A 42,476-nucleotide genomic window follows, 5' to 3' on the forward strand; every position below is an offset into this window, starting at 1 on the left:
GTCAAGGCACGCCTTCCGCGCCTTCTCACCTGGCTGGACGAGACGAAGCCGGACGTGGTCTGCCTCCAGGAGACCAAGTGCCGCGCGGATCTCTTACTCCTGGACCAGGACGCCGGCGAGCAGCGCGTGCGCGTCCCTCCGCTCCTCGCGCGTCGCGTCCGCCCACAGCGAGGACCGGACGAGCCGGTTGCGGACCGCGACCCCGTCGCCCTCGAACCGCAGCAGCCCCGAGTCGCGGGCCGCGTCGAGGTCGCCGCCGCCGATGCCGTCCGCCCGGACGGCCCGCTCCATCGTCGCGGCGCCGAGCCACTCCTCCGCCACGGTCATCAGCACCAGGCGCCGCGCCCCGGAGGGCAGGGCGCGGTAGCGGCCCCGGTGCAGGGCGCGCAGGGAGCTGGACGGGGGCAGCGCCCGCGGCGGCGGCGCGGCGCCCGACAGCTGCCCGGACGTCAGCGCGCCGGCCAGCTCGCGGATCGCGAGGGGGCGGCCGCAGGCCAGGTCGACGATCTCCTCGGTCAGGTCGCCGCCCGCCGAGCCGTCCAGGCAGATGTCGGGCGCCGTGCCGCCGAGCGCGTCGCGCAGCACGCGCCGGCTCGCGTCCTCGGCCAGCGGCGCGAGCCGCAGCCGCCGGATCCCGGCGAGCGCGCCTCCGTCCGGCTCGCCGTCGCGGACGGAGAACAGCACCGCCACGGGCTCGTCCTCGACGCGCCGCGCCGCGAACGCCAGCACCTCCAGCGAGCCGGCGTCGAGCCGGTGGACGTCGTCGGCCCAGCACAGCAGGGGCCCCTTCCGCGCGGCCCGGCCCAGCAGCTCGCACACCGCCGTGAAAAGCACGAACGGCTCGGCGCGGGGCGCGCCGGACAGGATCGCGGCGAGGGCGTCCCGGTGCGCCGGCGGCAGCTGCGCGACCTGCTCGGAGAGGGGGCGCAGCAGCCGGTGCAGCCCCGCGTACGGGACGCCGGTCTCGCCGGGCACCCCGGTCGTGCCGAGCGTGCGCCAGCCCGTGCCGGCGCCGCGCACGGCGGCCTCCAGGAGGGCCGTCCGGCCGATGCCGGCGTCCCCGGCGACGACCAGGGCGCCGCCGTGCCCGTCCCGGGCCCGGTCGAGCATCGCCTCGATCGTCCGGAGGTCGCGTTCACGTCCGTGCAGCCGTTCGTGTGTCATGCCGGTCCCTCCTCGGCGGGAACCACCCTCGCCCGCGAGCCGTGGGGAGGCTCTATTGGACGGGGTCTCAAAAAGGGAAGGTGACCCTAGGGCAACACGGGGGCCCCGCACCGGTCCAGAGCGGGTTCCGGTTTCGGGGACGCGGCGCAATGCGGAGCGGCGGCGGTTGTGACCGCGCACAGTGTCGGCGTCCCACGATGGCCCGTGCGCCTCCGTGGTGGCACGATGAGGCCCCCGCGTTGTGCGGGACGCGCCCGTCGCTGGAGGTGGCCCGCGATGAACGTCGGCCAGGTGGACGCCGATCGCACGATCATGCGCAAGGCGGTGCTGCGGCTCGCGGACCGGCTTCCCGACCTCGCCGACCGGCTCACCGCCGAGATCCTCTCCGGTGACCGCGGCGACCGCGACGACGCCTTCCGCCACGACGTGTGGGAGATGTGCCACACCGGGCTCGGACACGGCTTCAAGACGATCCTGGACCCCGGCCGCGGCCGCGCCGACCTGGAGTGGGCGCGGCGGCTCGGGCAGCGGCGCGCGCACCAGGGGCAGCCGCTCGACCAGCTGCTGCGCTCCTACCGGCTCGCCGGGCGGGTGTTCTGGGAGGCCGTCGTCGAGGTCGTCGGACGGCACGACCCGGAGAACGTCGCGGCGCTGATCCGGCAGGCGACCCGCACCTGGGACACGATCGACCAGCAGTCCGGCGCTGCGGCCGCCGCCTACCACCGCACGGAGCTGGACCTCGCGCGGCGCAGCGAGGAGCGCGTCCAGGCGATCGTGGACGCCCTCCTGGACGGGCAGGGCGCCGACGGCGGGCTGCTCGCGACCGCCACGTCCGTCCTCGGGCTGCCCGCGACCGGCCGCTACGCCGTGGTGATGCTCGGCGCGGAGGGCGGCTTCGGGGACGGCGTGAACCGGCGGCCGGGCGACACCGGCGGGATGCGGTTCATCTGGCGGCTGCGCACCGACGCGCAGGTGGCGCTGGTCGCGCTCGGCGCCGCGGAGCTCGACGACCTCGTCGACGCCGTCCGCCCCTACGCCCGGTCGCACGCCGGCGTGAGCCCGGTCGTCGGCAGCCTCGCCGAGCTGGGCGGCGCCCGCTGGTTCGCCGAGCTGGCGCTGCGGACGTGCCGCGGCCCCGGCAACCAGATCGCCCGCCTGGACCGCCGGCTCCCCGACGCCCTCGTGCTGTCCCAGCCCCGTCTCGCCGGACGCCTCGGGGAGGTCGCGCTCGGCGGGCTCGGGGACGTCGACCCCGGGTTCCGCGACGCCCTGCTGACGACGCTGGAGACCTGGCTGGAGTGCGACGGCTCGGCGGCCCGCGCGGCCGACCGGCTGTTCTGCCACCGCAACACCGTCCTGAACCGGCTCCGCAGGATCGAGCGGCTCACCGGGCGGACCCTCGCCCGGCCCGGCGACCTGGTCGAGCTCGTCCTCGCGCTGAGCGCGCTGCGGCTGCACGGCCCCGGGGACGGCGCGCCCGGCCCGAACGCCGAGGGGCCGCCCGCGCGGGGAGGCGGGCGGCCCGGCCGGTAGGGGGCCGGTCGGCGACCGGGGTCAGGAGTTCGGGCAGGTGTCCCGGTACTCGGAGATGGTGAGGTCGCGCGAGGGCGCCGGGCACAGGAACTGGTCGTAGCGGGTGTCGTTGTCGATGTACCGCTTGAGCCAGGAGATGCTGTACTTCGCGATCGTCGTGTTCGAGGTGTTGGGCGCGAAGTGGCTGGCGCCCGCCAGCTCCAGGTACGCCTTCTCCGACGCCGCCGGGATGCTCTCGTAGAACGGCTGGGAGTGCGTGGCGACCGGCGCGACCGTGTCCGCCTGCGCGCCGATGATCATGGTGGGGACGCGCACGTCCGAGAAGTTCTTCTGCAGGTCCCACGGCGTCAGCGGGATCGCGGCCTGGAGCTGCGGCCGGTCCTCGGCGGCCTCCAGCGTCCCGCCGCCGCCCATCGAGTGGCCCATCACGCCGAGCCGGGTCGTGTCGATCCGGGTCCGGACGGTGCTGCGCTGCGTGAGGTAGTCGAGCGCGGCCTCCAGCTGCCGGGCGCGGCTGTCGGGCTGGTCGAGGCGGGTGAGGGTGTCGATCGTGAAGATGACGAACCCCTGCGAGGCGAGCCGCGGCCCGAGCCAGGCCATGCTGGTCTGGTCGGCGGTGTAGCCGGGCGCCACCGCCACCGCGCCGAAGGTCCCCTCGGCGGTGCTGGTCGGGTAGTAGATCGTCCCGCCGCCGAAGCCGGTGACGCTCAGGGAGGACACGCTCGTCTGGGACGTCGCGAAGGGGCCGCGGAGGGCCTCGATGCTCTGCTGCGTCGGGGCCGGGCCGCGCTCGTAGGGGTTGTCGGCGGCCCGCGCGGTCTGGGGGACGGCGAGGGCGGCCGCGGTCAGCGCCGCGGCGAGCGCCGTCTTCGCCGCGCGTGCGGTGAGGGTGGGCACGTCGGTTCGCTCCTGTTCCGGGGGGCGGAGCCGATGGCCGGCTCCGGAAACGGGGCGGGGCCGGTCACCCGGCTCCGGGACGCACATTCTCGGCACGCGCCGCGTCCGCCGACATCGGCGAAATCACCGGTCATTCCGGGACGCCCGCCCTGACCAGCCGGAAGAAGCCGAACGGCCGCAGCGCGGCGGGATGCACATGCGCCATCGGCGCGCCGCCGGCGGCTCCGGGGTTCGGAGGCGTGCGCGCGGGCTCGTACCCTGGCACCCGCCGCCGTGCCCCGGACTCGCGGGCGCGGGCGGCGGGGACGGCGGCCCTCGACGCGGGAAGCGGCGGGCCGGGAAGCGGGGGACGGGTGGCAGGGGCGGTACCGGCGGGGCCGCGGTCGGCACGGGTGATCGTCGGGGCGGTGCTCGCCTCGTTCGCCGCGGTGTACGCGCTGGCGGCGCCCTCGCGGACGGAGGGCGCCGCGCGGGCGGCCGCGGCGACCGCCCTCGTACTGGTGGTCCTGCTGGCCCAGTTCGTCCAGGTCGTGCCGCGCTGGCGGCGATGGCGCGGCGGCTGGAGCCTGACCGCGCAGGCGGTCGCCGCCTACGCGGGCGTCGTCGCGTTCGGGACGTCGGCGGGGATACTCGGCTTCGTCGTCGGGTCGCTGCTGCTCACGGGCGCCTGGCCGGCCGCCGCCTGCGTCCTGGCGACCGCGGCGGTGGCGGACGCCCTGCGCGGCGGCGCGAGCGCCGACGTCACGATCAGCTGCCTGCTGACCGGGCTCGTCGTCTACGGGCTGGTGCGGCTGGCCGACCGGGCCGACGACGTCGCGGCGGCCCGGTTGCCCCTCACCGTGGCGGCCGTGGAACGGGAGCGGCTGCGGATCGCGGCGGAACTGGACGGCGGGCTCGGCGACGGCCTGCGGGCGATCTCGGCCGGCAGCCGGCGCGCCCTCGACCGCCCGGAGGCCGTCGCGGACGTGCTGGCGGTGGCCAGGGAGTCGCTGAACAGGGCGCGCACGGCCGCGGCGGGACTGCGGAGCATGTCGCTGGCCCCCGAGATGGCGGCGGCGCGGGCGCTGCTGGAGGCGGCGGACGTCCGGGCCGAGGTGCGCGAGGGGCACCGGGAGCCGCTCGGCCCGGCCGGGGCGCTGCTGGCGACGGTGCTGCGCGAGGCGGTCACGGACGTGGTGCGCGCCGGTTCCGCGCGGACCTGCCTGATCGCGACGTCGGAGCGGGGCGGTCTGGTCGGGCTGCGGGTGGTCAACGACGGCGTCCGCACGGCCGAGCGCGGCGCGGAGGGGCTGGAGCAGGCGGCGGAACGGGTGCGCGCGGCGGGCGGGACCTTCTCGGCCGGGCTGGACGGGGACGGCCGGTTCGCGGTGGAGGCCACCGTCGCGGCGGGGGACCGCACCGTGAGCCTGCCCGACCGGGCGGCCTACCGGCTCTCGCTCGCGCTGCTGGCCGCGGTCCTGGCGGGGTTCTCCGTCAAGGGGCTGCTGCTGGTCCCGTGGGGGCCGCGGTGGCCGGCCGCCGCCGCGGGGCTGGCGCTGATCTCGGCGGCGGAGCTGCTGTGGGCCGGGCGCGGGCGGCCCCGGTGGTGGCCGCCGGTTCTGGCCGTCCTCTGCTTCGCCCCCCTTGCCGTCTTCGGGAAGGCGTGGCTGGGCGTCGCCGGGTTCCTCGCCGGGACGTTCCTGGTGGGGCTTCCCGCATGGGCCGCCGTCCCGCTCGTGGCGGCGTCCATGGCGGTGACGGGCGCCGCCGCGCGGGCCCTCGGGCTCGGCGCGGCGGCCGTCGCCAACTACGTGGTCAGCACGCTGGTGACGGGCCTGGTGGTGTACGGGCTCGTCCGGCTGGCGCGGCTGGTGCGGGACCTGCGGGCGGCCGGGGAGGAGCTGGCGCGGGCGGCGACCGTCCAGGAACGGCTGCGGGCCGCCCGTGACCTGCACGACCTGCTCGGGCACAGCCTGGCGGCGATCCTGCTCAGGTGCGAGCTGGCCCGCCGGCTCGCCGAGGCGGACCCGGCCCGCGCCCGCGCGGAGCTCGCCGAGGTCGTCGCCATGGCCGAGCAGGCCCGCGCGGACCTGCGCACCGCGACCGGCGGGGACGCCGAGCTCGCGCTGGACGGTGAGGCGGCGTCGGCGCGGTCGGTGCTCGCGGCCGCCGGGGTCGAGGTCGAGACCGTCCTCGGGCACCCGGTCCTGGACGGGCGCGTGTCGGCGGTTCTCGGCACGGTCCTGCGCGAGGCGGTGACGAACGTGCTCCGGCACAGCGCCGCCACCCGCTGCACCATCGCGACCGGGCGGGACGGCGCCGCCGTCTGGCTGGTCGTGGAGAACGACGGGCTCGACCCGGCGGCCCCCCGGACGGCGCCCGGCGCAGGCATCGGGAACCTGACCACGCGGCTCGCCTCGGCGGGCGGAACGCTCAGCGCGCGGGCCGACGGAGAGGGATGCTTCCGGCTGGAGGCGAGGATCGGCTAGAGCCAGCCCGCTTCGCGCGCGATGCGCGCGGCGTCGGTGCGGTTGCGGGCGTTGAGCTTGGTGACGGCGGCCGTCAGGTAGTTGCGCACCGTCCCGGCGGACAGGTGGAGGCGCCCGGCGATCTCGGGGGCCTCCGCGCCCTCGGCCGCGAGCCGCAGCACGTCGGTCTCGCGCGGGGTGAGCGGGTTGTCGGCGAGGTCCCAGGCGGTGAGCGCGAGGTTCGGGTCGAGGACCCGCTCCCCGGCGGCGACCTTCCGGATGCCGGCGGCCAGCTCCTCCGGCGGCGCCGTCTTCAGCAGGAAGCCGCGGACTCCCGCCGTCAGGGCGCGGCGCAGGTGACCGGGCTTGCCGTGCCCGGTGAGCATCAGTGTCGCGATGTCCGGAACGGCCTCGCGCAGCGCCGCCGCGGCCGCGAGGCCGTCCAGGCCCGGCATGTCGATGTCCAGCACGGCGACGTCGGGACGGGTCGAGCGGGCCGCGGGCAGCACCTCGTCCCCGCGCTCGACCTCGGCCACCACGGTCAGGTCGGGTTCCAGCCCGAGCAGTGTGGCGAGGGCGCCGCGCACCACGTGATGGTCGTCGGCGAGAAGCACCTTGATCACGGCATATGTCTACCAGCCGCCGCCGACCGCCCCGGACGGCGTCACACCCGGACCCATGACGAGGTCACGGGTGGCCGGTGACCTCCTCTCTGGTGGCCGGAACCGCAGGTCACAAGACTTGTGGGCATGAACGAGGCGGTGCGCATGGACGCGGTGAGCAAGGACGCGGTGAGCACGAACGCGGTGAGCACGAACGCGGTGAGCATGGACGCGGTGAGCAAGGTCTACGGACGGGGCAGGGGAGCGGTGGCGGCGCTGCGGGAGGTGACGGCGTCCCTCCCGCGGGGCCGGCTCACGGCGGTGATGGGGCCGTCCGGCTCGGGCAAGAGCACGTTCCTGCACTGCGCCGCGGGTCTCGACACGCCCACGTCCGGCACGGTCCGGCTGGGGGACACCGAGCTGTCCTCCATGAACGAGACGAAGCTGACCGAGCTGCGCAGGCGGCGCGTCGGCTTCGTGTTCCAGGCGTTCAACCTGGTGTCGTCCCTGACGGTGGAGCAGAACATCACCCTTCCGCTGCGCCTGTCGCGCACGCGTCCGGACAAGGCGTGGCTCACGGAGGTGGTCGCCCGCGTGGGGCTGGCGGACCGGACCGGGCACCGGCCCGGGCAGCTGTCCGGCGGTCAGCAGCAGCGGGTCGCGATCGCGCGCGCCCTGGTGACGCGCCCGGACGTCGTGTTCGGGGACGAGCCCACGGGCGCGCTCGACACGATGACGGCCCGGGACGTGCTGACGCTACTGCGCGAGACCGTGGACGGCATGGGCCAGACGGTCGTGATGGTCACGCACGACCCGGTCGCCGCCTCCTACGCCGACACGGTGCTGTTCCTGGCGGACGGACGGATCGTCGACTCGATGGACGCCCCGTCGAGCGACAAGGTCGCCGCCCGCATGACCCGGCTGGGAGCGTGGAAGTGATGTTCGGAATCGTGCTCAGCACCCTGCGCCATCGCAAGGCGGGCTTCGCGGGGGCGTTCGCCGCGCTGCTGTGCGCGGCGGCCCTGATCTGCGCGTGCGGCGTCCTGCTCGACACGGGCCTGCGCGGCTCCGTCGCGCCGGAACGGTACGCGGGGGTGCCGGTCGTCGTCACCGGCGACCAGTCCGTCCACAAGGTGATCGTCAAGAAGAAGGGCAAGCGCAAGCACAAGGCCAAGCCCCTCGCCGAACGCGTGTGGCTGCCCGCCTCCGTCGCCGCCAGGGTCCGGGCGGCGGACGGCGTCCGGGACGTCGTCACCGAGGTGACGTTCCCCGCCGAGATCGGCGCCCCCGAGGAGGACCGCCCGTCCTGGGGCCACGGGTGGGAGTCCGCCGCGCTCACCCCGTTCACCCTCCGCGAGGGCCGCGCCCCCGCCGCGGACGACGAGATCGTGGTCGACGCCGCCACGGCGCGCGCCCGCCGCCTGCACCCGGGCGCGGCGGTGCGGGTCGAGTCCGCCGTCCCCGGCACCTACCGCGTCGTGGGCGTGACCCGGCAGGCGCTCGCCCACCAGAGCGCCGTCTTCTTCTCGACGGCTCAGGCGGCCCGCCTGTCCGGCCGCGGCGGCATGGTCACCGCCGTCGGCGCCCACGGCTCGGCCGGGGCCGTCGAGGCGGCCCTGCGCGGCACCGGGGCGACCGTCCACACCGGCGGCGACCGGGGCCGGGCGGAGTTCCTCGGCGCGGAGAAGGCCCGCGTCAAGCTCATCTCCCTGGGCGGCGCCCTCGGCGGGACGGCCCTGCTCGTCGCCGTCCTCGTGGTGTCCGGAACGTTCGCGCTGTCGGTGCGGCAGCGGGAGCGCGAGATCGCGCTGCTGCGCGCGGTCGCCGCGACGCCGCGGCAGGTCCGCCGGATGATCGGGGGCGAGGCGCTGCTGGTCGGGCTCGTCGCGGGACCGCTCGGCGCGGCGGCCGGCCTGCCGCTGGCGTTCCTGCTGCGGGACGAGTTCCGCGGGCTCGGCGCCCTCCCGCCCAACCTGGACCTCGTCGTCGGCCCGTTCCCGCCGCTCGCCGCCGCGCTCGCCACCGTCCTCGCGGCCGTGGCCGCCGCCCGGATCACCGCCCGCGGCGCGGCCCGGGTCCGGCCCGTCGAGGCCCTCGGCGACGCGGCGACGGGCCGCGCCCGGCTCGGCGCCGTCCGGATCGCGGCCGGACTGGCCGTCGCGGCCGGGGCCGCCGCCCTGACGGCGCTGCTGGCGCGCCTCGACACGGAGGTGGCGTCCAGCCCGGTGACGATGCTGACCGCGATCGTCTGGACCGCGGCCGTCGCGCTCCTCGGCCCCGCCCTCGTCCGGGCCGCGACCGCCGGGCTCGCCGTCCCGCTCCGGCTCCTGCCGGGCGGCGGGCACCTGGCGGCCGCCAACCTCGCCGCGGCCGCCCGGCGCCTGGCGTCCGTCGTCACCCCGCTGACGCTGATGATCGGGCTGACCTCGACGATCCTGTTCACGCAGACGACGATCGGCCACGCCGCGACGCGGCAGGCGCGCGAGGGCACGGTCGCCGCGCACGCCGCCGGCCCCGCGGTCCCGCACGGCACCGCCGAGCGGATCCGCCGCACGCCCGGCGTGACCGCCGTGACCGAGGTCCTGCACGGCACCGTCCGGGTCGGCCTGGAGAACTACGGCGTCCAGGGCGTCACGCCGGAGGGCCTCGACCGCACCATGGACCTGGACGTCCGGGCCGGGTCGCTCGACCGCCTGGACGCCTCAGGCATCGCGGTCAGCGCCACCGCCGCCCGGCGCCTCGGCGTCCGGCCCGGGGACCGGCTGCCGCTCACCCTCGGGGACGGCACGCCGTTCCGGCCCACCGTGATCGCCGTCTACGGGCGCGGCCTCGGCTTCGGCGACCTCACCGTCGACCGCGACCTGCTGGCCGCCCACGTCGACGACCCCCGCGGCACGCTGCTGATCGCGGGCGGCCCGCCGCGCGGTCTCCCGGTCGCGGCCCCGGGCGCGCTCGCCGAGGCCCGGACGGCCGGCAACGCGGAGGTCGCCTACGTCGCCATGGGCCTGATCATCGCGTTCACCGCGATCGCCGTGGTGAACACCCTCGCGATGGCCACCGCCGGCCGGTCCCGCGAGTTCGCCGTGCTGCGCCTCGTCGGGACGACCCGGCGCCAGGTCATGGCGATGCTCGGGTGGGAGACGCTGGCCGTCGCCGTGATCGCCGCCGTCCTCGGCACCGCGATCGCCCTCGCCGCGCTCACCGCGTTCGGTGCGGGCATGACGGACGGCCCCCCGCACGTCCCGCCCCTCGGCCACCTCGGGGTCCTCGCCTGGGGGCTGCTGCTCGCCGCGGCCGCGACCTTCCCGGCCGCCCGCCTCGCCATGGCCTCCCGCCCCGCCGACGCCGTCGGCGCCCGGGAGTGACGCCGGTCAGGCGCGGCAGCGGGTGGTACCGCCGTTGACGTGGAGGATCTGGCCGACGAGCGTCGGGAGGCGCTCGTCGGCCAGGAACGCGACCGCCGACGCGATCTCCTCGGCGGTCGCGATCCGGCCGAGGGGCGCCCGGGCGGCGTAGTGGGCGCGGATCTCGTCGAGGCGCACCCCCGCGGCCGCCGCGTCCGCCTCCAGGCGCGGAGTGTCGATCGAACTCGGGGCGACGGCGTTCACCGCGATGCCGAGCGGGGCCAGTTCGCGGCCGAGCGACTTGGCGAGCGCGACGACGCCCGCCTTGGACGCCGAGTAGGCGCTGGCGTGCGGCCACCCGATCACGCCCCACTCGGAGGCGACGAACACCATCCGGCCGCCGCCACGCTCGACCATGCCGGGCATCACGGCCTGCGCGCACGCGAACGTCCCGCCGAGGTCCGCGTCGACCGTCCGCCACCAGCCGTCGCCGTTGTCCAGCCCGGTGAACGGGGCCATCGACATCTGGGCGGCGCAGGTGACCAGCAGCCCGATCTGCCCGCCCGTGCGGCGCTCCACCTCCGCCACCATCGCGGCCACCGCCGCCGGGTCGGAGACGTCCGCCGGCGCGGCGAGGCCGTTCAGCTCGGTGGCGAGCCCGGTCACGTCCCGCCCGGGCCGGTCGTTCAGGGCGACCAGCCGCCCGTCCGCCGCGAGCCGGCGCGCCACGGCAGTGCCGAGCCCGCCGCACGCCCCGGTGATCAGCGCGATCGCCATCAGATCACCGTCCCGCCGTTCGGGCTCAGGACCTCGCCGGCGCAGAACGTGCCGTCCTCGACGAGGTAGGCGGCGGCGAGCGCGACCTCCTCCGGGGAGGTCAGCCGCCCGGCCGGCAGGCTCTGCAGGAAGGACGGCCTCCGCCAGGGCGAGTCGGACGGGAGCATGGCCGTGTCCGTCGGGCCGGGCGCCACCGCGTTCACCCGCACCCCGGACGGCGCCAGCTCCGCCGCCAGGGACCGGACGAACCCGATCACCGCGCCGTTGGCCGCCGCGTAGTGCGCCTCGGCGCTCCCGCCGCCGATCGCGAGGTCGGAGGCGACCGCCACCACGGCGCCCTCGCCGCGCTCGGTCATCCCCGGCGCGACGGCCGAGCACACGTTGACCACGCCGCCGAGGTGCACGCGCAGCATCCGCCGCCAGTCGGGCCAGGCGATGTCCGACATCGGGACGATCGCGTAGTGCCCCGCCGCGCACAGCGCCGCCTCGACCGGCCCGAGCTCGCGCTCGATCCGCCGGACCGCCGCGCACACCTGCGCGCGCTCCGCCACGTCCACCCCCACCGAGTGGTCGGCGTCCGGGGCCGGGCGCAGGTCCAGCCCGGCCGTCCTCCAGCCGCGCCCCGCCAGCTCGCGCACCAGCGCGGCGCCGATGCCGCCGGCGGCCCCGGTGACGAGCGCGACCCGCCCCCGCATCCGATCACCTCGCAACAGTCGCAGAACACCAGGCAAACCCGGCATAACCGCTGGTGACAAGCGTCATGGGGATTTCTTGGCCGAACCCACCACGGCGCGCCCGACCTTTCGTGCACTTGCCCAAAACACGGTCACGGGCGCGGGAGGGCGCCGGGACGGGGTGAGAGGGTGAGGCTGTGACCAGCGATTCCGCGCTGCCGCACCTGACCGTCCGGCAGCTCCTCGAGGTGCCGCGCTTCCGGCTGCGCCTGGTCGCCGGGCAGGACGGCCTCGACCGCCCGGTCCGCTGGGCGCACTCCACCGAGCTCCCCGACCCCGGCCCCTACCTGCGCGGGCAGGAGCTGGTCCTGACGGTCGGCGCGTCGCTGCGGGACGGGGGCGCGTGCGCCGCGTTCGCCGAGTCGGTCAAGGCCGGCCGCGCGAGCGCGATCGGCTACGGGATCGGCGACGTGACCGACGCCGTCCCCGAGGAGCTGCGCGACGCCTGCGACCGCGTCGGCGTCCCGCTGCTGGAGGTGCCGCGGGAGGTCCCGTTCCTCGGGTTCACCGAGTGGTTCGCCGAGCGGCTCGCGTCCGTAGGCGACGAGCGGCACGAGCGGGAGGAGACCGGGCGGCTGCTGCGCATGGTGCGCGACGGGCTCGCGTCCGCCGAGGCGCTGCGGTCCCGGATCGACGAGGCCGGGCTCGACCCCGCGTCCCTGCTGGTGATCGCGATGGACGGCGCGGTCGAGGAGGAGCTGCCCGGCGTCCTCGGCCTGGACGACCACACGGCCCTGCTCGTCACCAACGACGCCCACGCCTGGGCCGAGCCCGCCGGCGTCGGCAGCCCCGGCCCGCTGGAGCACCTGCCGGTCTCGCTCGCCGAGAGCCTCACCGCGCTGGACACCGCGCGCCGCACCGGCGGGGTCGTGCACGCCGCCGACCTCGCCACCTTCCAGGCCCTCCTCGGCCGCCTCGACCAGGAGCAGCTGGCCCCGTTCGCCGAGCAGATCGCCCGGCCGCTGAGGGAGTACGACGCCGCGCACGGCACCCGCCTCACCGAGACGCTGCGCACCTTCCTGGACATGGGCGGCGCGGTCGGCGCGACGTCGCGGGCCCTGTACCTGCATCCCAACACCCTGCGCCACCGGCTGTCCCGGATCGAGTCGCTGACCGGTCGCGACCCGATGCGGTTCGAGGACCGGGTGGCGCTCGCGATCGCCGTCTGGGCGGGCCGCTGAGGGCCGCCCCCGGCCGGACGGTCTCACGCCGGACGATCTCACGCCGGATGGAGCGAATGCGCGAAACGCCGCATTGGAGAAACGCGTGATCAGGTGCGGTGCGCGCGGACGGCGTTCAAGTATCGCCTGATATGGGTGACTATGGGCGTTTGGACCCTTTGGACATGGGCGCCGCTCGGTCAGGCAAAGTCTTGGAAAAAACAGAAGGTGAATTTCCGCGGCGGTCCAGTCGTTCATCATGGCGGCGCGGACACCGATCCGTATCCCGCCCGTAAGTGATCGATCGGTCTTCCGGCCGGGGGCGTTCAGCGATCGCTTTCGTCACACCTGGCGCACGCGCCACCCGATTTTCGGGGTTTCAGCCACTCTGTGTATTCATTATCGTCCCGAACCGGTGCGCGGACAGGTCCGAATTTCACTTTTCCGGCCGCCTCTGGGGCGCGGGGTCTAGGTTTGCCGCGAGAGGTGCCCGTACCTGCTGGAAGGAGCGTCAGACATGACGGATACCACCCGGGGCCCGGGAAAGGGATCGGACACCAAGATCAACACAGAGGTGCCGCAGTCGGCGCGGATCTGGAACTACTGGCTCGGCGGGACCGACAACTACGAGGTCGACCGGCTCGCCGGCGACCACTACGTCTCGCTGTACCCGGGCATCGTGGAGATCGCCCGCGCGGGCCGCTACTTCATGGACCGGGCGATCCGGTTCCTCGCCCGCGAGCGGGGGATCCGCCAGTTCATGGACTGCGGGACCGGCCTGCCCACCGTCGACAACACCCACGAGATGGCCCGCCGCGCCGCCCCCGACGCCAAGGTCGTCTACGTCGACAACGACCCGCTCGTCCTCGCGCACGCCCGCGCCCTGATGAACGAGGGCCGCACCGCCTACATCGACTGCGACCTGCACGACCCGAAGACGATCATGGATCGGGCCTCGGAGCTGCTGGACCTGTCCGAGCCCGTCGGCCTGATGATCATCGGTGTGCTGGGGCACATCGTCGACCCCGACGAGGCCTACGGCGTCGTCCGCGGGCTGATGGACCCGCTGCCGTCCGGCAGCTACCTCATCCTGCACGACTCCACCGACGAGAACGAGAGGTTCAACGCGGCGCAGCGCGCCTACGACGAGACCGGCGCGATCCCGTTCCGGCTGCGGAGCCCCGAGTTCATCCGCGGCTACTTCGACGGCCTGGAGCTGGAGGAGCCGGGGCTGGTGACGAGCGGGGCGTGGCGTCCCGAAGTCGGGCCGATCGAGGGCGAGAGCCTGCCGACCAGGTGCGGGGTGGCCCGCAAACCCTGACGCGCCGTGCCGGGAACCGCCTCCGCGGCCCGGGCCGCGCGGCCGGGACGGTAAGTAACATACGGTCTTATCTCCGACGCGTAGCGTGAACTATAGTCGGAGCGGTCGTCCGTGCCGTCTTCTGATGAGGAGTCCCCCTTGGCCTCCGTCACGATCACCGGCAGCAGGAAACCGTCGTCGGGGCGAAGCGCTCCGGCCGGCGCGGTCCGCGCGCAGGGCGACCCGCTCGTCCCGCGCATGCTCCTCGGCAAGCGGCTCCGCGAGCTGCGGGAGGCGGCCCGGCTGTCCCGGCCCGGGGCCGGCCTGGCGATCGGCGCGTCCGAGTCGAAGATCGCCAGGCTGGAGCTGGGCCGCACCCGCGCCAAGGCCGGCGACGTCGCCGGCCTGCTCGACCGCTACGGCGCCGACCCCGGCGAGCGCGCGACCCTGCTCGCCCTGGCCGAGCAGACCGGCGCGCGGCCCTGGTGGCACGGCGACGGCGACATCGTGCCGCGCTGGGTCCGCGACTACCTGAGCGCCGAGCAGGCGGCCAAGCTCGTCCGCACGTTCGAGGCCCAGTTCGTCCCCGGCCTGCTCCAGACCGAGGACTACGCCCGCGGCCTGGTCCGCAGCCTGCGCCTTGAGTCCGAGGACGAGGTCGAGCGGCGCGTCGAGCTCCGGACGCGGCGCCAGCGCGTTCTGCGCCGCCGGCCGCGCCCCCTCAACCTCTGGGTCGTGCTCGACGAGGGGGCGCTGTGGCGTCCCGTCTGCGCACCCGAGACGATGCGCATGCAGATCAAGCACATCATCGAGCAGTGCAGGCGGCCGAACGTCACGATCCAGATCGCGCCCCTCGGCATCTCCGGCCAGGTGGCCGGCGACGGGTCGCTCACCCTCGTCCGGTTCCCGCAGCAGGGCCTCCAGGACATGGTCTATCTGGAGCGTCCCGACAATGCCGTCTACCCGACGCGGCGCGCCGAGATCGAGCACCACTGGCACATTTTCAACACGCTGGTCACCGAGGCCGCACCGCCCGAGCAGACGCCCCGGATACTCGCGCGAATCCTCACCACCTACTGAACCGGCCACCGCCCGTTCCGCCCGGATCGCCGCCTCTGCCCCGCCGGACCGTGATCGTTCGCAGGTGAATGCACGATGACCGCCGGTGATCGCCGGACCCTCCGATTCCGTGTTCCCGCCTGACCGCTTCCGGCCTATTTTCATAAAGGACGGAAATTCGGGAGGCTCAGCGCGGCCGACCGGGGACGTACGCGTCATGGGCCCCGTCGATGGCCATGTTTACCGGCCGGCCACCCGGTTAACGGGCATCGATGTACGCCCCCGCGCCGCCACCGCCCCAGGGGGAACGCCATGTCCGTCAGCGAGCGTTTGTGGAACGCCACCGAGGAACGCCGGGCGAGGACCGAACTGCAGTCCGGGGAGAACTTCCCCGTCGCCTCCCGGCTGCTGCCCGCGCGCCACCGCGCGCACCTGCTCAACGTGTACGGGTACGCCCGCCTGGTCGACGACATCGGCGACGAGGCGCCGCCGGGCGAGCGGGCGGGCCTCCTCGACCTCGTCGAGCGCGACCTCGACCGCGTCTACGCGGGGGAGCGGCCGGAACTGCCCGTGCTCCGCGACCTGGCCGCGACGATCGTCGCCCGCCGCATCCCCGCCGAGCCGTTCCGCCGCCTGATCCAGGCGAACCGCCAGGACCAGGAGGTCACCCGGTACGCGACGTTCGACGACCTCCTCGGCTACTGCGCGCTGTCCGCCGATCCGGTCGGGCACATCGTCCTGCACGTCTTCGGCGCCGCCACGCCGGACCGGCTGCGCCTGTCGGACAGGGTGTGCTCCGCGCTACAGATCATCGAGCACTGCCAGGACGTCGGCGAGGACCACCGCAACGGGCGCGTCTACCTGCCCGCGGACGACCTGCGGCGGTTCGGGTGCACCGAGGACGACCTCACCGCCCCGGCGACCCCGACCCGGCTGCGCGGCGTCGTGGCGCTCCAGGCCGAGCGGGCGCGGCGCATGCTCGACGAGGGCGCCGAGCTCACCGGCGGGCTCCGGGGGTTCGCGCGCATGGCCGTCGCCGGATACGTCGCGGGCGGCCTCGCCGCCCTCGACGCGCTGGAGCGCGCCGCCTACGACGTCCTGCCGGGCCCGCCGCGGCCGAGGAAGGTGCGGCTGCTCGCCGAGTGGTCGCGGACCATGGGAAGGAGAAGGGCAGCATAGATGGACGCATCCACCGCCTACCGGCACTGCGAGAGCGTCGTGCGCTCCGAGGCGCGCAACTTCTCGTACGGGATCCGGCTGCTTCCCCCGCCCAAACGGCGGGCCCTCAGCGCCGTGTACGCGTTCGCCCGGCGGATCGACGACATCGGCGACGACCACGGCGCGCCCGCGGCGGACCGGCTCGCGAAGCTCGCCGCCGAGCGGGCGCGGCTCGCCGACCCCGCCGCCCACCCCTCCGACCCGGTGCTGGTCGCGCTGGCCGACGCCGCCCGCCGCCACGCGATCCCCCTCGACGCGTTCGGCGAGCTGATCGACGGCTGCGAGGCCGACGTGCGCGGCGAGACCTACGACACCTTCGACGACCTCCTCTGGTACTGCCGCTGCGTCGCCGGCACCGTCGGCCGCCTGTCGCTCGGCGTGTTCGGGACGGCCGACCCCGCCGCGGCCGTGCCGCGCGCCGACGCGCTCGGCGTCGCGCTGCAGCTGACGAACATCCTCCGCGACGTCCGGGAGGACGGGGCGAACGGCCGCGTCTACCTCCCCGCCAAGGACCTCGCCCGGTTCGGGTGCACCCTGGAGCGCGACGAGGCGGGCCGGACCGCCGACGACCCCGACCGGCTGGCGGGCCTCATCCGCTTCGAGGCGGACCGGGCGGGACAGTGGTACGCCGACGGCCTGAAGCTGCTGCCCATGCTCGACCGGCGCAGCGCCGCGTGCGCGGGCGCGATGGCGGGCATCTACCGGCACCTGCTGCGGCGCATCACGGCCGATCCGCTGACCGCGCTGGAGACGCGGACGTCCCTGCCCGCCTGGGAGAAGGCGACCGTGTCCGCCATGGCGATGGCCGGGATCCACCGGTGAGCGCCCGCGACGGCGGCCCGCCGGAGGTCGCGATCGTCGGCGGCGGGCTCGCCGGGGTCACCACCGCGCTGGCGCTCCAGGAGACGGGGGTCCGCGCGACGATCTACGAGGCGCGTCCCCGGCTCGGCGGCGCCACCCACTCGTTCTCGCGGGACGGGCTGACGGTCGACAACGGGCAGCACATCTTCCTGAAGTGCTGCTCGGCGTACCGGGGGCTGCTCGCACGGCTGGACGCGCTGGACCGCGTCCGCGTCCAGGACCGCTTCGACGTCCGCGTCCTGACCCCGGACGGCCGCGCCGGACGGATCCGCCGTGTGAAGGCCCCGGGGCCCCTGCACCTGCTGCCCGCGCTCGCCGGGTACCGGCTGCTCCCGCCGTCCGACCGGCTGCGGGCGGTCGGCGCGTCGCTGGCGCTCGACCGCCTCGACCCGGCCGACCCGTCGCACGAGCGGATCAGCATGGGCACCTGGCTCGCCGAGCACGGGCAGGGCCCCTGGGCGCGCGAGGCGCTCTGGGAGCTGTTCGTCACGGCCGCGCTCAACGCCCGCCTGGACGGCGCCGCGCTCGGCCCCGCCGCGTTCGTGTGCCGGACCGCGCTCCTCGGCCGCCCGGACGCCGCCGACATCGGCGTGCCCGCGGTCCCGCTCGGCGACCTGCACGGCGCGCTCCCGGCGGCCAGGATCGAGCGGGACGGCGGCCGGATCCGGCTGAACGCGAAGGTGACGGCGATCGACGCAGGCCCGAAGCTCGTCGTGAACGGCGCCCCCGTCGGCGCCGACGCCGTCGTGGTCGCCGTGCCCCACCGGGCGGCGGCCGCGCTCGTCCCCGAGGAGGCGGCCCCCGGCCGGGCGCGCTGGGGCGGCCTCGGCTCCAGCCCGATCGTCAACGTCCACGTCGTCTACGACCGTCCCGTCCTGCGGGTCGACGGCACCGACCTGCCGTTCGCGGCGGCGGTCGGCTCGCCCGTCCAGTGGGTGTTCGACCGCACCGGGGTCAGCGGCCTCACCGGCGGCGGCCAGTACCTGGCGGTCTCGGTCTCGGCGGCCGACCGCTGGATCGACGCGCCCACCGCCGCGCTGCGCGCGGTCTACCTCGCCGAGATGGAGCGGCTGTTCCCGGCCGCGCGGCGCGCCCGCGTCACCGACTTCTTCGTGACGCGGGAGCGGCACGCGACGTTCCGCCAGAGCCCCGGCAGCGACGCGCTGCGTCCCGCGTCCGCGACCCGGCTGCCGTGGCTGTTCCTCGCCGGCGCGTGGACGGACACGGGCTGGCCGGACACGATGGAGGGAGCCGTGCGCAGCGGCCTGACCGCGGCCCGGCTCGTCCGCCGCCACCTGCGCCGGACGGCTCCGGACGGGGTGAGCGGCCGATGACCGTCCCGACCTCGATCACCGGCGGGCGCGCCCTGGTCGACCAGGCCATGCGCGCGTCCGCGGAGCGGCTCGACCCGTGGACCCGCCGCGTCGTCGCCTACCACCTCGGATGGACCGACGAGAACGGGGAGCCCGCCGCCGCGGGCGGCAAGGCGCTGCGCCCCGCGCTGGCGCTGCTGTCCGCGCGGGCCGCCGGCGCGGCCGAGGAGACGGCGCTGCCCGGTGCCGTCGCCGTCGAGTTCGTGCACGCGTTCTCGCTGCTGCACGACGACATCATGGACGGCGACCGGACCCGCCGGCACCGTCCCGCCGCCTGGACGGTGTTCGGCCCGTCCGCCGCCATCCTCGGCGGCGACGCGCTGATGGCGCTGTCGGAGAACCTGCTCCTGGACCAGCAGACGCGCGGCGCCCACTGGGCGGCGCGCGCGCTGACCGCCGCCACGCAGCGGCTCATCGCGGGCCAGGCGCTCGACATCGGGTTCGAGCAGCGCGACGACGTCGCCCTCGACGAGTGCCTGGCGATGGCGGCCGACAAGACGGGCGCCCTGCTCGCCTGCGCGTGCTCGATCGGGGCGATGCTGGCCGAGGGTCCCGCCCGGCTCGTCACCCACCTGACCGGCTTCGGCGCCGAGATGGGCCTCGCGTTCCAGCTCGTCGACGACCTGCTCGGCATCTGGGGCAGCCCGGCCACGACCGGCAAGCCCGTCCTGGCCGACCTGCGGGCGCGCAAGAAGTCGCTTCCGGTGGTGTACGCGCTGAACGCCGGGGGCCCCGAGTCGCGGCGGCTCGCCGCGCTGTACGCCGACCCAGGGCCCCCGTCCGAGGACGCCCTGCGGGAGACGGCCCGGCTCGTCGAGGCGGCGGGCGGGCGCGACTGGGCCGCCGCCGAGGCCGACCGCCGCGTCGCCGCCGCCGGGCGCCACCTCGACGACTCGGGCATGGACGGCGCCGTGGCCGCCGAGTTCCGCGACATCGCGCTGTTCGTCACCGCCCGCGACCACTGACCCCGCCGCGCCGGCGAGAAGGGAAGCGCTGCATGACCACCACCGACGTGTCCGGACTCACCGGCGCGGCCGCCGCCGCCGTCGACGCCGCCCGCGACCACCTGATCGGCCTGCAGTCGCCCGAGGGCTGGTGGAAGGCCGAGCTGGAGACCAACGTGACCATGGACGCCGAGGACCTGCTGCTCCGCCAGTTCCTCGGCATCCGCTCCGACGCCGACACCAAGGACGCGGCGCGCTGGATCCGCTCCCGGCAGCGCGACGACGGCACGTGGGCGAACTTCCACGGCGGCCCGGCCGACCTGTCCACGACGATCGAGGCGTACGTCGCCCTGAGGTTCGCCGGGGACCCGGTGGACGCCGCGCACATGCGCAGGGCCGCCGCGTACGTGCGGGAGGCGGGCGGCGTGGAGGGCAGCCGCGTCTTCACCCGCATCTGGCTGGCGCTGTTCGGCCAGTGGTCCTGGGACGACCTGCCGGTCATGCCGCCCGAGCTGATGCTCCTGCCGAGCCGCGTCCCCCTGAACGTCTACGACTGGGCGTGCTGGGCGCGGCAGACGATCGTCCCGCTGACGATCCTCGGGTCGCTGCGTCCGGTCCGGGCTCTGCCGTTCGACCTGCCCGAGCTGCGCTGCGGCGTGGTGCCGGTCAGGGGCGCCCGCGGCTGGGGGGCGGCGTTCAACGCCCTCGACCGCGTCCTGCACGTGTACGAGAGGCGGCCGGTGCGCCCGCTGCGCCGGGCGGCGCTGCGCCGGGCCGCCGACTGGATCGTCGCCAGGCAGGAGGCCGACGGCTGCTGGGGCGGGATCCAGCCGCCGTGGGTGTACTCGCTGATGGCGCTGCACGAGCTCGGCTACGGCCTCGACCATCCGGTCATCAGGCGCGGACTGGACGGGCTCGAACGCTTCACGATCCGCGACGGGAAGGGACGCCGCCTTGAGGCGTGCCAGTCGCCCGTCTGGGACACGGTCCTCGCCGTGAACGCGCTCGCCGACGCGGGCGTGGCCGCCGACCACCCGTCCCTGCTGAGGGCGGCCGAATGGATCGTCGGCGAGGAGGTCCGCGGGCCGGGGGACTGGGCGGTGAAGCGGCCGGACGTCCCGCCGGGCGGCTGGGCGTTCGAGTTCGACAACGACGTCTACCCCGACACCGACGACACCGCCGAGGCGATCCTGGCGCTGCGCAAGGCCGCCTTACCGGCGGCGGAGGAGCCGATCAGGCGGGCCGTCCGCTGGCTGGAGGGGATGGCCTCGCGCGACGGCGGCTTCGGCGCCTTCGACGCCGACAACACCCGCGAGCTGTGCACGAAGCTGCCCTTCTGCGACTTCGGCGCCGTCATCGACCCGCCGTCCGCCGACGTCACCGCCCATGTCGTCGAGGCGCTGGCCAAGGAGGGCCTCGCGGAGTCGGCCGTGGTCAGGCGCGCCGTCGTGTGGCTGCTCAGGGCGCAGGAGGCGGACGGCTCGTGGTTCGGGCGCTGGGGGGCGAACCACGTCTACGGCACGGGCAGCGTGGTGCCCGCGCTCGTCGCGGCCGGGGTGCGTCCCGGCAAGCCCGCGATCCGGCGCGCCGTGGTCTGGCTGGAGGACCACCAGAACCCCGACGGCGGCTGGGGCGAGGACCTGCGCTCCTACGACGACCCCGCGTGGATCGGGCGGGGCGAGTCCACCCCGTCGCAGACGGCCTGGGCGCTGCTGGCGCTGCTCGCCGCCGGCGAGCGCACCCCGGTCGTGGAGGCCGGCGTGCGGTGGCTCGTCGACCACCAGCGCCCGGACGGCAACTGGGACGAGGACCAGTTCACCGGCACCGGCTTCCCCGGCGACTTCTACATCAACTACCACCTGTACCGCCTGGTCTTCCCCTTGAGCGCGCTCGGCCGCTACCTGGAGGGCGCGGCATGAGGCGGGCGCGCGGACCGGGGGAGACCGCCGAGTTCACCCTGCACGAGGAGGTCCGGACACCATGAGCATGCCGCTCCGCCAGAGCCTTCGCATCGGGGGCTACATCCTCCGCAACAAGCTGCGCGGCCGGGAGAAGTTCCCGCTCATCGTCGAGCTGGAGCCCCTGTTCGCCTGCAACCTCGCCTGCGCCGGCTGCGGGAAGATCCAGCATCCGCACGACGTGCTGAGGAAACGCATGCCGGTCGAGCAGGCGCTCGCCGCCATCGAGGAGTGCGGCGCGCCGATGGTCTCCATCGCGGGCGGCGAGCCGCTGATGCACCCGCAGATCGACGAACTGGTGAACGAGCTCGTCCGCCGCAGGAAGTTCGTCTTCCTGTGCACGAACGCGCTGCTCATCCCCAAAAAGATCGACAAGTTCGCGCCGTCGCCGTACTTCGCGTGGGCGGTGCACATCGACGGGCTGCGGGAACGCCACGACGCGTCCGTCTGCAAGGAGGGCGTCTTCGACGACGCCGTCGCGGCCGTCAAGGAGTGCAAGCGGCGGGGCTTCCGCGTCACCACCAACACGACGATCTTCAACACGGACACGCCGCAGACCGTCATCGACGTCATGAACTACCTCAACGACGACCTCCGGGTCGACGAGATGATGATCTCGCCGGGCTACGCCTACGACAAGGCGCCCGACCAGGACCACTTCCTCGGCGTCCAGGAGACGCGGGAGCTGTTCCGCAAAGCGTTCGGGGACGGCAACCGCAAGCGGTGGCGCTTCAACCACTCGCCCCTGTTCCTGGACTTCCTGGAAGGCAAGGTCGACTTCCCCTGCACGGCCTGGGCGATCCCGTCCTACTCCCTTTTCGGCTGGCAGCGTCCCTGCTACCTGATGTCGGACGGCTACGCGCAGACCTACCGGGAACTCCTGGACGAGACCGACTGGGACTCCTACGGAAGGGGACGCGACTCACGCTGCGCCAACTGCATGGCCCACTGCGGCTACGAACCCACGGCCGTCTTCTCGACCCTCGGCTCCCTGAAGGAGTCCTTGCGGGCCGTCCGCTCGGTCTGACCTCTCTCTCCGAGGCCCGTTCCGCCCGGCACCGGCGTCCCGCCGATGCCGGGCGTCTTCAGGGACGGCCTACTTGAGGGACGGCCTACTTGAGGGACGTCGGCCGGTACGCCTTGTACTCGTCGCCCGAGGAGAGCCCGTAGTCGAGCTTGCGGTGGTCGGTTCCGTACCGGCCGCGCTGCTCGTAGGCCCAGTACGACGAATGCTCCTTGTCGGCCCACTTCTCGAAGATGACGACGTGCCGGGTGGTGTTGCTGCCGAGGGCGTCCATGACGAGGTCGCCCTTTTTCAGCTCGGAGATCGTGATTCGCTCGGTGTACCGCGACGAGGTGAGGCCGACGGTGTTCGTCCCGGGCTTGGGCAGTCCCAGCGCCATGGACACGTAGCCCGAGCAGTCGGTGCGGTAGCCGTCGTGCGTGCTGGTCTGGCTGTAGGGGACCCGCTGGCCGGTGTGCGGATGCCAGGTCCTGGCCCGCGTGATGACCTTGGACCGCGCGTCCGGCTTCGGTTCGGCGGCCTGCTTCCGGGGCTCGGCCTTCGCCGGCGTCTCGGCCTTCGCCGGCGTCCGGGCCTTCTCCGGCGCCTTGTACTCCTTCTGGACCTGGGCCTGTGCTCTGACCTGCTCCTGCGGCGCCGCCTGCCGCGGCGCGGTCCGCTGCTGCGGCACGGTCTGGACGGCGGCGACCGTCTCGGTGGAGGCGTGCTGCAGGGTCGTCGGCATGGCCGCCGTCGCGCCGAAGACGGCGAGGCCCGTCAGCGTGACGGTGGCCCAGGGACCGGGCCGGAGAACGCGCGGCCGGTTGACGTGCTTGCCTTTCAAGGGGGGCTCCTTGCTTCCATGTGCCGCCTACCGGGTTAGCTGACGGGTTCGGACGTGGAAGTCGCCCTACGGCCTGAGCAGGCCGATTCACCCCAGTTCGGGTTGGGTCCCCGGCTCCGCGCCACGGCGGACTCGGCGGGTGCCGCTGGGAGACAGCGGCGCTGACGATGTGGGGCCCGATCGATGAGGGATCTCGGGCCTTGTCGCGCGGGGACGGTGCCCCGCACCACCGGGCTCGCGAACACCACGGTGGGACAAAACGCCTGGACGGCGTCTTGAAGGGGCAAAGCTACTGAAATCACCAAGAGACGGCAAGGTCGCGGGCGGTGATTCCGCAGCTCAGTGCCGTGCCGACCCGGCGGTCCGGCCGTCGTCGGCCGCCGGTGCGGGCGTGCCGGGAAGGCGATCGAGGCACGATCCACCCCTAGACGGAGAAGAAACCTCCAGTTAATATCCGGAGGAGAACCCTTCACTTAGAGGAGGTGGGTTCCATGACCGCCACCACGGCGCGGACCGCGTCCGGTCCGTCCGCGGGCGTCCCGAACCGGCGCTGGGCGGCGCTGGTCGTCATCGCCGTCGCCCAGTTGATGATCGCGCTGGACGCCACCATCGTGAACATCGCGCTGCCGACGGCCCAGCACGCGCTCGGCTTCGGCGACGCCGACCGGCAGTGGGTGATCACCGCGTACACCCTGTCCTTCGCCGGGCTGCTCCTGCTCGGCGGCCGGATCGCCGACCTGGTCGGGCGGCGCCGCAGCTTCCTGGCCGGGCTGGCCGGGTTCGCCGTCGCCTCGATGATCGCCGGGGCCGCGCCCGGCTTCGGGGTCCTCGTGGTCGGGCGCGCCCTGCAGGGGGCGTTCGCCGCGCTGCTCGCGCCCACCGCCCTGTCGCTGCTGGCGGTGACGTTCACCGAGCCCAAGGAGCGCGCGAAGGCGTTCGGCGTCTACGGCGCCGTGGCGAGCAGCGGCGCGGCGGTCGGGCTGCTGCTCGGCGGCGCGCTGACCCAGTACGCCGACTGGCGCTGGTGCCTCTACGTCAACGTCGCGATCGCCGCGGCCGCGGCGGTGGCGGGACGGATCGTCCTTCCCGCGCCGCCGGGCCTCCCCGGGGGCCGCGTCGACTGGATCTCCGCCGTCCTCGTCACCGGCGGCCTGGCGGCCGTCGTGTACGGCGCGGGCGAGGCCGCCCCGCACGGCTGGGACGCCTGGCGGACCACCGCGCCGCTCGCGGTCGGCGCCCTGGCGCTCGCCCTGTTCGCCGTGCGCCAGGCCAGGCACGCCGCGCCGCTGCTGCCGCTGCGGATCCTCGCCGACCGCGGCCGGGCCGGCGCCTACCTCGCGGTGGCCACCGCGGTCGTCGGCGCCTTCGGGGTCTTCCTCACGCTCACCTACTACCTCCAGGTGGTCGCGCACTTCTCCCCGATGCGCACCGGGCTGGCGTTCCTGCCGATGGCCGTCGCGAACTCCGCGAGCGGCTACCTCGTCGGCGCCCGGCTCACCCGGCGGGTGCCCGCCCGGCTGCTGATCGCCGCCGGCCTGCTCATCGCCGCGGCCGGGCTGGCCGTCCTGACCCGGCTCGACGCGGGCAGCGGCTACGCCACCGCCGTTGTCCCGGTCGAGGTCCTGCTCGGGATCGGCATGGGCGCCGTGTTCCCGCCGGCGTTCTCACTGGCGACCGCGGGCGTCTCCCCGCGCGAGGCCGGGGTCGCCGCCGCGGTCGTCAACGCCGCGTCCCAGATGGGCGGATCGATCGGGACCGCCGTCGTCAACACCGTCGCGATCGGCGCGACCGCGGGCTACCTGCGCGAGCACGGCCCGGCCGCCTCGCGGGCGGGCGCCCTCGTGCACGGCTACACCACCGCGGCGACCGTCTCGGCACTGGCCCTGACCACCGTGGCCGTCCTGGTGATGCTCCTCATCCGGACCCCGCCCTCCTCGGACGCGACCGACCATCCCTCCCAGTGACCGCAATGGCCGACCACCGTGCCGGAACCGCCGGGTCGAGGTCGGGGAGGCCGGTGCAGGTGCCGAGCCGACAGCGCGCCGGACGCGCCGCATGGAGATGGACGGCCCGCCACACCCCCGCATCGCCGTCAGCAGACCAGGCCGCCTGCGCCCGCGGCCGCGGGCGTGCCGTCAGGTCCGAAGGTGCGGGGGTGTGGTCGGGGAGACGGGCGGCGGGTCAGACGCCCAGTTCGGCGGCGGCCAGGGCGGTGCCCTCCACGCGGGCGGCGATCTTCGCGAAGGCCGTGTCGCGGGACGTGGAGGTGTCGTCGGCGAACGGGGAGAACCCGCAGTCGTCGCACGTGCCGAGGCGGTCGACGGGGAGGTGGCGGGCCGCGGCGAGGACGCGGTCGCGGATCTGCTCGGGCGTCTCGACGCGGGGGTCGATGGGGTCGACGACGCCGACGAAGACGCGGGCGTCCGCGGGCAGGTGCTCGCCGACGATGGCCAGGATCCGGTCGGGGTCGGGCTCGCTGGCCAGCTGGAGGTAGAAGTTGCCGGCCCTGAGCTGGAACAGCTTGGGCAGCAGCCCCGCGTAGTCGACGTCGAGGCTGTGGGTGGAGTCGAGGTCGCCGCCCGGGCACACGTGCACGCCGATCCGGGCGCGCTCGTCGGCGGAGAAGCGCTCCAGGACCCGGTTGTTCAGCGCGATGAAGGAGTCGAGCACGCCGCCGCTGGGGTCGAGTTTGAGCGACAGACGGCCCTCGGTGAAGTCGAGCTGCACCACGTGGGCGCCCGCGTCCAGGCAGGAGCGGATGTCGGCCTCGGCCTCGTCGACCAGGTCGTCCAGGAACATCTCGCGCGGGTAGCCGTCGATGCCGTCGGCCGGGTACAGCAGGCTCAGCGCCGAGGGGGCGATCACGGCCTGCTTGACCGGCGCGGTCGCGTGGCGCTGGGCGGCGCGCAGGTAGTCGACGGCGTGGCCGGTGTAGCGGAACGGGCCCGCCGTCAGCCGCGGCAGCTGCCGCTGGTGCCCGTCGGCGAACGGGATCACCGCGCCGTCGGGGGCCAGGTCGGCCAGGCCCGCGATCGGGTAGGTGGCGAAACTCGGCTTGGACTGCTCACCGTCGGTCACCACCGGAGAGCCGAGCTCCTCCAGCCGGCGCAGGGTCTCGCGCACGGCGCGGTCCTGGGCGGCGGCCAGCTCGGACGGCGAGGCGGTGAGCAGTTCCTGGGGACGCGGGATGCTGCCGATGGGCTCTGTGGGGAGGGGCATACCCCGAGGCTACGCTACTTAAAGTAGCGAGAGAAGCGCTCATCGTGACCAGAGGTGGCCGTGTGAATCTTCGGCGACGTCGCGGCGTCCTCGCGGCGAATCCCCGCGGACCCGCGCGCCGATAGCATTCGCGGGTGGCTGATGGGGGAGTGCCGATCGCGGCGGACATGGATCCCCGGCGGATCCACGCCGCGCTGAGCCTGCTGGCGGACCGGCGCTGGCGGACGCTCGGCGAGCTGGTCCGGGAGACGGGCGCGCCGCGGCGCTCGGTGGAGTCGCTGCTGGCCGGGCTCTCGCTGGAGCACGCCGGCGGCGACCGGTTCCGCCTCACCCCGGAGCAGGGCGCCGAGATCGCCGAGTCCCTGCGCACCGGGTACCGTCCGCTCGACCCGGCCGACCCCGTCGGGCACCTGCTCCCCGAGTACGCCGCCGTGGTGGAGCGCGTGGCCGGGCTGATCGAGCGGGCGCCGCGGGCGCGGCACGTCCTCGACCATGTGTCGGCCACACCGGAGACGGTCGTGCGGCGGGCGCTGCTGCTGGGAGCGCGGTTCTGGCTGCCGGGCACGCGCCTGCTGTGCGTCGGGGACCACGATCTGACCTCGCTGGCCGTCGGGCTGGTCCATCCGGGCGTGCAGACCACCGTCGTGGACGTCGACGAGCGGATCCTGGCCTACATCGACGCATGCGCCGCCGACCTGGGGCTGGACGTGCGCACCCGCTGGGCGGACCTGAGGCTGGGGCTGCCTGCGTCGGCCGTCGAGTACGCGGATCTGGCGGTGACCGATCCTCCGTACACGCCGGAAGGCGTCGGGTTGTTCGTGGCCCGGGCGGTGCAGGGCCTGCGAGACCAGGGGCAGGGGCGCGTTCTGCTGGCCTACGGGGCGAGCGACCGCACCCCGATGCTCGCGCTGAAGGTCCAGCAGGCGCTGCAGGATCTGAACCTGGTGAGCGAGGCCGTCTACCCGGACTTCAACGGCTACTTCGGCGCGGAGGCGATCGGTTCGCGCGCCGACCTGTACATCCTGCGGCCGACCGGCAAGAGCCTGCCGGCCGCCGGGGCCCGCGCCGACCGGTTCGCCACCGCCATCTACACCCAGGGGCCCCAGGCCGTCGAAGCCCGGACGGCGGTGCACGCGTCGCCCGACGACGTCGCCGACCTGCGGCCGGACGTCCTGGTCGGTGACTGGCCCAAGCAGGTGCTCCCGCAGGTGCCGCGGGTGCGGCTGACGACGTGGCTGGCCAAGCCGTACGCCGCGCGGGTGCGGCGCGCGGCCGTCGCGCTGCCCCCGGGGCTGGAGGGCGCGCTGGTCCGTGTGCTGCTGGCCACGCGCGCCGAGCAGGTGCGGGTGTTCCTGCCCGAGCCCCCCGGCGACCTGGCCGACGAGGCCGCGTCGCTGGCGCCCGTGTACGAGCTGACCCGGCGCGGCTCGACCGTGGACGCGGTGCGCACCCCGTCCGGCACGGACGACCGGCCGCGGCGGATCGTGCGCGCCATCATGGACCGGGCGCACGGGAAGGTCGCCAACGTCTGGCGCGACGCCCTGATCGACGCGAACGCGGGCCTCACCAAGCGGCAGGCCCGCACGGTCGTGGCCGACGCCGCCCCGTGGGCGCGAGACGTCACCCCGCTCGAACTGCCGCTCCACCGCCTGCGCGACCTGCCCACCGCCGTCCACACCTCCCTGGACCTCGTCCCCCCGCCCCCAGCCGATTAGAACCGCGGCCGGTACGGGCTGAGCTCGGCGGTCTCCGGACGCGATCTGGACCGTACCCTGGCGGTGGCCGGCCGGCTCCGCGCGGGACAGGTCACCGTCAACGACACCAGCGACCACTGGGAGCTGCATCTGCCGTTCGGCGGTGCGCCGGGCACCGACAGCGGTCACGGCCGGCTGGGCGGCCGCTCCATCGCGGAGGCCGTCACGGAGAGCCAGTCGATCTCCGTCGGCCTGACCCCGCCCTGGCGCTGAGGCAAAGGAGCCGAAGATGAACGATCCGGTGGCGGCGGCCACGCACTCCGGGGTGCTGGAGGAGGTCGAGCGGCGGGTGCTGTGGCTTTCCACGGCCATCGTGCACCACGCCAACCGCGTCCGGCCCAACCCGTCCGGGCTGAAGGTGGGCGGCCACCAGGCGTCCTCGGCGTCGATCGCGTCGATCATGACGGCGCTGTGGTTCCGGCACCTCGGGCCGCAGGACCGCGTCTCGGTCAAGCCGCACGCCTCCCCCGTCCTGCACGCGATCAACTACCTGCTCGGCGAGCTCGACGAGCGGTACCTGACGACCCTGCGCGAGTTCGGCGGCCTGCAGAGCTACCCGAGCCGGACCAAGGACCCCGACCCGGTCGACTACTCCACCGGATCGGTGGGCATCGGAGCCACCGCGCCGATCTGGGGCGCGGTCGCCCGCCGGTACGTGGAAGGGGCGCCCGCGGGACGCCAGTACTCCCTCGTCGGCGACGCCGAACTGGACGAGGGCGCCGTCTGGGAGGCGATCCTCGACCCGGGCGTGGCGGACCTGGGCGAGATCGTGTGGATCGTCGACCTCAACCGCCAGTCCCTCGACCGCGTCGTGCCGTACCTGGCCGCGCACCGGCTGAAGGGCATGTTCGCCGCCGCCGGCTGGCAGGTGCTGACGCTCAAGTACGGCCGGCTGCTGACCGAGCTGTTCGAGCGCCCCGGCGGCGCGGACCTGCGCGCCCGCATCGACGCGATGCCCAACCCCGAGTACCAGCGCCTGCTGCGCTGCGACGCCGCCGAACTCCGCGACCGCCTCCCCGGCGGCAGCGAGCCCGTCGCCCGCCTGATCGCCACGCTCGACGACGCCACCCTCCTCGCGGCCCTCCGCAACCTGGGCGGCCACGACCTCGGCACCCTGGCCGAGGCGTTCGACGCCATCGACGACACCAGGCCGACCGTGATCTTCGCGTACACGGTCAAGGGCCACGGCCTGCCCAGCGAGGGCCACCCGCAGAACCACTCGTCCCTCCTCACCGCCGACCAGATCGCCGAGCTCGCGCCCCGCCTGGGCGCCGACCCGGACGCCCCCTGGGCCCGTTTCGAGGACGGATCTGCGGCCGCCCGCCTGTGCGCCGAAACCGCCGCGCGGCTGCGCCGGCCCCCCGCCGCGCCGCAGGCCCCGCCCGCCGTGCCGGACGACATCGGCCGCACCCCCAAGGGCACCGCCACCACCCAGGCCGCCCTCGGCCGGCTCCTGCTCGACCTCACCCGCGAGGCGCCCGACGCCGCCGCCCGCGTCGTCACCGTGAGCCCGGACGTCAGCTCCAGCACCAACCTCGGCGGCTGGGTGAACAAGGTCGGCGTCTGGTCGACCACCGAACGCCGCGACTGGTTCGCCGACGACGGCGAGACGATCCTGCACTGGCGGGAGGGCCCGGCCGGCCAGCACATCGAGCTCGGCATCGCCGAGACCAACCTGGTCGGCCTCCTCGGCGAACTCGGCGCCACCTGGAGCCGCTGGAACCGCCCCCTGCTGCCGATCGGCGTCCTGTACGACCCGTTCGTCGGCCGCGCGCTCGAACCCTGGTCGTTCGGCATCTACGCGGGCGGCCAGTCGATCCTCATCGGCACCCCGTCCGGGGTCACGCTGGCCCCCGAGGGCGGCGCGCACCAGTCCATCGTCACCCCGTCCATCGGCGTCGAGCAGCCGGGCTGCGTCGCCTACGAGCCGGCGTTCGTCCTCGACACCGAATGGACGCTGCTCGCGAGCATGGCCCGCCTGGGCCGCCCCGACGGCGGCTCCGCCTACCTGCGCCTGTCGACCCGCCCGGTCGACCAGACCCTCGCGGACGTCCCGGCCGACCCGGCCGCCCGCGAGCGCCGCCGCCGCCAGGTGATCGCCGGCGCCTACCCGCTGCGCCGCTCCGCCCGTCCCGCCGTCACCCTCGCGGCGATGGGCGCCCTCGTCCCCGAGGCCCTGGCCGCCGCCGACCGCCTGGAGCAGGCCGGCGTCGGCACGGACGTGGTCTGCGTGACCAGTCCCGGCCTGCTCTTCCAGGCCCTCCGCTCCCGCCAGGGCCAGGACGACGGCCCGAACTGGATCCTGGAGCAGGCGTTCCCCGCCTCCCGCGCCACCCCGCTGGTCACCGTCCTCGACGGCCACCCCCACACCCTGGCCTTCCTGGCCGGGGTGAACAACGTCCCCTGCACCACCTTGGGCGTCACCGCCTTCGGACAGTCCGGCTCCATAGAGGACGTCCACCGCCACCACGGCATAGACACGGACTCGATAATCCGCGCAGCCCTGGACCTCCACACCCCCTGAAACACCCGAAAGGATCGATCAGGAATCGAGAAGTGCTCACCCCCGGGCCTTACGTAGCGTGATCCATGCAAGCGGGCGGCGGGGCTGATCCCCTCCGCCCGCGGCACCCACCACGCCTACGAGGGGACATGACATGAAGGCGCACGTGAGTTCGATTCTGCTGGCCGTCCGCGACATGGACCGGGCCAAGCGGTTCTACACCGAGGGCCTCGGCTGGACGATCAAGAACGACTACGGCATCTCGGTGTTCTTCGAGTCGGACGGAGCCTCGCCCGTCGGCTTCTACGGCCGCGACGGCCTCGCCGACCAGGTCGGGACGAGCCCGGAGGGCAGCGGCTTCAGCGGGCTGGTGCTCACCTACGTCGTCCGCAGCGAGGCCCGCGTCGACGAGGTCATGGCCGAGGCCGAGAAGGCCGGAGCCACGATCCTCAAGCCCGCCGGCGCCCTGCCGTGGGGCGGGTACGGCGGCACCTTCGCCGACCCCGAGGGCTACATCTGGAGCCTCGGGTACAGCGCCCAGGGAGCCGACCAGCCTTACGCGGAGTAGCCGCCGGCGCGGGTCCGGGGTCGACGCGGCGCCACGCCGGCCCCGGACCGCCGCGCCTCTTCCACCCTGGTGACCGCGCTCCGTCCACCACCCTCCGTGTTCTAATGATCACAGTACGGACGGCTCTCGACGGGGCAGGAGATGGGCATCTCGGAGGATCCGAACGCCGTCACGCGAGAGGGCGGCCTCACCTGGCGGGTCGTGGCGGGATGGCTGGTGGGGATCACCGCGGCCCTCGCGGTGACCGGCGTCGCGCTCGACCGGGAGACCGGCCTGGCCCCGTTCCTGGTCTTCCTGCCCCCCTTGATCGCCGGCCGCGGGACGGTCCGGCAGACCGCGGTCGCCTCCGTCTGGACGATCCTGGTCATCATCGGCTCGTTGATCCGCAGCCCGCTGCCGAACGCGGCGGCCACCGCGAGCGTGATCATCTTCGCCGTCGCGCTCGACGGCCTGAGCGTCGTCCAGGCGGTCCGCCGCGTCCGCCAGGAAAGGGAGATCAGCCGGCTCCGCTCCGCGGCGGCCGCCCTGCAGCGCCAGATCCTGCGCCCGTTCCCCCTCGCCACCGCCGAACTCGTCGTCCACGGCCTGTACGAGCCGGTCGAGGAGGACAGCATGGTCGGCGGCGACGTCTACGAGGCCATGCCGACCCCCTACGGCAGCCGCGTCCTCATCGCCGACGTCCAGGGCAAGGGCCTCCCCGCCATCAGCGCGGCCTTCGCGGTCCTCAACTCGTTCCGCGAGGCGGCCCTGGCAGAGCCGACGCTCACCGCCGTCGTGGACGCCTTGGAGAACTCGGTCCTGCGGCACAACTCCTTCGTCGCCCAGACGGGCGAGGAACAACGATTCGTCACAGCCCTGATCCTGGGCATCGGCTCGGAAACGACGGCCCAAGCCATCAACTGCGGCCACATCCCGCCCTATCAACTGTCCGAGCAAGGAACCGGCCAGATACACCTGGGAGAGGCCTCCCTGCCGCTGGGCCTAGCCTCCCTGAGCCCAGAACCACGAACGGTCACACCGTTCAACTTCCCAACCGATTCCACGCTCCTCCTATGCACTGACGGCATCACCGAGACCCGCGACCCGTCCGGCACCTTCTACCCCCTGGAAGACCGCCTGTCCGCCTGGAAGCACCTGCCCCCCGCCGAAATCGCTCCTACCGTCCACCACGACCTAGAGCAGTTCGCCCACGGCAAACTGACAGACGACAGAGCCCTCCTGGTGCTCCACAGAAGGCCCTCCTCGCCGGACGCCTCATCGATCCCATGATGAGCGAGGATCACCGGCTCAGCCGCGGACGCGAGAAGAGGCGGCGGAGCACGTCGGTGACGGTGACGACCCCCAGAATCTCTCCGCCGCGCGTCACCAGCGCGAGCTGGTCCTGCACGAGGAGATCACCGCTGACGACCCCTGGGTGAGCCTGACCGTCTACTTCCACCCTGCCCCATGACGTTCGACGATGCCGCCTGACCGCGGTTCGACAGGGAGCCTGTCGGCGGGGCCTGGTGGGATGCGGGGATGAGTGAATCCCCTCAGCTGGTCACGCAGTTGCTCAAGGCGGTAGTCGCGTACACGTGGTTCTTCGAGACCTGTGACGAGACGGTCTTGGACGACGACACGGCGCTCAAACAGCAGGAGTACGCCGGCTACCTGCTCAACCAACTCTCCGACGCGGACAAGCACCGGGTCGCCGACGAGTTGGCGACCTTGGCAGCGAGCGAGCCGGACCCGGCGTACCAGCAGTTCCTGAAAACGTTCGCCTTCGCCATGGGCCTGGCAGAGCCACAGGACGGCTAGAACAACAGCCGCCTCGCAACACGCGGCCGCCGCGCTCAAGAGGGAGTCGCAGGACTTCGATGCTAATGAGGTTTCCAGCGGAGGCGCGAGTCGAACCAGAGCCACACGGCGGGATATACGGCAGCGTCCCGAGTCGTTCGACGATGGCTGCGTCCGTGTGGTCAGGACGGCGAACGGTACTGCTTGTCCGTGTCGTGTCTGCATCACAGACAACCCCCGCGACGGCGACCTTCCCATGGCGGAGGACGAGCAGTAGCAGCCGAGCAAAGGACGTTTTCTGGGCCACCGCACCGGCCGACAAGGGCGCCGATCACAGCACCCGGGCTGGGCGGTGTGTCACCGTAGAGTCGTGGAACCGGCAAAGCTGTCTCGCGAGGACATCGCTCTCCTGCTCCGTGCCCTCTGCATCGATCTCGGTTTCTGCCTGTCGCGGGAGGACCACGATGCGCTCTGCGATTCGCCACCGAGTGACGTGGACGGCTTCACGGATGCGGTCTTCCGGGCGGAGGGCTTGGATGCGTCACCACACACACATCTCTACGGCCAGGTGCGCGAGACGGTGGCCAGAGCCTTCGGCAACGGTGCCGGCGTCTGACGCTTGAGCCTCAACGGCGAGGCACCGACGGCGCAAGCGCCGTCGGCCTCTGGACCGATAGGGCGGTCTCTGGCCGGAGCGGATTCGACGCTAGCCTGAGCCCCGCTTTCGCACAGGGCTCTTTCGTTGGGGTGACTAGCCTGGGCAGATGGCCTCGACCGCGTTCGGCATAGGTTTCGGGACCCGCGACGATCCACGGCTCCGGAGGGCGTGTATCTGATCAACCGGGGGAACCCCTGTGACCTGAGCGCGCCCCCCGGATGTCGTTGCCCGCTCCACCGTTCCGCATATGTTCCGGATCACGGTTCCTCGGGTCGGTGCTGTCAGCTTGGGAGGTCACTTCACCAGATCAACGATCACTAGCACCGCCGCTGACCTGCCCTTAACCCGCTGATGACCGCTCGTGCTCCTTATCGTCCGCTCCACACGCTTATCTGTCCGGAAACCCTGCCTGCTTGCAGCCGAGCGAGCCATTATGAGGACATGAGTAGGCGAGAGAAGCTCCGGTCCTACGCTTTGGCGAGGCTGACAGACAGCATGGTCATCGCTGGTCTTGAGACTTCGGGTGGCCAACAAACCCATGCCGCCCTGGTCCGTGATCTGGAGGCTGACCCAGACAGCCCCGATGACCTGCAGTACGTGGGAGCAAGGACCCCGTGTTCGCGCAGTGGCGCGTACTACCCTGCTGGCGGCGGCATGGCGTACACCTACGACGAGCTGCCGGAACTGAAGCTTTACAGAGCAGCTGAGCTGCTTCGTGAGCAGGAAGCGCTGGAGGCAGAACAGCGGAAATTGAGCCCGCTCGGGAATCTCGACCCCTTCAACCGCGTGGGGCCCGTCTCTTGTTCGCCTTGTTGGAGCGCATTGCACAACATCACACGTGCCTCCTCCTGAGCCTCAACGGCGAGGCACCGAAAGCATGAGCGCCGTCGACTTTGACCGGTACCGTCTCTGGCGAGCGACCGCACATGCTCCTGATTGTCTGCTTCAACGGGCACGCAGCGGGCACGGCACGCGTCTTATGAAGCGGGTACCATCCGCAGTGAAGCGTGGAGTGCGGGAGATCATGACCAGGAAGCCTCACGACCGAAGCCACCTACGCTCCCGCTTGGTAGCAGCGTTGGCGGCTATCAGTGCGGGGGTGTCCACCCTGGCCGGGTACGACGGCCTCCCATCGTTGCAGCAACTCCTGTTTTTGATCGCGGCGTGCGCTACTGGCGGCGCGCTAGTGGCTCTGGAGTCCTCGACCTCATCGAGCGATAAAAAAAGGGGTCCGGTGCAAATTTCATAGCTTCTTGCAAGTCTTCCAAGCGCCCGCTGCACCAGCTAGCGCGCTTCAAAAAACTGGGCTAACAGCACTTGCACAGTGATCCCCGCTGCGTAGAGACGAAGCTTCTTCGCACCAAGTTCAGGTCTTCTAGTCCCACCTCTCGGCGACCGTCACGGGCACAACCCCTGCTTCCCGGGCCGTCGGCGGCTGGGGGCAGGCGGCCCAGCGGCCTGACCGAGGCCCCTTGTCGGGGGAGGACGGTCTCTGGTTCGAACGGATGCCGCCTAGCTTGAGCGCCAGGTCCGTGCCGGGGCTCTGCGGGGGGCCTGAGCGGATGGCCTTGATCGCGTTCCGTGTGTGTTTCGGGAAGCGTGACAATCAGCGGCTCTCGCTGGCACATGGCTGCATATGCAACAAACCCCGGCGACAGGCAACGTGCCTGGTCTACCGGGGTTTGCGGTGGTCGTCTGAGGTGCCCCCTGCAGGATTCGAACCTGCGCACACGGCTCCGGAGGCCGTTGCTCTATCCCCTGAGCTAAGGGGGCGCGACGCGGTATGAGGTTACCAGGGTTGGCGGGGTGACGCGCACGCAGAGGTTCGCCGTGCGTTCAGGGGGTCTGGTGGGCTAACTTCGAGGCCGTGACCGAGCCACTGGGACGCGTGCTGGTCGTCGATGATGACGAGGTGATCCGCCAGCTCATCGCCGTGAACCTGCAACTGGAGGGGTTCGAGGTGTCGACCGCGGTGGACGGCCAGGACTGCCTGGAGAAGGTGGCGGAGGTCCGGCCGGACGTGATCACGCTGGACGTGATGATGCCCCGGCTGGACGGGTGGGTCACCGCGGTGCGGCTGCGGGAGGACCCCGGGACCGCGCACATCAGGGTCGTGATGATCACGGCGCGGGCGCAGGAGCATGATGTGCGGCGGGGGCACGAGATCGGTGTCGACGCGTACGTGACGAAGCCGTTCGACCCCAATCAGCTGATCCAGACGGTGCGGAAACTCGCCGCGGTGTCCAGATAGTGGTCGGCTAGTCTCACCAGGGTGACTCCAGGGGATGCTCTCGCGCGGGCGGTGCGGGACGCCGTGGACGCGGGGGAGATCGATGTCGCGGTTCCCGAGGAGGTCGTGGTCTTCGGGCGGGGCGGCGGGGTTTTCGAGAGTCCGGTGGCGCTGAGGCTCGGTGTCGATCCGTGGGTGATCGCGCGGCGGGTCGGCGGGAGCGTTTCCGGGCCGGGGTTCGTCAGGGTCGTGGTGGGGCCCGAGCTGGTGGAGGTCATCCGGCGTGATCCTCGTTACGGGGTCGCGCGGGTGCCGCGGGGCGGGTGGAGTGAGTGGCCCCGGACGTTCGAGAATCCGGGGTTCTCGGTGCGTTACGCCTACGCGAGGGCCTGTTGGGTGGGGCGTTGGGCGCGGGAACTCGGGGTCGGGGCCGGGCCGTTCGAGGGTGGTGCGGAGGAGCTCGTGGGGGCGCTCGGGGACGTTCCCGGGCGGGCCGCGCAGGCGGAGCGGGAAGGCGACGCCAGGCCCCTGATGTTGTGCTTGGAGAGCGTTGCCGGGGCGTACCACGAGGTGCACGAGCGTTGTCCCGCGCTGCCCTTGGGCGATGAGGTGCCCGGGGCGGTGCACGCGGGGCGGGTCGGCCTGGCGGAGGCCGTGAAGGTCGTCCTCGGCAACGGGCTGAACATGATCGGTGAAACACCTAGAGAGCGGATATGAGTCGAGTACACCCTGCCGGGCCGCGGCATGCCGACGTCCTGCCGGAGGATCATCCGGCCGGGCCGGCGGAGGACCTGAACGCGCTTGAGCCCTCTGTGTGGCCGCGGAACTCCAAGCGGGAGGAGGGCGTCCTCACCGTCGGGGGAGTGGACGTCCGGGACCTGGCGAAGGAGTACGGGACGCCCCTCTACGTCTACGACGAGGAGGACGTCCGGAGCCGCGCCAGGGAGTACGCGGCGGCGTTCCATGACGGGGACGTCCACTATGCGGGCAAGGCGTTCCTGTGCACGGCCGTCGCGCGGTGGCTGAACGAGGAGGGGCTCGGCCTCGACGTGTGCAGCGGCGGCGAGCTCGCCGTGGCGCTGGCGGCGGGCTTTCCCACCGAGCGCATCACGCTGCACGGGAGCAACAAGGCGTCGTGGGAGCTGGAGAAGGCCCTGGAGGTCGGGGTCGGACGGATCGTGCTCGATTCGTTCGAGGAGATCGCCCGGGTGGGGTATCTCGCCAAGGAGATGGGCGTCCGGGCCAAGGTGATGGTGCGCGTGACCACGGGTGTGGAGGCGCACACGCACGAGTTCATCGCCACTGCCCACGACGACCAGAAGTTCGGGTTCTCCAGGAGTTCCGGGGCGGCCCTGGAGGCGGTCAGGCGGGTTCTGGAGCTGGAGCAGCTCGAACTGGTGGGGCTGCACAGCCACATCGGGTCGCAGATCTTCGAGGTGGACGGGTTCGAGGTGGCCGCGCACCGGCTGGCCGAGCTGCTGGTGGCCATCCGGGACGAGCACGGCGTGGAGCTTCCGGAGCTGGACCTCGGCGGCGGGTACGGCATCGCGTACGTGCCGGGCGAGGAGCCGCACGACCCGAAGTCGATCGCGGACGGCCTGCGCGCCATCGTGGCGCGCGAGTGCCGGGCGTACGGGCTGGCGATGCCGCGGCTGACCGTGGAGCCGGGCCGGGCGATCATCGGCCCCGGCGGCGTCACGCTGTACGAGGTCGGGACGGTCAAGGACGTCGAGGGCCTGCGCACGTACGTCTCGGTGGACGGCGGCATGTCCGACAACCTGCGCACGGCCCTGTACGGCGCCGAGTACACCGGGGTGCTGGCGAGCAGGTCGTCCGAGGCCGCCCCCATGCTCAGTAGGCTTGTCGGCAAGCACTGCGAGAGCGGCGACATTGTGGTGCGGGACCTGTGGTTCCCCGAAGATCTTGCGCCGGGGGATCTGGTGGCGGTGGCGGCGACCGGTGCGTACTGTCGGTCGATGGCCAGCAACTACAACCATGTCCCGAAGCCCGCCGTGGTGGCGGTGAGGGACGGCAGGTCGCGCGTGATCGTCCGGCGGGAGAGCGCGGACGACCTGCTGCGGCTCGATGCGGAGGTCGAAGCGTGAAACGCGGACTGCGCGTGGCGCTGCTCGGTTGCGGCGTGGTCGGCACGGAGGTCGTCCGGCTGCTGAACGAGCAGGCGGACGATCTGGCCGCGCGGGTGGGGGTCCCGCTGGAGCTGGCCGGGATCGCCGTGCGCAGGCCGGACCGGGTGCGCGCGGGCGTCGACCCGGGGCTGCTGACCACGGACGCGCAGACGCTGGTGACCAGGGACGACATCGACCTCGTCATCGAGGTGATCGGCGGTATCGAGCCGGCCAGGACGCTGATGCTGGAGGCGATGAAGGCCGGCAAGTCGGTCGTCACCGCGAACAAGGCGCTGCTGGCCGAGGACGGGGCGACGCTGTTCGCGGCGGCGCGGGAGTACGGCGCCGACCTGTACTACGAGGCGTCCGTGGCGGGCGCGATCCCGCTGCTGCGGCCGTTGAGGGAGTCACTGGTCGGCGACCACGTGCACCGGGTGCTCGGCATCGTGAACGGCACCACGAACTACATCCTCGACCAGATGGACACGCACGGCGCCGGTTTCAACGAGGCGCTGGACGAGGCGCAGGCGCTCGGCTACGCGGAGGCCGACCCGACGGCCGACGTGGAGGGCTTCGACGCGGCGGCCAAGGCGGCGATCCTGGCGCAGCTCGCCTTCCACACGCCGGTGACGGCCGCGGACGTCCACCGCGAGGGCATCACCGAGGTGAGCTCCGCCGACATCGCGGGCGCCCGGGGCATGGACTGCGTCGTCAAGCTGCTGGCCATCTGCGAGCGGATCCCGTCGGAGGACGGCCGGAACGGCCGCGGGGTGTCGGTCCGCGTGTATCCGGCGATGATCCCCAGGTCGCACCCGCTGGCGAGCGTCCGCGAGGCGTACAACGCGGTGTTCGTCGAGGCGGAGTCGGCGGGCTCGCTGATGTTCTACGGCGCGGGCGCGGGCGGCGCTCCGACGGCGTCGGCGATCCTCGGCGACCTCGTCGCGGTCGCCCGCAACGTGGTCGGCGGCACGCCCGGCCCGGTCGAGGTCACGTACGCGAAGCTGCCGGTGCTGCCGATGGGCGAGACCGTCACCCGCTACTACGTCGAGGTGGACGTGACGGACGAGGCCGGCGTGCTCGCGACGGTCGCCGAGGAGTTCGCCAGGCACGGTGTGTCGATCCAGGCCGTCCGGCAGGTGGGCTCGGGCGAGGAGGCGCAGCTCGTCGTCGTTACGCACCGGGCGCCGGACGCCGCGCTGTCGGCCACGGTGGCGGGCCTGCGGGAGCTGGAGATCGTCCGCGGCGTGACGAGCGTCATGCGCGTCGAAGGCGACGAGTGAGGCGGGGCCGGTCCCGGTAGACTTCGGGCGAACATCGCAGGTCAGCCGAGGAGACCGAGTGAACGCGAACGCCCGCGCGTGGCGCGGCATTATCGAGGAGTACCGCGACCGGCTTCCGGTGACGGACGCGACGCCCGTCGTCACCCTGCTGGAGGGCGGTACCCCCCTCGTGCCGGCCCCCCGGCTCTCCCAGATGACCCGTTGCGAGGTGTTCCTCAAGGTCGAGGGCGCCAACCCGACCGGGTCGTTCAAGGACCGCGGCATGACGATGGCGATCAGCAAGGCCGCAGAGGACGGCGCCAAGGCCGTCATCTGCGCCTCCACCGGCAACACGTCCGCGTCCGCCGCCGCGTACGCGGTGCGGGCGGGGATGACCTGCGCGGTCCTGGTGCCCAACGGCAAGATCGCGATGGGCAAGCTGGCGCAGGCGCTGGTGCACGGCGCCCGGCTGCTCCAGGTGGACGGCAACTTCGACGACTGCCTCGAACTGGCGCGCAAGCTGTCGGTCGACTACCCGGTGGCGCTGGTCAACTCGGTGAACAAGTACCGGCTGCAGGGCCAGAAGACGGCCGCGTTCGAGATCGTGGACACGCTCGGCGACGCGCCCGACGTCCACTGCCTGCCGGTCGGCAACGCCGGAAACATCTCCGCGTACTGGATGGGCTACAAGGAGTACGCCAAGGACGGCCTCGCCTCGCGCACCCCGCGCATGCTGGGCTTCCAGGCGAGCGGCGCGGCGCCGTTCGTGAAGGGCGAGCCCGTCCTGAAGCCGCAGACGATCGCCACCGCGATCCGCATCGGCAACCCCGCCTCGTGGGACCTCGCGGTCGCCGCGCGGGACGAGTCCGGCGGCGCGATCGACTCGGTCACCGACCGGCAGATCCTCGCCGCCTACCGGCACCTCGCGCGGGAGGAGGGGGTGTTCGTGGAGCCCGCCTCCGCGGCGAGCGTCGCCGGCCTGCTCCAGGCGAGCGAGCAGGGCGGGGTCGCGGCCGGGTCCAGGGTCGTCTGCACCGTCACGGGCAACGGCCTCAAGGACCCCGACTGGGCCATCTCCGGGGCGCCCGCGCCGACGACCATCAAGGTCGACGCGCACTCGGCCGCGTCCGAGCTCGGCCTCACCTGAGGTGGGCTGGCAGGAAGGCCCGGTGCTGGTGCGGACCCCCGCCACCAGCGCCAACCTGGGCCCGGGATTCGACTCGCTCGGCCTCGCGCTGGAGCTGTACGACGACGTCGAGGTCGAGGCGACCGGCGGCGGCCTGTCCATCGAGGTGGACGGCGAGGGCGCCGAGGTCGCCGACCGCGGCGAGCGGCACCTGATCGTGCGGGTGTTGCGGCGGACCTTCGACGTCCTGGACGACCTGGCCGGAAGCGGTCCCGCGCGCCCGGACGGGCTGCGGCTGCGCTGCCGCAACCGCATCCCGCACAGCCGCGGCCTCGGCTCCTCGTCCGCCGCGATCGTCGCCGGGATCGTCGCGGCCCGGGCGCTGCACCCCGCCGGGAAGCTCCTCGACGACGCCGGGGCGCTGCGCCTCGCGACGGAGATCGAGGGCCACCCCGACAACGTGGCCCCCTGCCTCGCCGGAGGCCTGACCATCGCCTGGACGACGCCCGGCGGCCCCCGGTCGGTGCGGCTGGAATCGCAGGTCACGCGGGTCGTCGCGTTCGTCCCCGAGCAGCGGCTCGCGACGGAGCGGGCCCGCGGCCTGCTGCCCGAGACCGTCCCGCACGGGGACGCCGCCGCCAACGCGGGGCGGGCCGCGCTGCTCGTCGCGGCCCTCACCCGCGGCCTGGACGCCGGCGTCCTGCTCGACGCGACCGAGGACCGGCTCCACCAGGACTACCGCGCACCGGCCATGCCCGAATCGGCGGCGCTCGTCGCGCGGTTGCGGGACGCGGGCGTTCCGGCCGTGATTTCCGGTGCGGGGCCCACTGTCCTGGCCTTCACAACCGCATCACGGGCTGATTCGATCGGCGCCGAAGTGGGTAAAGGGTGGCACGAACACCCGTTGGACGTCGCGACCCGCGGCGCACGCGTGATGACCCGGGAATCGGAGTTCCGGAGCTGACGGCGGCGCCGTGGGCGGGGGACGCGCGTCGCTCCGGCCGGTGCCGGTCCGGGAGGATCCGGCTAGGTAAAATGCGAAGACATCGACCTCTGGGGAATAGCAGTGTGCCCTGGTGATGTTAGGCTGATTGCCGCACCAGATGCCCCGTTCGGGGCAGCGTGCTCGTCAGCCGCGCGTCACCATTTCGGCCCTCCGGTCGTGCCGGTCCCGCGTACCAGGCTCCCCGACACCGTGACTTCCCGTTGTCAGGCATTCCAGCGAAACTTCGGACGTGGCGGTACCGGGGACACGCACGAGCGGAACGTCCCGTCCATCATCTGGCTGTGCCCAGAACACGCAGATCCCGGTTCCATCGTGATCAGCGGAGCCCGATCCGGCGCCCCCGCCGGGCCGCACCACCGGGTCGACTGGCCGAACGCCGGCCAACGCCCGCGCCCTGGGAAGGACCCTTAGTGAGCGAATCCAGCGAACTCCTTACGGACGCAACGAGCACGGAAACCGCCGCCGCTCCGGCCGGCGCGGAGCCCGCCGCCCCCCGGCGCCGCCGCGGCACCGGCCTGTCGGCCATGGTGCTCCCCGAGCTCAAGGCGCTCGCGTCCAGCCTCGGCATCACCGGCACGACCGGGATGCGCAAGAGCCAGCTCATCGCCGCCATTCAGGAGAAGCAGGGCGGCCAGGGGCAGGGCTCGGCGGGGGGCGAGCAGGGAGCCGCTGCCGCGGTGACGGCCGAGCGCCCGCGCCGCGGCCGCGCCGCGGCCAAGCGCGAGGTGCCCGACGAGCAGGTCGCCATCGCCGACGCCGCGCCCGTGGCGTCGCCCGGGTCCGACAACGCGGCCGCGTCCGAGGCGCAGTCCGGCACGGCCGAGAAGGCCGTCCAGGGCGACAAGCAGGAGAAGGCCGAGCGGCAGGGCGGTCGGCAGCGGGGCGAGAAGCAGGACCGGGGGGCTTCCGAGGGACGCGGCGACCGTCAGGGCCGTGAGCAGAACGCCGAGGACGGCGAGTCCCAGGGCGGCCGGGACGGCAACCGCGACGGCCGCGAGGGCCGTGACGGCGGCGGCCGCCAGCGGCAGCGCGG

35 protein-coding genes, 1 tRNA gene, 1 pseudogene and 1 riboswitch are annotated in these 42,476 nt (G+C 73.5%); of the genes and pseudogenes, 29 read left to right on the forward strand and 8 right to left on the reverse strand.

Going from position 1 to position 42,476, the window contains the following annotated elements; translation table 11 throughout:
• Positions 1-93 precede the first annotated feature (93 nt).
• Positions 94-1,164: an ATP-binding protein gene (locus tag AB0K37_RS16450; protein ID WP_363981112.1), complete on the reverse strand. Its 1,071-nt coding sequence runs from the start codon at positions 1,162-1,164 to the stop codon at positions 94-96.
• A 276-nt stretch (positions 1,165-1,440) separates the two neighbouring features.
• Between AB0K37_RS16450 and AB0K37_RS16455 the strand changes: the two genes are divergently transcribed.
• Positions 1,441-2,697 carry a helix-turn-helix domain-containing protein gene (locus AB0K37_RS16455; protein WP_363981115.1) on the forward strand — a complete coding sequence of 419 codons (1,257 nt, stop codon included), beginning with the start codon at positions 1,441-1,443 and terminating at the stop codon, positions 2,695-2,697.
• Positions 2,698-2,718: 21 nt separating this feature from the next.
• Here the strand turns inward: AB0K37_RS16455 and AB0K37_RS16460 are convergent, their stop codons facing one another.
• Complete coding sequence (locus AB0K37_RS16460; protein WP_363981203.1) at positions 2,719-3,546, reverse strand: dienelactone hydrolase family protein; 828 nt, start codon at positions 3,544-3,546, stop codon at positions 2,719-2,721.
• Between the two features lie 401 nt (positions 3,547-3,947).
• On the opposite strand from AB0K37_RS16460, the gene AB0K37_RS16465 reads away from it, so the two are divergent.
• Positions 3,948-6,062, forward strand: coding sequence for a histidine kinase (locus AB0K37_RS16465; RefSeq protein ID WP_363981118.1), 2,115 nt, complete (start codon positions 3,948-3,950; stop codon positions 6,060-6,062).
• Here AB0K37_RS16465 and AB0K37_RS16470 read toward each other — a convergent pair.
• On the reverse strand, positions 6,059-6,664 hold the full coding sequence (locus tag AB0K37_RS16470; RefSeq protein WP_363981121.1) for a response regulator transcription factor: 606 nt from the start codon (positions 6,662-6,664) through the stop codon (positions 6,059-6,061). The two genes, AB0K37_RS16465 and AB0K37_RS16470, sit on opposite strands and share 4 nt — an antisense overlap.
• Positions 6,665-6,868: 204 nt before the next feature.
• Here AB0K37_RS16470 and AB0K37_RS16475 point away from each other — a divergent pair, with 204 nt between their 5' ends.
• Together AB0K37_RS16475 and AB0K37_RS16480 are read left to right on the forward strand one after the other, a co-directional pair.
• The gene (locus AB0K37_RS16475; protein ID WP_363981206.1) at positions 6,869-7,582 is read left to right on the forward strand and encodes an ABC transporter ATP-binding protein; all 714 of its coding nucleotides are present in this window, start codon (positions 6,869-6,871) and stop codon (positions 7,580-7,582) included.
• Entirely contained in the window at positions 7,582-10,008 is a 2,427-nt protein-coding gene (locus AB0K37_RS16480; protein ID WP_363981124.1) for an FtsX-like permease family protein, read from the forward strand. The genes AB0K37_RS16475 and AB0K37_RS16480 overlap by 1 nt, the downstream gene beginning before the upstream one ends.
• A gap of 6 nt (positions 10,009-10,014) precedes the next feature.
• Here the strand turns inward: AB0K37_RS16480 and AB0K37_RS16485 are convergent, their stop codons facing one another.
• Both AB0K37_RS16485 and AB0K37_RS16490 read right to left on the reverse strand, forming a co-directional pair.
• Positions 10,015-10,764, reverse strand: coding sequence for an SDR family oxidoreductase (locus tag AB0K37_RS16485; RefSeq protein ID WP_363981127.1), 750 nt, complete (start codon positions 10,762-10,764; stop codon positions 10,015-10,017).
• Complete coding sequence (locus AB0K37_RS16490) at positions 10,764-11,459, reverse strand: SDR family oxidoreductase (RefSeq protein ID WP_363981130.1); 696 nt, start codon at positions 11,457-11,459, stop codon at positions 10,764-10,766. Before AB0K37_RS16490 ends, AB0K37_RS16485 begins: the two co-directional genes overlap by 1 nt.
• Before the next feature lie 176 nt (positions 11,460-11,635).
• Here AB0K37_RS16490 and AB0K37_RS16495 point away from each other — a divergent pair, with 176 nt between their 5' ends.
• The 9 genes from AB0K37_RS16495 (at position 11,636) to hpnH (ending at position 22,398) form a co-directional block, all read left to right on the forward strand.
• Positions 11,636-12,679 (forward strand): PucR family transcriptional regulator, encoded by a 1,044-nt coding sequence (locus AB0K37_RS16495; protein WP_363981133.1) that lies wholly within the window; start codon positions 11,636-11,638, stop codon positions 12,677-12,679.
• A 496-nt stretch (positions 12,680-13,175) separates the two neighbouring features.
• A complete protein-coding gene (locus AB0K37_RS16500; RefSeq protein WP_363981136.1) occupies positions 13,176-13,979 on the forward strand; it encodes an SAM-dependent methyltransferase in 804 nt (267 codons plus the stop codon).
• Between the two features lie 138 nt (positions 13,980-14,117).
• The gene (locus AB0K37_RS16505) at positions 14,118-15,038 is read left to right on the forward strand and encodes a helix-turn-helix transcriptional regulator (protein ID WP_363981139.1); all 921 of its coding nucleotides are present in this window, start codon (positions 14,118-14,120) and stop codon (positions 15,036-15,038) included.
• A 291-nt stretch (positions 15,039-15,329) separates the two neighbouring features.
• Positions 15,330-16,196: a squalene synthase HpnC gene (gene hpnC, locus AB0K37_RS16510; protein WP_363981142.1), complete on the forward strand. Its 867-nt coding sequence runs from the start codon at positions 15,330-15,332 to the stop codon at positions 16,194-16,196.
• Entirely contained in the window at positions 16,197-17,057 is an 861-nt protein-coding gene (hpnD, locus tag AB0K37_RS16515; protein WP_363981145.1) for a presqualene diphosphate synthase HpnD, read from the forward strand.
• Positions 17,054-18,430, forward strand: a complete 1,377-nt coding sequence (gene hpnE, locus AB0K37_RS16520; protein WP_363981148.1) for a hydroxysqualene dehydroxylase HpnE — start codon at positions 17,054-17,056, stop codon at positions 18,428-18,430. Before hpnD ends, hpnE begins: the two co-directional genes overlap by 4 nt.
• Complete coding sequence (locus tag AB0K37_RS16525; RefSeq protein WP_363981151.1) at positions 18,427-19,434, forward strand: polyprenyl synthetase family protein; 1,008 nt, start codon at positions 18,427-18,429, stop codon at positions 19,432-19,434. The genes hpnE and AB0K37_RS16525 overlap by 4 nt, the downstream gene beginning before the upstream one ends.
• Before the next feature lie 32 nt (positions 19,435-19,466).
• Positions 19,467-21,332, forward strand: a complete 1,866-nt coding sequence (gene shc / locus AB0K37_RS16530; protein ID WP_363981153.1) for a squalene--hopene cyclase — start codon at positions 19,467-19,469, stop codon at positions 21,330-21,332.
• A gap of 61 nt (positions 21,333-21,393) precedes the next feature.
• Entirely contained in the window at positions 21,394-22,398 is a 1,005-nt protein-coding gene (hpnH, locus tag AB0K37_RS16535; RefSeq protein WP_363981156.1) for an adenosyl-hopene transferase HpnH, read from the forward strand.
• 85 nt (positions 22,399-22,483) lie between these two features.
• Here hpnH and AB0K37_RS16540 read toward each other — a convergent pair whose 3' ends face one another.
• Positions 22,484-23,218, reverse strand: coding sequence for a hypothetical protein (locus tag AB0K37_RS16540; RefSeq protein ID WP_363981159.1), 735 nt, complete (start codon positions 23,216-23,218; stop codon positions 22,484-22,486).
• Positions 23,219-23,227: 9 nt separating this feature from the next.
• A riboswitch (cyclic di-AMP (ydaO/yuaA leader) is annotated at positions 23,228-23,366 on the reverse strand.
• A 343-nt stretch (positions 23,367-23,709) separates the two neighbouring features.
• Here AB0K37_RS16540 and AB0K37_RS16545 point away from each other — a divergent pair.
• Positions 23,710-25,182 (forward strand): MFS transporter, encoded by a 1,473-nt coding sequence (locus AB0K37_RS16545; protein WP_363981162.1) that lies wholly within the window; start codon positions 23,710-23,712, stop codon positions 25,180-25,182.
• A 217-nt stretch (positions 25,183-25,399) separates the two neighbouring features.
• On the opposite strand, the gene AB0K37_RS16550 is transcribed toward AB0K37_RS16545, so the two are convergent.
• Positions 25,400-26,437 (reverse strand): cobalamin-independent methionine synthase II family protein, encoded by a 1,038-nt coding sequence (locus AB0K37_RS16550; RefSeq protein ID WP_363981165.1) that lies wholly within the window; start codon positions 26,435-26,437, stop codon positions 25,400-25,402.
• A gap of 134 nt (positions 26,438-26,571) precedes the next feature.
• Here AB0K37_RS16550 and AB0K37_RS16555 point away from each other — a divergent pair, with 134 nt between their 5' ends.
• The 8 genes and pseudogenes from AB0K37_RS16555 to AB0K37_RS16590 all read left to right on the forward strand — a co-directional run bounded on the left by AB0K37_RS16555 (position 26,572) and on the right by AB0K37_RS16590 (position 34,548).
• Entirely contained in the window at positions 26,572-28,152 is a 1,581-nt protein-coding gene (locus AB0K37_RS16555) for a bis-aminopropyl spermidine synthase family protein (RefSeq protein ID WP_363981168.1), read from the forward strand.
• A gap of 12 nt (positions 28,153-28,164) precedes the next feature.
• A pseudogene (locus AB0K37_RS16560) lies at positions 28,165-28,404 on the forward strand (aldehyde dehydrogenase family protein); the annotation flags it as partial.
• A 16-nt stretch (positions 28,405-28,420) separates the two neighbouring features.
• A complete protein-coding gene (locus AB0K37_RS16565) occupies positions 28,421-30,715 on the forward strand; it encodes a pyruvate dehydrogenase (protein ID WP_363981171.1) in 2,295 nt (764 codons plus the stop codon).
• A gap of 145 nt (positions 30,716-30,860) precedes the next feature.
• Positions 30,861-31,262 (forward strand): VOC family protein, encoded by a 402-nt coding sequence (locus AB0K37_RS16570; RefSeq protein WP_363981173.1) that lies wholly within the window; start codon positions 30,861-30,863, stop codon positions 31,260-31,262.
• Between the two features lie 141 nt (positions 31,263-31,403).
• Complete coding sequence (locus tag AB0K37_RS16575) at positions 31,404-32,531, forward strand: PP2C family protein-serine/threonine phosphatase (protein ID WP_363981176.1); 1,128 nt, start codon at positions 31,404-31,406, stop codon at positions 32,529-32,531.
• A gap of 249 nt (positions 32,532-32,780) precedes the next feature.
• Positions 32,781-33,059: a hypothetical protein gene (locus tag AB0K37_RS16580; protein WP_363981179.1), complete on the forward strand. Its 279-nt coding sequence runs from the start codon at positions 32,781-32,783 to the stop codon at positions 33,057-33,059.
• A 349-nt stretch (positions 33,060-33,408) separates the two neighbouring features.
• Complete coding sequence (locus AB0K37_RS16585; protein ID WP_363981182.1) at positions 33,409-33,654, forward strand: hypothetical protein; 246 nt, start codon at positions 33,409-33,411, stop codon at positions 33,652-33,654.
• Between the two features lie 483 nt (positions 33,655-34,137).
• Positions 34,138-34,548, forward strand: a complete 411-nt coding sequence (locus AB0K37_RS16590; RefSeq protein WP_363981185.1) for a hypothetical protein — start codon at positions 34,138-34,140, stop codon at positions 34,546-34,548.
• An 849-nt stretch (positions 34,549-35,397) separates the two neighbouring features.
• Here AB0K37_RS16590 and AB0K37_RS16595 read toward each other — a convergent pair.
• A tRNA-Arg gene (locus AB0K37_RS16595) sits at positions 35,398-35,469 on the reverse strand.
• 115 nt (positions 35,470-35,584) lie between these two features.
• On the opposite strand from AB0K37_RS16595, the gene AB0K37_RS16600 reads away from it, so the two are divergent.
• The 7 genes from AB0K37_RS16600 to AB0K37_RS16630 all read left to right on the forward strand — a co-directional run.
• A complete protein-coding gene (locus AB0K37_RS16600; RefSeq protein WP_363981209.1) occupies positions 35,585-35,947 on the forward strand; it encodes a response regulator in 363 nt (120 codons plus the stop codon).
• 21 nt (positions 35,948-35,968) lie between these two features.
• On the forward strand, positions 35,969-36,643 hold the full coding sequence (locus AB0K37_RS16605) for a DALR anticodon-binding domain-containing protein (RefSeq protein ID WP_363981188.1): 675 nt from the start codon (positions 35,969-35,971) through the stop codon (positions 36,641-36,643).
• A complete protein-coding gene (lysA, locus tag AB0K37_RS16610) occupies positions 36,640-38,031 on the forward strand; it encodes a diaminopimelate decarboxylase (protein ID WP_363981191.1) in 1,392 nt (463 codons plus the stop codon). Before AB0K37_RS16605 ends, lysA begins: the two co-directional genes overlap by 4 nt.
• 14 nt (positions 38,032-38,045) lie before the next feature.
• Positions 38,046-39,332, forward strand: a complete 1,287-nt coding sequence (locus AB0K37_RS16615; RefSeq protein WP_363981212.1) for a homoserine dehydrogenase — start codon at positions 38,046-38,048, stop codon at positions 39,330-39,332.
• A gap of 58 nt (positions 39,333-39,390) precedes the next feature.
• Positions 39,391-40,458 carry a threonine synthase gene (gene thrC / locus AB0K37_RS16620; protein WP_363981194.1) on the forward strand — a complete coding sequence of 356 codons (1,068 nt, stop codon included), beginning with the start codon at positions 39,391-39,393 and terminating at the stop codon, positions 40,456-40,458.
• Between the two features lie 22 nt (positions 40,459-40,480).
• Entirely contained in the window at positions 40,481-41,401 is a 921-nt protein-coding gene (gene thrB / locus AB0K37_RS16625; RefSeq protein WP_363981197.1) for a homoserine kinase, read from the forward strand.
• Positions 41,402-41,853: 452 nt separating this feature from the next.
• The coding region (locus tag AB0K37_RS16630; RefSeq protein ID WP_363981200.1) for a Rho termination factor N-terminal domain-containing protein at positions 41,854-42,476 on the forward strand (623 nt) is incomplete at its 3' end.

This window comes from Actinomadura sp. NPDC049753 (assembly GCF_040674655.1).
GTDB classification, from domain to species: domain Bacteria; phylum Actinomycetota; class Actinomycetes; order Streptosporangiales; family Streptosporangiaceae; genus Spirillospora; species Spirillospora verrucosospora.

Excerpts from the sequence above, each read along its gene's own strand:
- AB0K37_RS16450 (WP_363981112.1), bottom strand. The coding sequence starts at position 1,164 with ATGACACACGAACGGCTGCACGGACGTGAACGCGACCTCCGGACGATC.
- AB0K37_RS16455 (WP_363981115.1), top strand. The coding sequence starts at position 1,441 with ATGAACGTCGGCCAGGTGGACGCCGATCGCACGATCATGCGCAAGGCG.
- AB0K37_RS16475 (WP_363981206.1), top strand. The coding sequence starts at position 6,869 with ATGGACGCGGTGAGCAAGGTCTACGGACGGGGCAGGGGAGCGGTGGCG.
- AB0K37_RS16480 (WP_363981124.1), top strand. The coding sequence starts at position 7,582 with ATGTTCGGAATCGTGCTCAGCACCCTGCGCCATCGCAAGGCGGGCTTC.
- AB0K37_RS16485 (WP_363981127.1), bottom strand. The coding sequence starts at position 10,764 with ATGGCGATCGCGCTGATCACCGGGGCGTGCGGCGGGCTCGGCACTGCC.
- AB0K37_RS16490 (WP_363981130.1), bottom strand. The coding sequence starts at position 11,459 with ATGCGGGGGCGGGTCGCGCTCGTCACCGGGGCCGCCGGCGGCATCGGC.
- AB0K37_RS16500 (WP_363981136.1), top strand. The coding sequence starts at position 13,176 with ATGACGGATACCACCCGGGGCCCGGGAAAGGGATCGGACACCAAGATC.
- hpnC (WP_363981142.1), top strand. The coding sequence starts at position 15,330 with ATGTCCGTCAGCGAGCGTTTGTGGAACGCCACCGAGGAACGCCGGGCG.
- hpnD (WP_363981145.1), top strand. The coding sequence starts at position 16,197 with ATGGACGCATCCACCGCCTACCGGCACTGCGAGAGCGTCGTGCGCTCC.
- AB0K37_RS16525 (WP_363981151.1), top strand. The coding sequence starts at position 18,427 with ATGACCGTCCCGACCTCGATCACCGGCGGGCGCGCCCTGGTCGACCAG.
- shc (WP_363981153.1), top strand. The coding sequence starts at position 19,467 with ATGACCACCACCGACGTGTCCGGACTCACCGGCGCGGCCGCCGCCGCC.
- hpnH (WP_363981156.1), top strand. The coding sequence starts at position 21,394 with ATGAGCATGCCGCTCCGCCAGAGCCTTCGCATCGGGGGCTACATCCTC.
- AB0K37_RS16545 (WP_363981162.1), top strand. The coding sequence starts at position 23,710 with ATGACCGCCACCACGGCGCGGACCGCGTCCGGTCCGTCCGCGGGCGTC.
- AB0K37_RS16550 (WP_363981165.1), bottom strand. The coding sequence starts at position 26,437 with ATGCCCCTCCCCACAGAGCCCATCGGCAGCATCCCGCGTCCCCAGGAA.
- AB0K37_RS16565 (WP_363981171.1), top strand. The coding sequence starts at position 28,421 with ATGAACGATCCGGTGGCGGCGGCCACGCACTCCGGGGTGCTGGAGGAG.
- AB0K37_RS16575 (WP_363981176.1), top strand. The coding sequence starts at position 31,404 with ATGGGCATCTCGGAGGATCCGAACGCCGTCACGCGAGAGGGCGGCCTC.
- AB0K37_RS16580 (WP_363981179.1), top strand. The coding sequence starts at position 32,781 with ATGAGTGAATCCCCTCAGCTGGTCACGCAGTTGCTCAAGGCGGTAGTC.
- AB0K37_RS16590 (WP_363981185.1), top strand. The coding sequence starts at position 34,138 with ATGAGTAGGCGAGAGAAGCTCCGGTCCTACGCTTTGGCGAGGCTGACA.
- lysA (WP_363981191.1), top strand. The coding sequence starts at position 36,640 with ATGAGTCGAGTACACCCTGCCGGGCCGCGGCATGCCGACGTCCTGCCG.